Here is a 56927-nt window from a genome sequence, read left to right on the forward strand (position 1 = left end):
GGAACTTTGGAATCCGGCGCCCCATCTGACTTCAGACCGCGCGGTCCAAGGGATGCCGCGCTGAATCCATCAAGGGAAACATCATGAACACACCACGCCTCGCCGGCGCCGCGCTGCTCTGCGCCGGCCTATTCAGTCTGCCCGTCCACGCCGCCACGCTATGCACGCTGCTGGCCGACGCCAAGAGCGGCGACATCCTGCTGCGACAAGGCAGCTGCGAACAACGCTACACCCCGGCCTCCACGTTCAAGATTCCGCTCAGCGTGATGGGCTTCGATTCCGGCTTCCTCAAGAGCGAACACCAGCCGGCCTTGCCCTACCGGGACGGCTATGTGGACTGGGGCGGCGACAACTGGAAACAGCCCACCGATCCGGTGCGCTGGCTGAAGTATTCGGTGGTGTGGTATTCGCAGCAGATCGCCCAGTCGCTGGGCGAGGAGAAGCTAGGACGCTACGCCGACGCCTTCGGCTACGGCAACGCCGACTTTAGCGGCGACCCGGGCAAGCACAATGGACTGGAACGCGCCTGGATCGCCTCCTCGCTGCAGGTGTCGCCGCTGGAGCAACTGGCCTTCCTGCGCAAGCTGGTCAATCTTGAACTGCCGGTGTCCAAACACGCGCAGGAACTGACGATGAAGATCGTGGAAACCAGCGCGGCGGCGGACGGCTGGCAGGCGCACGGCAAGACCGGCATGGCTTATCCGCGCAAGGCGGACGGCCAGTTCGACGAGGAACACCCGTACGGCTGGTACGTGGGCTGGGCCAATAAGGGCGAACGCTCGCTGGTCTTCGTGCGCCTGATCCAGGACGACAAGAAAGAGCCGGGCACCGCCGGCGTGCGCTCGCGCGCGGCCTTCCTGGAGGAATTGCCGGCGCTCGCCGCAGCGTCCGCCCCCGCTCAATCCATCAGCCGCTGATACAGATAGACCAGCACCCGCGCCAACTCCTGCGCGGTCTGCTCCTGGCCGGCGTTGCCGCTATGGCCGCCGGCCTCGGTTTCCAGCAGCAGCGCGTCGTGGCCCAGCTCCCGCATCCGCGCCACCATCTTGCGCGCATGCGCCGGATGCACGCGGTCGTCCTTGGCGCTGGTGGTGAACAGGGCCAGCGGATAGGCCAGATCGCCGCGTAGCCGGTGGTAGGGCGAATACGCCTCCAGCGCCGGCCGCTGCGCCGGATCCTCCGGATCGCCGTATTCGTCTATCCAGCTGGCGCCGGCCAGCAGCTCGGTGTAGCGCAGCATGTCCAGCAGCGGCACTTCGCACACCACCGCGCCGAATAATTCCGGCCGCTGCGTCATGCAGGCACCCACCAGCAGGCCGCCGTTACTGCCGCCCTCTATGCCCAGCTTGGCCGGCGCGGTCAGGCCGCGCGCCACCATGTCTTCCGCCACCGCGATGAAGTCGTCGAAGCCCACTTGGCGGTTCACGCCCTGCGCCGCCTGGTGCCAGCCGGGGCCGAACTCGCCGCCGCCGCGGATGCAGGCCAGCGCGAAAGCGCCGCCGCGTTGCAGCCAGTGCGGGCCGAAGTTCTCCACGTAGTAAGGCATCATCGGCACTTCGAAGCCGCCGTAGCCGTACAGCAAGGTGGGCGTGGCGCCGTCCAGCGGCGCGTCGCGGCGGCGCACCACGAAATAGGGAATGCTTTCGCCGTCCGGCGCGCGTGCCTGCCATTGCTCGGCGACGAAGTCGGCTGGATCGAAAGCCTCCGGCTGACGACGCAGGCATTCCTGCTGGCCGCTGGCCACGTCCAGCCGGTACAGGCCGGTGGGGGTCAGGAAATCGCTGAAGCTGTAGCACAGGATATCGCTGTCCCAGGGCTGGTCGGCGAACTCGATCACCCCGCCGCTGGGCGTGGGCAGCGCGCGCTCGCGCCAGACGCCGTCGATCTTGTCGAAGGCCAGCAGCCGGCTCTTGACCTGGTCCAGCAGATTGACCACCACGCTGGCGCGGGTGGTCTCCACCGACTCCACCGCCAGCCGCGGCTGCGGCGCCACCAGCCGTTGCGCGACGATCCGCCCCTGCCGCAGCGGCTCCAGCGCCACCGCCAGCAAGGCGCCGGCCGGATAGCGGGTCCCGGCGGCGTCCCAGTCCTCGGCCAGCTTGACGATCAGATCGCCGTGCAGATAGGCCTCCAGCTCCGCCTTGGGCGGCAAGGGCAGCGCGTGGGTTTCCAGCGCTTCGTCGATCAGATGGTAGGTCTTGCTGTAGAAGCTGTCCGAGCACTCGATCAGGTCCAGCGTCGCGCCGTCGGCGTCGAGGAAACGCCAGGCGGCCACCATCATCGCGTCTTCGCCGGCGGAGAACACCTGGCTCCAGGCATGCCGCCCTTCCTCGCCGCGCTCCACCAGCCACACTTCGCGCGGATAGCCGGAACGGGTCAGCGGCGCGCCCGGCCAGCCGGGGCAGGCCCAGGCGCTGTCCGGATCGCGCCAGGCCACATGGCTCTTGCCTTCCGGAAAACTGAAACCGTCCGGCCGCCACGCGCCGGCGGCCAGATCGTATTCGCGCGCGATGCCGGCGTCGCCGCCGCCCGCGGTCAGGTGCACCATGGCTTGCAGCGGCGCCAGCGTGCAGTGGGACACCCCGTCCAGATACCAGTCCTCGCCGGCCTCGTCGGCCAGCGCGTCGATGTCCAGCACGGTCTGCCAGTCCTGCTCGGCGGCGCGGTAGGCCGCCAGCGTGCTGCGGCGGTAAATGCCGCGCGGATGGGCTTCGTCCTGGTGGAAGTTGTACAGCCAGCCCTCATGCTCGGCGCAGAACGGGATCTGGCGGGTATCGCGCAGGTGGGCGAGGATTTCGTCGCGGAGGCCGGCGAAACGCGGGTCGGCGTCCAGCCGCGCCTGGGCGCGCGCGTTCTGCTCAGCCACCCATTCGGCGGCGGCGGGATCGTCCAGGTTTTCCAGCCAGGCGTGGGGATCGAGGGCGTTATAGTCGGACATCGGCGTCATCACAATTGCGGATCAATGGCCGCGAGGTTAGCACCCCGCGCCGCCAACGCCAAATGCGCCATGCCCGCTGCGCCCGAAGTTCAGACCGCGCTGATCTCCACTCCCTCCTCCCGCAGCTGGCGGCAGGCGTGCTCGGGGTCCAGCAACGCTTCCCCCAGATAGACGCCGGCGGGCGGCGCGTCCGCCCCCAATAGATGCTCGATCTGCAAAACAGCGCCCAAGGCCGTCAGATGCGCTTGTCCCAAAGGGTCCGCCAGTTGCACGGTTTTTCCGCACGGCCTGCCGGCGGCGTCCTTGCCCTCGACGGCAATGCGGATGCGGTGAGCCGCGCCGGGCCCGGGGTTGTAGAGCAGCGCCTGCCGCGCGCTGTTGAACATCGGCCGCGACAGCAGCCGCCATACGCCGCTGCGCACCAGCACATGCAGCAAGGCGGTGGCTTTGCCGTCGTCGAAGCCGATGCGCGCATCCACCTGCGCGGCGCCGACGATGGCGGGCAGATTCGCTTGATCCGGGGTATCGAAACGGTAAACCCTGTGACGGCCGGCGGCGCCGAAGTCCGCGACGCGGCCATCGAGAAAACCGCCGCGCTTGACCCACTTCCCCCCTTCCATGGTGTGGAACGGTTCGGATAGGCGGTCCATGTATGCGGTCGAATTCGGCCCCGCCTGATCCGCCATCGCGAACAGGATGTCGATGCCGACGCGCTCGACCTCGGCGACGGCCCTCGCCGCGTCTCGCGCCACAAGGCTGGCCACGCCGGCCATCCAGGCCGATGACAAGACCACCGGCGCGCGGGGAGGCCCGTAAGCGGCCGTCGTCAGCAAGGCCTGCTTCAGCCGCTCCGTCCAGCGGGTCACGTCAAGGTAGGCGTGACCTTGGGCCAGGGCCAGGCGCAACAGCCGGTCATGCGCATCGTTGACCAAGCCCACGATGAGCGCGCCCTTGAGAGCGTCCGGCAGCGCCGGCGCGTCCACGTCCATCGCCATCGCCTCGGCGCCATATCGCTGCGCCACCGCCCGAGCCGCGTCTAGACGACGGCCGGCGATGACGAGCTTGAGATCCGGCCTGCGCCGCGCCAGCAAGGACGCCACTTGCGCGCCCACCACGCCGCTGCCGCCGACAAGAACAACGCGGGAAGAAGTCATGCCCCACCTCGGTTTTGGTCAATTGACCAATATTAAAACATGAACTTGGTCGTTTGAACAATTAAACTGGCGCATCAACGATGCCGGACGATCACGAAGGAGGAAAGATGTCGGCCAAAGGAGAGGAAAGACGGGAAGCGATTCTGCGCGCGGCGATGCGGGTGCTGACCCGCGACGGCGGGCAGGGCTTCCGCATGCGCGCCATCGCGGCGGAGGCCGGGGTGGGCATCAGCCATGTCCAGTACTACTTCAAGAATATCGACGCGGTAATGGAAGGCGTCATGGTTCGCTACCTGGAAGACTGGGATGAACTGATGCTGAACGCGCCCGCCAGCCTGGCCGGCGCGCTGGACTTTGTGCTGGCGACCCAGCTTCAACACGGCGGCTGCGCCTTGCTCTGGGAGCTGTGGGCGCTGTCCAGCCGCAACGGGGCCGCCGATGCGGCGCTCAAGACCTTCTACGCCGGCTATACCGACCGGGTTTGCGCGCTGCTGCGCCGCGAGGCTCAGACGGACGCGCCCGACAGTGTCGTCAGGGAGCGCGCGGCGCTCATCGTCGCCTTGATCGAAGGCCTCTCCATCCTGCGCGGCAACGGCCGGGAGCAAACGCTGGCGCCGCAAGCCCAGCGCCATGCCGTAGACGCCGCGCTGGCCTTGGCGGCCTTGCCGCTGCCGCCTGCCAAGGCCTAATCCGCGCTCCGCGCGGCGGCCTTGAAACGGGCGATCACCGCCGGCGCGGTGCCGCGGTTGAAGGCGGCGTACAGCGCGCTGTCCAGCTGCGCCAGCTTCATGCCGCGTCGCACCAGCGACGCGTCCAGCCCCAGGGACTTGAGCTTGCTGCGCATGCCTATCTCGGTGGCGGGCAGCAGATCGCAGCGGCCGGACACCAGCTTTTTGACGTTGATGCTGGAGTCCGAGGTCGGGTCCAGTCTTGGAAAACCTTCTTCCTTCAAGTACTCCTGCCGGTAATCCCCCAGCACCACGCACACCGAGTAGCGCTTGGCCGCCGCCAGCGTCGGCGCCTGGATGTCGCGTCGCGACGCCAGCTGATAAAAATACACGTCGGAATCCAGCAGCTTGACGGCGAAGTCCAGATATTTGAGCCGCTCCCGGGTCTTGGCGATGGGAAAAATCGCCGCGCCCGGCCGGGTCTTGGCCTCCTCGTAGGCGCGCGCCCACGGCACCGTTTCAATCCGCGACGGCGGCAGGCCGAGCTTGCCCAGGATCGCCAGAACCGGCGCCACCGCCAGCCCGCCGCTGATCCGGCCGTCCGGCCCCAGTTCCACATAGGGCGGATCGCCGCTGCTGAACAAGCGCACTTCGTCCAGAGCCCCCGCCGGGGCCCCGCCGCAGGCCAGCGCGGCGCAGCAGGCGCCCAGCCATTGTTTCATTCCGCCCCCCCTTTTCCACGCCGCAGCTGCTTATTTATAGCCGCCGGGCCTCGGTTCAGTCGGACAGCACCCGTTGCAGCGTCTCCACCAGCCGGTCCAGGTCCTCGCGTCTCACCTGCCAATGGGTGACGATGCGCATCAGGCCGCCTTCGGGCGGATTGGCCTTGACCCCGGCCTGGCGCAGCGCGGCCATCAGTTCGGCCACGTCGATGTCGGCGGTGAAACGGAACCACACCATATTGATGTGCACGTCCTCCAGCCTCACCTCGACGCAGGGCAGCGCCGCCAGCCGCTCGGCCAGGTAGCGGGCGTTGGCGTGGTCGTCCTTGAGTCGGTCCACCATCTCGTTCAGCGCCACGATGCCGGGCGCGGCGATCACCCCGGCCTGGCGCATGCCGCCGCCCAGCAGCTTGCGGTTGCGGCGCGCGCGGGCGATGAAATCGGCGCTGCCGGCCAGAATGGAGCCCACCGGCGCGGCCAGGCCCTTGGACAGACAGAACATCACCGTGTCGGCGTATTGGGCGATCTCGCGCGCCTCGCAGCCCAGATGGGCGGCGGCGTTGAAGATGCGCGCGCCGTCCAGGTGCACCGGCACCTGGTGGCGGCGCGCCACTTCGGCGCTGGCCGCCATCGCCGCCAAGGGAATCACGCGGCCGTTGCAGTGCGCGTTCTCCAGACAGATCAAGCCGGTGCGCGGCCAGTGGATGTCCTCGCCGACGCGGATGCGCTGCTCTATCGCCTCCGGCGCCATCACCCCGTCCACGCCGGCGACGGCGCGCAGTTGCACGCCGCCTATCACCGCCGCGCCGCCGGTTTCGTGCCAGACGATGTGGCAGCTCTCTTCCAGAATCACCTCGTCGCCGCGCTGGCAGTGGGTGAAGATGGCCAGTTGGTTGCCGAAATTGCCGGTGGGCACGAACAGCGCCGCCTCCTTGCCCAGCTTCTCCGCGGCCAGCTGTTCCAGCGCTTGCACCGTGGGATCGTCGCCGTAGACGTCGTCGCCCACCTCGGCGTTGAACATCGCCTCGCGCATCGCCGGCGTCGGCTGGGTCACGGTATCGCTGCGCACATCAATCCATTGCATGGTCAACTCCTTCTCTTAAGGGGAAATCTCGGGGTCTTGCCGCGGCAAGGTCAGATAGGCGGCCAAGGCCGCCGCGACGCAGCGCGTCAGTTCCGCCTCGTCCGGCGCGTCTTCCAGCGCCAGGCCGTGTATCAGGCTGTCCGCCATCCGCAGCAGGCGCGGCGCGCGCTCGGCGGGCAGGCCGCGAGCGGCCAGCCACTCGACCACGCAGTCCAGCAGCGCCGCGTCCAAGGGATTGTCCGCCGGCGGCGGGTCGAACTGCGGCCACTCCCGTTCCAATACCCGATGCAGCCCGGGCGCGGCCAGATGTAGACGCAGGCAGGCGGACACCAGGCTCTCCAGCTGCGCCGGCCACGGCAGGCCGGCGCTCAGCCGCAAGGCCTCCCGCACCGTGGCCAGGGTTTCCTCGCCGTGGCGGCGGTGCAAGGCCGCCACCAGCGCCTGCTTATTGGGGAAGTACTGGTACAAGGAGCCGATGCCGACGCCGGCCAGCTCCGCCGCCTTGTTGGTGCTCAGCCCGGCGTAGCCGTCGCGCTCCAGAATGCGAGCCGCCGCCTCCAGAATGGCGGCCACCACATGGCGGGAGCGAGCTTGGCTGGGCTGTTTGCGGGCTTGCGGAATCATGGGCATGCGGCGGTCCGTAAGGGAGGAAGGCTTGCGCCGCGGTCATGGGGCCGACAGCAAAAAGACGGCGGCAAACGCTTAGCAAAACACGAGTTTTACCCGCTGACAAGGGCGGATACATTGAAAGCGTCGCCCATCCTCAATGAAAGCGGAACCATGAGCCAAAGCTACGCCTTCTTCGCGCTGCTGCGCGTCCACCCCAACTGGCTGCGCCTGAGCCGGCCGGAACGCCGCCGGTTCGAAGCGGAAACCCTGAAGCCGATCTACGCGCGCTATCCGGCGGTGCGCATGCGCTGGTTCGACGCCGAGGCCTTCACCGCCCGTTGCAGCGATATCGCGCTGTTCGAAACCGAATCGATCAAGGATTTCTATTATCTGATCGACGCGCTGCGCGACAGCCCGCTCCTCACCGAGCCCTATTTCGAATTCGTCGATATCCTGCCGGCGGTGGAGGACGGTTTCCGCGACTACGACGCGCAGTTGTCCACAGGCGGATCATAGGCCGCTTAGCCTGCCGGCCAATACAAACGGCGACCTTGCGGTCGCCGTGTCGCTGCTGCGGGAGGCCGGGTTATGCCCGGCGAGTCCGGCCCGAAACGGCCGGCGGGGATACTCTCAGATTGTCAGCAGTGGCTTAATGGATTCGATAAGATTGCTTGATCTCGCTTACGCGGCGCTCGGCCTGTTGAACGGTCAGCGGGCTCATGGCCATATGGGCGCCGCAATGGCAGCGCAACACGCTGTCGGGATGCAGGGACTTGAGATGATGGCGGATTTCATGGCCGCATTCCTCGCAGGCGACCACGACGGTGGCGTTGTAATGCTTGTCCAGATCAATATCGAATCTTTGCTGCTTCATGGGAATCTCCCTTGCTGTGACAAAGGCCGGCCAGCCAGAGGAAGAGCAGGAAGCCCTTCATGACAGACCTGAAGAGAAGGATAGCTCCGCCGGCGAAAGGTTCCCAGCAATCAGCCACTTAACTGTAGTTTTTTTGACCGCGGGCAAGCCTCGCGCCCACGGCCGCCGCACTGGTCAGCAAGCGGGGCTTGCAGTATCCTTCGCCGATTTGATTGTTGACGATTGCAGCCATGGACACCCACAACGCAGATCTGGAACGCCGCTTCGGCGGCATCGCCCGTCTCTACGGGCCGGAGGCGCTGGCCCGCTTTCAGGCCTCCCACGTTTGCGTGGTCGGCGTCGGCGGCGTCGGCTCCTGGGCGGTGGAAGCGCTGGCGCGCAGCGCCGTCGGCAAGCTGACCCTGATAGACCTGGACAATGTGGCCGAGTCCAACACCAACCGCCAGTTGCCGGCGCTGGACCCCAATTACGGCATGGCCAAGGTCAGCGCGCTGGCCGAACGCGTGCGCGCGATCAATCCGGCCTGCGAGGTGATCGAGATCGAAGACTTCGTCACCGAAGACAATCTGGAACAGCTGCTGGGCCGGGACTACGACTTCATCATCGACTGCATAGACAGCCTGCGCATCAAGACCGCGATGGCGGCCTGGTGCGCGCGCCGCCGCCAGCCCTTCATCGTGTCCGGCGGCGCCGGCGGCCAGACCGATCCCACGCTGATCCGGGTGGCGGACCTGGGCGAGGTCACTTACGACCCGCTGCTGTCCAAGCTGCGCTACAACCTGCGCCGTCACCACCAGTTCAGCCGCGAAGCCGGCAAGAAGCTGCACGTTCCCTGCGTGTTCTCCACCGAACAACTGATCTATCCGGACACGGAGCAGCAGGCTTGCGACGCCGCGGAGCCGCGCGGCCCGCAGGGTCTGTCCTGCGCCGGCTTCGGCGCGGCGATGACGGTGACCGCCAGCTTCGGCCTGGTGGCGGTGGCGCAAGCGCTGAAGCAGCTGGCCAAGCCGCCCAAGGTCAAGCGCGGCTAACGCGGCGTAAACCCGGGCAGAGAGCTCAAGACAACGGCAATTCGATGGCCGCTTGCACGATGGGCCTGGCCCAGACGGGAGTGGCGGCCAAGGCGGCAAGATCGTCCACCCCTGGCGACACCATCCGGCCATTGACGGTTTCCAACACCAACACCGGGTCAGGAATCTCCTGCCCCGGCGCCGCTTCAGCGCTATTGTCGAATACTTGCAGCCGGGCCAGTCTCGGCAATAAGCGGATCAGATTAAGACGCGAGCTGACCCAGCGCTCGTGAATCTTGTGCTCCGGGATGTCGTGGCCCCCATGGGCGACACGCAAGCCTACCCGCGCAATGTGTCGTTCCGGCGAGTCCAGGCCGCAAAACAACATCATGACATTGTGACTGCCCGCCGCTGCGGCGAGCATGTCCGCCATGGTCCGGCCTCCCAGCGTGGTTTCGAACGCAAAGTTGCGGCCCTCGCGGATGGCGGCCTCCAGCCGGGAGCGGCCGTATTCCCACGCCTGCCCATTGGCCTTGTCCGGGTCCAAACCCAGTTGTCTGACCAGTTCGCGCGCATAACTGTCCGGGTTGTACCAGGACAAGCCGTGCTCGGCCAGCAGGCTGCCGCCCACCGAGCTCTTGCCTGCGCCGTTCACGCCGGCAAGCACTAGGATGAAGGGACGCGCGGCGGCGGCGATCAAAACGCGTCGCCGGCCTTGGGCCGCGAGCCTAACTTGCCCTGGGCCTTGAACAGACTATCGACGTTTTGTGCCGTGCCCGCTTGTTGCAATTGGGCCAGCCGAGCATCGAAGCGCTGATTCAGCGCGTCCAACGCCGCTTGCTCGCGCTGCTTCAGCGCCTGAATGGCATCCTCCAGCCGCCGGTAGGTGGCGGCGTCCAGCAACACCATCTCCACGGTCGAATGGTTGGTAACAGCCACGCTGCCCTGTTGATGAACCAAGCGCACGACCTCCCCCCATTTGTTTTTGACCTGAGAGGCGTTTTGACGCGGCAAGGCGTCCAAGCTGGGCAATTCCGTAATCATCGCAGCCCCACCGGGAAAATAATGACGATAAGGCAATAATAGCCCCAATCTGAAAAAATGTCTTTTTTAGCCATTTTCACCGGCCATATGCGGCTAACACGCTCAAAGAAGCCGTTCGCGATCTGGCGAGCCAAGGCAAAACCAGGCGCTGCGGCGGAGCAAGCGCAGGATGCACACGCAACAAGTCGCACTCACCGTGCGACGGCTCGCGACGCGCGGCACGTTTTGAACAGCGGCTGACGCAGCCACGAAAAAAGCACCGCCTAGGCGGTGCTTTTTCATGTGCGGGCGGATGCCGCTTACATGCTCTGGATCTGTTTTTCCAGTTTCACCGCGCGGTCGCCCGGCGCCGGGTGGCTGGACAGCAGGCTGCTGTCGTTGCCGTACAGATCGGCCAGCTTGCGCAGCGCGGCCGGACCGCCTTGAACGTTGTAGTTGTGACGCTTGAGGAAGCCCACCGAGTAGCCGTCGGCGTCGCTTTCCTGAGACTGGGAGAACTGCGCGTTCACCACGGCTTCGGCGAAGCCGCCGAGCTCGGATTCGGACAAGCTGCTGGCGACGCTGTTGCCGCTGCCGGCCGCGCCCTTGCGCGCCGCGGAAGTGGCGTAGGCCAGTTGCATGGCTTTCTTGGTGTGGCCCAGTTTCACATGGCCGATTTCATGACCGATGACGAAGCGCACTTCGTCGTCGTTCATCTTGTCCATCAGGCCGCTGTACACGCGTACGGTGCCGTCGGCCATGGCGAAGGCGTTGACTTCCTTGGTCAGATAAACCTTGAAGTTCAGCTTGGTGCCGTCTTCGCTGTCCAGGCCCTTAACCATCTTGGCCAGGCGCTTGGAATAGGCGTTGGAGGCCGGAGCCACCTTGTTTTTCTTGTCCATCACCACGCTGGATTCGGCGGCCATGGCTTTGACGTCGGCGTCGCTGAGGGTGGCGGACTTCACCAGGTCGGAGCCGGCGCTGATCATGGAGCCCAGATCGAAAGCGTGCACCGGGGCGGAAAGGCAAGCAGCAGCCAGAACGGTCAGAGCGAATTTTTTCATTGTGTCAGTCTCATTTAATTTACAAATTCAATTTACAAATAAAGCAGACGGATGCTATCCGCTTTGCCTCCTCTTGAAAAGCGATTGGCATAACTCCCACCCATTGCCGATTCACGCCCCCTCAGACCTTACCGCCGGCAAGCCCTTGCCAACGCAAAGGTTTTTCCGGAACCGCTCTAGACCGGCGGCGAAGCGGGCTGCGAATGGTTGTCGCGGCGACGCAACGCATCCGAACCATTGGCGGACGCGCCCCGCAGCGCCGGACACGCGTGATCTTGCAATTCCTCGACCGAGGCGCGGTTGGCGCCGATCAGGCTGGCGCGGCTGCTCAGCAGAATGAAGCCGTCGCGGCCGTCGGCCAGCCGCGTCGCCACCAGCGCCAGGCCGTAGCGGCCCATGTCCAGGCCGGCTTCCGGCTGTCCGGCCGCCAGCGCCTTGAACGGGTCCACCTCCGGGCCGCCGTCGGCCTTGGCCGCCACCGCGCGCGCCCAGTAGGCGTGGCCCTGCAGCTCCACCGGCAACTCGCGCCACTCCTCGCTCAGGCTGTCCTTCAGGTCCTCCAGCTGCTGGCGCACGGTGGCGTCGGTGCAGGAGATGTGGATGTGCAACTGATTCTGGGTGCGTCCGTACTGGGAATTGATGGTCAGCGACAGCAGTTCGCGCGGAATCGGCCGGCCGTAGCGCTGCTCCAGAAAGCCGCGCGCGCGCCAGGCCGCCCCCCAGTAATCCGGCGCGCGCTCGCTCAGCAGCTCCGGGCTTTCGATGCCGCTGACGCGGGCGGTGGGAATCAACAGGTATTGCAGCCAGCCGTTGCGGTCTTTCAGCACCGCGTAGCCGCCGGCCTCGCCGCTGCCCGGCTCCACCGCGGCGCAGGGCGCCGGCTGGCCGCTCGCCTGCTGATTGGGCAGGCATTGCCGGCTGACGATATTCCACAAGGCGTCGGAATCGGCCCACAACAGCGCCGAGTACCCCAAGGCCAGCGCGGCCAACAGGCCGGTGGCGATTTTGAGCGTGGTTTTCATGTTTGGATTTTTGCTTGATGCCACTCCGCCACTATAGCGAAGGCCGGGCCCGGACATGAAAAAACCGCCCCTAGGGGCGGTTTGGCGCGGGACAGGGTCCGGCTCAGGCCAGCAGGCAGGAAGACTGACTCTGCTCGCTGACGCGGCGCAGCGGCGTGGCCTGCTGAGCGCAGCGCGTCTCCGCCTGCGGGCAACGGGTGCGGAACACGCAGCCGGACGGCGGATTGATCGGGCTGGGCAGGTCGCCTTGCAGGATCTGGATCACCTTGTTCTTTTCCAGCTTCGGGTCCGGGATGGGAATCGCCGACAGCAAGGCGCGGGTGTACGGGTGCGAAGGCGCGTCGTACAAGGCGGACTTTTCCGCCAGCTCCATTTCGCGGCCCAGATACATCACCAGGATGCGGTCGGAGATGTGCTTGACCACGGCCAGATCGTGGGCGATGAAGATCAGCGCCAGCCCCATCTCACGCTGCAACTCCTTGAGCAGGTTGATGATCTGCGCCTGGATGGACACGTCCAGCGCCGACACCGGCTCGTCGCAGATGATGAGCTTGGGCTCCAGGATCAGCGCGCGGGCAATGCCGATGCGCTGGCACTGGCCGCCGGAGAACTCGTGCGGATAGCGGTTGATCATCTGCTCGCGCAGACCCACCTTGGCCATCATCGCCTTGACCCGGCGCATCACTTCCTCCGGACCCAGCTCCGGCTTGTGCACGCGCAGCGGCTCGCCGATGATGTGGGCCACCGTCATCCGCGGATTGAGCGAGGCCAGCGGATCCTGGAAGATCATCTGGATGTCCTTGCGCACCGCCAGCCAGTCCTTGTCGCTGCCCTTGCGCAAATCCTTGCCCATCCAGACGATTTCGCCGTCGGTGGCGGGAATCAGATTCAGGATGGCCCGGCTGAGCGTGGACTTGCCGCAGCCGGATTCGCCCACCACGCCCAGGGTTTCCCCGGCGTAGAGGTCAAAGCTGACGCCGTCCACCGCTTTCAGGGTTTTCTTGGGGCTCCACGGCCAACTGTCGTTGCCCTTGACCTGGAAGTGCACTTTGACGTCGCGCACCGAAAGAATGGCCTGTTTGGCTTGTTCAGACATGGGCCACCTCCTGGGCTGCTTGCGCCAGCTCGACGGCCGGCTTGTGACAGGCGCGGATCACCTGCGGATTGTGGCTGCTGGCCTGCAGCAGCGGCAGTTCGTCGGCGCAGCGCTCGGTGCTGTGCTGGCAACGTTCGGAGAACGGGCAGCCCTTGGGCATGTGCGCCATATTGGGCGGATTGCCGGGAATGCTGACCAGCTCGCTGCCGTCGTGGTCCAGCCGCGGCAGCGCGCCCAGCAGGCCGATGGTGTAAGGATGGCTGGGGTGGTAGAAGATGCTGTCGGCGTCGCCGTATTCCATCACCCGGCCACCGTACATCACCATCACTTTTTCGCACAGGCCGGCCACCACGCCCAAGTCGTGGGTGATCATGATGATGGAGGTGCCGAAGTCCCGCTGCAGGTCTTTCAACAGGGTCAGGATCTGCGCCTGCACCGTCACGTCCAGCGCGGTGGTGGGTTCGTCGGCGATCAAGACCTCCGGCTCGCACAGCAGCGCCATCGCGATCATCACGCGCTGGCGCATACCGCCGGAGAATTCATGCGGATACATGTCCACGCGGCGCGCCGCTTCCGGAATGCGCACCGCTTCCAACAGCTCGATCGCGCGCTTCTTGGCCGCGCGCCGGCTCATGCCCTTGTGCAGCTCCAGCACCTCGGTCATCTGCCGCTCCACCGTCAGGTAGGGGTTCAGCGAGGTCATCGGGTCCTGGAAGATCATGGACACGCGGTCGCCGCGGATGGCGTTCAGTTCCGGCGCGCCCATCTTCAGCAGGTCTTTGCCGTGGAACAGCACTTCGCCGCTGGTGGAACCGTTGCGGGCCAGCAGGCCCATGATGGACAGCACGGTCTGGCTCTTGCCGGAGCCGGACTCGCCGACGATGCCCAGGGTCTGCCCCTTGTCCAGTTCGAAGCTGACGCCGTTGACGGCGTTGACCATGCCGTCGTTGGTCTGGAACTGGACCCCGAGATTGCTGACTTTCAAAATGCTCATAGTGGTTCTACCTCGGGCTCATCGATCTTTCGGGTCCAGCGCGTCGCGCAGGCCGTCGCCGATATAGTTGGCGCAGTACAAGGTCAGCGACAACATGCCGGCGGGGAACAACAGCTGCCAGGGCTGGGTTTCCATGGTCTTGGTGCCGTCGCCGATCAACACCCCCCAGCTGGTCATCGGCTCTTGCACGCCCAGGCCCAGGAAGGACAACACGGATTCGGTCAGAATCACGCCCGGCACCGTTACCGTAGTGTAGATCACCACGATGCCCAGCAGATTGGGCACGATGTGGCGGGCGATGATGGTGGCGGTGGACACGCCGATGGCGCGCGCGGCCTCCACATACTCCTTGGACTTGATCGACAGCGTCTGGCCGCGCACCACGCGCGCCATGTCCATCCAGCCCAGGATGGTGATGGTCAGCACCACCAGATAGAACTCGCGGCCCAGCAGGGTCACCATCAGGATGGCGATCAGCAGATAGGGCACCGCGTACATCATGTCCACGATGCGCATCATCAGATTGTCTATCTTGCCGCCGAGGAAGCCGGCGCTGGCCCCCCAGAGCACGCCGATGATCACCGCGGCGACGGTGGCCAGCGCGCCCACCATCAGCGAGATGCGGCCGCCTATCAGGGTGCGCACCAGCAGGTCGCGGCCCAGGTCGTCGGTGCCGAACCAGTGCATGCCCTGCCAGGTGGGCGCCAGGCTGATGGCGTCCCAGTCGGTGTCGTCATAGGTATGGGGCAGGAACATCGGCCCGAAAATACAGGCCAGCACGATCAGCGACAGGATGATCAGGCTGACCACGGCCGCGCGGTTGCGGAAAAAGCGGATGCGGGCGTCGCGCCACGGGCTGCGGCCCTCTACGGCGGCGTCGTCCAGACGGGTCTCCAGCGCGATCGCCGCTTGCTTCTGTTTGCTTCTCAACATGGGAAATCCTTCGCGGTCACGCGCGTCAATAGCGAATCTTGGGATCGAGGAAGGCGTAAGCCAGATCGACCAGCAGATTGAGCAGCACGGCAATCACCGTCACCAGCACCACCAGGCCCAGCACCAGCGTGTAGTCGCGGTTGGCCGCGCCGTTGACGATGAGCTTGCCCAGGCCGGGCAGGGAGAAGATGGACTCGGTGACCACGGCGGAGGTGATGGAGGAGATGGTCAACGGCCCCAGCAAGGTCACCACCGGCATCAAGGCCGGCTTCAAAGCGTGGCGGACGATGATGGTGCGCATCGGCAAGCCCTTGGCGCGCGCGGTGCGGATGAAGTTGCTGCCCAGCACCTCGATCAGGCTGCCGCGCATCACCCGGCCTATGGTGGCCACGTTGATGAAGGTCAGCAGCGCCACCGGCAGGATCATGAAGCGCGGATCGAAATCGTTCCAGCCGCCGGACGGCAGCCATTGCAGGGTGACGGCGAAGATCAGCACCAGCACCGGGCCGATGATGAAGGACGGGAAAGCGCTGCCCATATTGCTGATCAGCATCACCAGGTAATCCACCGCGCTGTTCTGACGCAGCGCGGCGACGATGCCCAGCGCCACGCCTATCACCAGCGAAATCAGGATGGCGCTGCCGCCTATCGCCGCCGACACCGGCAGCGCCTTGGCCACCAGATCGTTGACGCTCCAGTCCGAATAACGGAAGGAGGCGCCCAGATCGCCTTGCAGCAGGCTCTTCAGGTAATACAGGTATTGCTGCCACAGGGGCAGGTCGAGATGGTATTTGGCCTGCAGATTGGCCAATACCGCCTCGGAAACTTTGCGCTCCCCGTCAAAGGGGCCGCCAGGGGTCATGTGCAGCAGCAGATAACAGACGGTGATGACGGCCAACACGGTGGGGATCGTCAACAGCACGCGTCGTAAGGTGTAGGACCACATTGCAAATTACTCCGACTCGCCGCGCCCGCCGCGCCGGCGCGATACGCGGGCTGCGGACGGACCAACGGCGATTGACACCGACAGTCACGGGCGGGCGGCGCCGTCAGCGACGGCCGCCCGCTCAACACACCGGGGTTGCCCCCGTTTCCAGATCAGGGCCGAACGCGCGTCCGCCCGCGCGCCTCCGGTCCCCTGCGGGACGGGAGGCGTTCAGGCGTCGGCGCGAGGCCGGCGATCAATGCTGGAGGATGTAGAGTTCCTTGCTGCGGTAGCGATCCACCGGGTTCTTCAGCGAGTAGCCGCCCACATACGGTTTCACCAGGCGCGGCAGCGTGTACTGCAGCACCGGGATCATCGGGTAGTCGTCCATCGCCAGCTTGGTGGCCTGAGTCAGCAATTGGGTGCGCTTGGCTTGATCGGTGCTTTCATTGCCCTGCTTGATCAACTCTTCCGCTTTCTTGTTGCAGTTGAAGTTGTCGTTCTGGGTATTGCCGCACTGGACCAGCGCCAGGAAGGTGGTGGCGTCGTTATAGTCGGCCAGCCAGCCGTTGCGCGCCACCTGGTAGTCGCCGTCGTGGCGTTTCTTCAGGAAGACCTTGAACTCCATGTTTTCCATGGAGGTGTTGAAGCCCAGCTTGCTCTTCCACTCGGAGGCCACGAAGATGGCCATCTTCTTGTGGTAGTCGCTGGTGTTGTACGACAGCTTGAGCGTGGTGCCCGGCTTGACGCCGGCCTGGGCCAGCAGCTTCTTGGCCTCGTCCACGCGCTTGGCCATCGGCCATTGCGCCCAGTCGTAGCTGGTCGGCAGGCCGCCGTGTACGCCTTTGACCATCACGCTGTAGGACGGCAGCTGGCCGTCGCCGGTGATTTTCTTGGCCATCAGGTCGCGGTCCACCACCATGGACAGCGCCTTGCGCACGCGCACGTCCTTCAGCAGCGGATCCTTGTTGTTCAGGCTGTAATAGCGCAGGCCCAGGATGGTGGAGGTTTTCAGATCCTTGGGCATGGCGCTCTTGAGCTTGTCGAAGCTGCCCGGCGGGATCTCGTAAGTCATGTCGGTCTGACCGGACTGGTACAGCTTCTGGTCGGCGTTCTGATCTTCGATGGGCAGGAAGCTGACGCGGGTCAGCTGCACGCTCTTGGCGTTCCAGTACTGCGCGTTCTTCTCGATCACCACCTTGCTGTTGACTTGCCAGTCTTTCAGCACGAAGGGGCCGTTGCTGACCATCTTGCCCGGCTTGACCCAGTCCTTGCCGAACTTGTCGATCACCGCCTTGGGCGCCGGGCCCAGCTGGGCGTTGGACATCAGTTCCGGCAGGTAGGACACCGGGAAGGCGGTGTCCACTTGCACGGTGTATTTGTCCAGCGCTTTGACGCCGATGGCGGTCACCGGCTTCTTGCCGGCCACGATGGCCTCGCCGTTCAGGAAGAAGATGCCGAAGGTGCCGGCGTAGGGAGCGGCCAGCTTGGGGTCCACCAGGCGGCGGATGCCGTAGACGAAGTCGTCGGCGGTGACGCCGCTGCCGTCAGACCATTTGGCGTTCTTGCGCAGCTTGAACACCCAGGTGGTGGGCGCGGTCTGTTTCCAGGACTCGGCCACGCCGGGCTGCAGCCTGCCTTCGTTGTCGGTGGCGGTCAGGCCTTCGAACAAGTCGTGGGTGATGATGTTGGCGGGCACGCCCTCCACCACCATGGGATCCAGCGATTCCGGTTCGGAGCCGTTGGAGCGCACCAGTTCCTGCTTGGCGGCCAGCTTGGTGCCCGGCGGCACAATGGCGGCCAGGGCCGCGCCGGAAGTCAGGGCCAGCGCCACGGCGGCCGTGATTGTCTGTAGCGATTTTTTATCAGCCATCTCGCCTACTCTCCTAAGTATTGCCGCTCCCGTCGACTATCGCGGGGCGATCAGAATCTTCACTCGATTGTATCCAGAGTGGTTGGCGGCCATTATGCGCTGAGGATTTTGAATACTTCAAGTGCTAAGCACGGCGCGACGGCGGGCGATTTAACGTTTTTGTCGCAAATTGACTATCCTTGCCCGCATTAGCTGTCACAGCTTGCTGATTTCACATTGTTTTTCCACCATTATTTCGTTTCTCATTCTAAAAATTAATGCCTCTCATACGCATTGCTCATGATATTGAAAATAAGCCTATACAATTACCCCGTTCAAATATTACAAAAAGCGTATTTTTAATTTGCCGGCTTTTCCCAAAATCATTAACGCTTTTGCGCTTGGCGAAAACGGAAGGGCTTGAGTAAGCTCGATCCGACGCATGCCGCGCGCCAGCCCCGCCCCCCGGCCCCACGCTCATGAGCCCAGGCCGCGCCGCCAACGCATCTTCCTGATCCGCAAGCCTTATTCGGCCCTATCATTCCAATATGCGGACAGAATCCGGCCCGGTTTTCCGGGCTGCGCGACCAGCGGCGGAGGGACGCCCTGGAAACGCGGCCCGCCGCCGGATGGATGTCCGCGGCAAGCGGCGACGCCGGCATGCGCCAGCAGGTATCGATGGGACGACGCCTGGCATCCACACGGCGGGCTAGGCGCCCGCCCCAAGAGCGAGAAGAAAAGATGAAGAAACGAGTCGTTGCAAGCGCTGCCGCGCTTGCTCTGGCTGCGGCCGGCCTGGCCGGCTGGTATGGCTCCAGGACGAGCGCCGCCGCGTCCAAAACCGCGGCGCGCCCGCCGATTGCCGTTGGCATCGCCAAAGTGGCGGCGGAGGATCTGCCGATAGAACTGAGCGCCACCGGCAATGTCACCGCCATTGAAAAGGTGGAGGTCAAGCCGCAGGTGTCCGGCGTGGTGGCCAAGGTCCACGTCAAGGAAGGCCAGAGCGTGAGCCCGGGCCAATTGCTGTTCACGCTGGACGCGGCGGCGGAAACCGCGCAGCTGAAAAAGGCTCAGGCGCAGACGCTCAGCGACCAGGCCCAGCTGAAAAACGCCGAACGCGACCTGGCGCGCAGCCGCGACCTGCTGGCGAAAAACTTCGTCTCGCAAAGCGTGGTGGACGCCAACCAGTCCAAGGCCGACGCGCTCAGCGCCACCGTGGCCGCGGACCGCGCCCAGGTGGAGGCGGCCCGCGTGGCGCTGGACTATAAAACGCTGCGCGCCTCCATCGGCGGACGCATCGGCGTGATCGGCGTCTATCCGGGCACCCTGGTGCAGCCGGGCATGGCCGCGGCGATGCTGACCATCACCCGCATCCATCCGATCAACGCCACCTTCACCCTGCCCGAGCGCGAACTGGGCGCGGTGCGCGCCGCCGAGGCCGCCGGCAAGCTGCTGGTGCGCGCCACGCTGCCGGACAGCGGCGACAGCGTGGACGGCAAACTGGTTTTCATCGACAGCGCGGTGGACAGCGCCAACGGCACGTTGACGCTGAAAGCCGAGTTTTCCAATCCGGACGGCAAGCTGTGGCCGGGCCAATTCGTCACCGTCTCGCTTAACGCCGGCCGCTACCGGCAGGCCACCACCATTCCGGTGGCGGCGCTGCTGACCGGGCCGGAAGGCAAATTCAGCTACGCGGTGCAGGCCGACGGCAGCGTCAAGCGTGTGCCGGTGGAACTGCTGGCCATCCATAAGGAAAAAGCCGTCGTCAAAGGGCTGAGCGTAGGCGAGGCCGTGGTGTCCAACGGCGGCCTCAACCTGCGCCCCGGCGACAAGGTGCGCGCGGCCAAGGCCGGCCAGGCCAGCGGAGGCCAGTGATGCAAATCTCCGAGCTCTGCATCCGCCGTCCGGTGATGACGGTGCTGCTGTGCCTATCCCTGGTGGTGGCCGGCCTGATCGCCTATCAGAAACTGCCCATCGCCGCGCTGCCCAGCTTCGACACCCCCACCATCAACGTTTCCGCCAGCCTGCCCGGCGCCAGCCCGGACAGCATGGCCTCCTCGGTGGCCGCGCCGCTGGAAAAGCAGTTTTCCACCATTCCCGGCATCGCGGTGATCAGTTCGTCCAGCACCCTGGGCAGCACCTCGATCACGCTGGAGTTCGACAACGACCGCAATATCGATCTGGCGGCGGTGGACGTGCAGGCGGCGCTGCTGCGCGCGCAGCGTTCTCTGCCGACGGAAATGACCTCGACGCCGTCCTACCGCAAGGTCAACCCGGCGGATTCGCCGGTGCTGCTGCTGGCGCTCAATTCGCCGGCGATGTCGCTGTCCGACCTCAACGACTACGCCGAAAACTGGATATCGCCCAATATCTCCACCCTCAAGGGCGTGGCCCAGGTCAATATCTTCGGCCAGAAGCGCTACGCGGTGCGGATCAAGGCCGATCCGGGCAAGCTGGCCTCGCGCAATCTGACGCTGGACGACGTGGCCGCCAGCATCCGCGCCGCCAACGTCAACACCCCGGTGGGCACGCTGGAGGGCAAATCGCAGCTGATGACGGTGGAAGCCAACCGCCAGCTGCAAAACGCCGCCCAGTTCGCCAATCTGGTCATCGCCAGCCGCAACGGCCTGCCGGTGAGGCTGTCCGACGTGGCCGCGGTGGAAGACAGCGTGGAAAACCTCAAAAGCGGCAGCTGGGTCAACGGCGAGCGCTCCATCGTGCTGGCGGTGATGCGGCAGAGCGACGCCAACACCGTGGCGGTGGTGGACGCCATCCGCAAGGAACTGCCGCAATTGCAGGCGCAGTTGCCCGGCTCGGTGCGGCTGAACCTGCTGAACGACCGCTCGCAGTCCATCCGCGAAGCCATCCACGACGTCAAGCTGACCCTGCTGCTCACCATCGCGCTGGTGATCATGGTGATCTTCATGTTCCTGCAGCGCATGGCGGCCACGGTGATCCCGGCGCTGTCGCTGCCGATCTCGCTGATCGGCACCATAGGTCTGATGTACTGGCTGGGCTACAGCCTGGACAATATCTCGCTGCTGGGCATCACGCTGGCGGTGGGCCTGGTGGTCGACGACGCCATCGTGATGCTGGAAAACATCGTCCGCTACATCGAGGAAGGACTGTCGCCGATGGAGGCGGCGCTGAGGGGCTCGCGCGAGATCGCCTTCACCATCGTGTCGATCTCCTTGTCGCTGGTGGCCATCTTCATTCCCATCTTCTTCATGCAGGGCGTGATCGGCCTGCTGTTCCATGAGTTCGCCGTGGTGGTGTCGCTGGCGGTACTGGTGTCGGCGGCGGTGTCGCTGACCCTGATCCCGCTGCTGTCCTCGCGCTTTCTCAGCGCCGACTCGATCGGACACCAGGCCCGGCGCGGCCGGCTGGCCGCCGCGCTGGAAGGCGGCTTCGACGCGGTGCTGGCCGGCTATCGCCGCACGCTGGACCTGGCGCTCAAGCATCGCCGCCTGACCCTGGCCGGCGCGCTGTCCACCTTCGTCCTGACCGCGCTGATGTTCAACGGCATTCCCAAGGGCTTCTTCCCCACCGAGGACACCGGCCAGATCATGGCCAGCACCGAGGCGGCGCAGGACATCTCCTACGAGGCCATGCTCAAGCTGCAGCAACGCGCAGCGGCCATCACCCAGGCCAATCCCAACGTCGCCTTCGCCACCTCCTCGCTGTCCGGCGGCAATACCGGCCGCATGTTCATCCAGCTCAAACCGCGCGGCGAGCGCGCCAAGCTGGACCCGACCATGGAAAGCCTGCGTCGCGACCTGCGCGCGGTGCCGGGGCTCAGCGTCTATCTGAACCCGACGCAGAACCTGCGCCTGGGCGGACGCCAGAGCAAGAGCCGCTACCAGTACACCTTGCAAGGCATTCAGGCAGAAAGCCTGAACACCTGGTCCGACAAGCTCTTGCAGCAGATGCAGGCCGATCCCATCTTCCGCGACGTCACCAGCGATTCCCAGCTCAAGGGCCTGCAAGCCAAGCTGAACATAGACCGCGACAAGGCCAATCTGCTGGGCGTGGACATCCAGAGCATACGCAGCGCGCTGTACAGCGCCTTCGGCGAACGGCAGATTTCCACCATCTACACCGCCAGCGACAACTATCAGGTCATCCTGCAGGCGGACGACCCGTTCAAGGTCAACGAGTTCGACTTCTCGCGGCTGCGCGTGCGCGCCGCCGACGGCCAGCTGGTGCCGCTGTCCAGCATCGCCTCGGTGGAGCGCACCGTCGGCCCGATCTCGGTCAACCACCAGGGCCAGCTGCAGGCGGTGACGCTGTCCTTCAACCTGGCGCCCGGCATCCCGCTGAGCCAGGCCGATCAACACCTGCGCCAGCTCAAGGACCGCATCTCGCTGCCGCCCTCCATCGCCACCAGCTATAGCGGCGACGCCGCCGCCTTCGAGGAAACCCAGGGCAGCCAGATCCTGTTGCTGGGCATCGCGGTGGCGGTGATCTACGTGCTGCTGGGGGTGCTGTACGAAAGCTATATCCACCCGCTGACCATTCTGTCCGGCCTGCCCTCCGCCGCCATCGGCGCGCTGGGCACGCTGATGCTGTTCGGCCAGGAACTGACCGTGATCGCCAGCATCGGCATCCTGATGCTGATCGGCATCGTCAAGAAAAACGCCATCATGATGATCGATTTCGCGCTGGAGGCTCAGCGCAAACAGGGCATGTCGCCGGAACAGGCCATCCACGCCGCCTGTCTGCTGCGCTTCCGGCCCATCATGATGACCACGCTGGCGGCGCTGATGGGCGCGCTGCCCATCGCGCTGGGCCTGGGCGCCGGCGCCGAGTTGCGCCAGCCCTTGGGCCTGGCGGTGGTGGGCGGCCTGGTGTTCTCCCAGGTGGTCACGCTCTACATCACCCCGGTGCTCTATCTGTATTTCGACGCGCTGGCGCAACGCCACGCCGCCTGGCGGGAAAAACGGCGCGCGCTGCGCGCCTGACGCGACAAGGCCCGCGCCGGAGTCCGGCGCGGGCCTTTGTATTTTCAGCAGCCTCAGCCCTGACGCAAGCGCTTGATCGCCTCCTCGGCGTCGCGCGGCGCGCGCTTGTCCGGGCAGGCCAGATCGCGCAGCGAACGGCGCAGCTTGTCGTCGCGCTCTATCTTGCGCCACACCGCCTTGTTGGAGCGGATCCAGTTTTTATCGATGCTGTTGCCAAAAGCGTAAGCGCGGTAGCTGCCCTCATTGCACAGCAGGCCCTCGAAACTCAGGTTCTCGCCGCCGGCCGGGCTTTTCACCCGCACGATCATCCGCACCACGCCGTCCTCGCCCGCGCTCAGGGTCTTGGCGTCGACGAAATACTGATTGACCTGCAGATTGTCGGTGCTGACCGCGATCCAGTCCGGCTGCGCCGGATACGGCGGCAACTGGTAATCGCCCTCCTGCCACGGCACCTCCGGCACAAAATCTATATTCTTCTTGATCTTGTTGTCGGCCAGCGCCGGCTGCGCGGCGCAGAGGGCCAGCACGATGATGGCGGCAAAGGTCTTCAAATCACTACTCCTCGTCAACGCGCCGGGGCCGCGCTTGGCTGGCCCGGACGCAAAGTGAAACGGCGGCGGCCGGTTTCCCTGCCGGCCAGGCCCCAACTCAATTCCGAAAACTGCATATCGCCGCGCGCCGACACCGTCAGCAGCATGGACGCGCGGGTGCCATAGTCGCGGCCCTTGATGAAGATGGGCGACAGCACCCGCTCCAGCGCGGAACCGATGCGGGTGTTCGGCAACTGTCCCGGCGGCGCCGGCGTGCCGTCGGACAGGGCGATGAAAGCCTGATCCTCGGTGGGCACGCGCTGAAACTCGCGCAAATACTCCGCCAGCCGCTCGCTCTTGAACCACGGCGTGTCCAGCGTGGCGTTGGACAAAGTGTGAATGCCCGGCGTCACCCGGGCGATCTGGCCGCCGCGGCTGTGGAAATGAAACAGGTCCGAGGTATAGCCGAACAACAGGTTAAACGGCGCATAGCGGCCTTGCTCGGCGCGCAGCCAGTCCGCGAAGGCGAACGGGTCCTCGTCGCCGGCGACGAAGCGCTCCACCAGTTCGCCGCGCGAGCGCTCCGCCTTGACCGGATGGCCGTCGCGGATATTGGTCACCGCGGCGATGCGGCCGCGGCCGTCCACCATCAGCCAGCCGCCGCCGGATTCGGCGTCGCGGCCGCCCAGCGTATTCTGATATTGCGGCCACCAATCCAGCGGCTCAGTCGGACGCGCATAGTATTCGTCCCGGTTGGCCAGCAACACCAGCTGGCCCAGTCCGGGGGTCTTGTAGGCAAAAGCGATCACGCACATGATGAAGACCGATTTGAGGATGGCTTGGCGACTCGCGTAAACTTAGGGTTTAGGGAGCAGCCGCGGACAGTTCCGACCAGGCCTGTATTCCGCTCGATGTCCGCCTCGCGTCGGCGATGCGGCCTTGAACGGGTTCCAAGCGGCCGGGCTTCCCTCCATTGTAACTGATAAGGCTGAGGAAGCCGGACCATGAATTTCGACAAGACCATAGACCTCTCCGGCCTCAACTGCCCGCTGCCCATCCTGCGCGCCAAGAAGGCGCTGGCGGAAATGGACAGCGGCGCGGTGCTGGAGGTGATCGCCACCGATCCCGGCGCGCCCAAGGACTTCGAAGCCTTCTGCCGTCAGACCGGCAATGCGCTGTTGACCTCGGACACCACGGCGGAAGGCAAATTCCGCATGGTGCTGAAACGGAAATAATTTCGATGGCTCGGAGCCTGTTTACCCGCTCGCCGGCAAAGACGAGACCAGGCGAAAGCGGCTGAAGAAGCGGAATGCACATAGCGTACATGAGCATTCTGAAGAGACTTTCAACGCCGTATCGCCGCCGCGCAGCAGCATGTAAACAGGTTCTTTTTGGCCACCGCCTTTTTCACCGCTACCCGCAGGCAAGACCATGACGCAAACCCTGACCCTGATCCGCCCCGATGACTGGCATCTGCACGTGCGCGACGGCGCGGCGCTGGCCGCCGTATTGCCCGACACCTGTCGCCAGATGGGCCGCGCCATCATCATGCCCAATCTCAAGCCGCCGGTGACCACCGTGGACGCCGCCGCCGCCTACCGCGAGCGCATCCTGGCCGCGCGCCCGGCCGGCAGCCGCTTCGAGCCGCTGATGACGCTCTACCTGACCGACAACACCTCGCCGGCGGAAATCCGCAAGGCCAAGGCCAGCGGTTTCGTCCACGCGGTCAAGCTCTACCCGGCCGGCGCCACCACCAATTCCGATTTCGGCGTGTCCGACGTCAACAAAGCCATGCCGGCGCTGGAGGCCATGGCCGAGGCCGGGCTGCCGCTGCTGGTGCACGGCGAAGTCACCGATCCGGCCATCGACGTGTTCGACCGCGAAGCGGTGTTCATCGAGCAAGTGTTCCAACCGCTGCTGGCCAAGCTGCCCGCGCTGCGCGTGGTGTTCGAGCACATCACCACCCGCGACGCCGCCGAATACGTGGCCGCCGCGCCGGACAACGTCGCCGCCACCATCACCGCCCACCACCTGCTGATGAACCGCAACGCGCTGTTCGTCGGCGGCATCCGCCCGCATCATTACTGCCTGCCGGTGCTCAAGCGCGAGCTGCACCGCCAGGCGCTGCTCAAGGCCGCCACCAGCGGCTCCGCCAAGTTCTTCCTCGGCACCGACAGCGCGCCGCACGCGCGCCACGCCAAGGAGAGCAGCTGCGGCTGCGCCGGCATGTACACCGCCAACGCCGCCATCGAGCTGTACGCGGAGGCCTTCGAGGCCGCCGGCGCGCTGGACCAGCTGGAAGCCTTCGCCAGCCTCAACGGCCCGGCCTTCTACCGCTTGCCGGTCAACGAAGAGCGCGTGACCCTGGCCAAGCAGGCGTGGACCGTGCCGGACACGCTGCCCTACGACGGAGACGCGCTGGTGCCGCTGCGCGCCGGCGAGAGCATTGCCTGGAAGCTGCTGGACTAAGAAGCTGTTTACGATCTGCTGCGCGTCGGCGATACGGCGTTGAAAACAGACTCTTAAAGAGCAATGGCGAACAACACCCGGTCCCAGCGCCGGTCTGTTGTCCGCCGCGCCGCCTCAATCGTCGCGGGTCAGCACTTCCAGCAGCTCGATCTCGAACAAGAGATTGGAATTGGGCTGGATGCGGGCGCCGATCTGGCGCTCGCCGTAGGCTAGATGCGCCGGCACGTACAGCCGGCGCTTGCCGCCCGCCTTCATGCCCATCAAGCCCTGATCCCAGCCCTTGATCACGCGGCCGGTGCCGATCACGCACTGGAACGGCCGCCCCTTCGCGTAGGACGAATCGAACTCGGTGCCGTCCTCCAGCCAGCCGGTGTACTGCGTGGTGATCAAGGCGCCCTTGACCACCTCCTTGCCCGTGCCCTCCACCAGATCGGTGATGTGCAGTTCATCGCTCATATGGCTTCCTCGCCTTCAATCTGCCGCGGATGATAGCGGACTCGTCCCGCCGCGGCGAGCCCGGCTCGCCGGCCGGCGCGGTAGTCGCGCGTAAAACTTTTTCTACAAATATATTAATCATTAAATGCAATTCAAATACTACAAGGACAAACTTTCCCATTTGACATACATCATGACAAATCAGTAGGATGCAAACACTTGAGAACGGCTGATTCCATACAAAATAGCCGTCGGAGAAATAGCAGGAGCCGTCAGGCCAACGCCCGGGAAAGTATTCCAAGCGTGGCAGGCAGGCCAGGAGAACCCCTATGTTGCTGGATTTGCCATGGCAGGACCTGAGCGCCATCTTTGCGGCGGTCACCATTGCTTACGTGATTTTCGGCGTGGCCGGTTTCGGCACCGCCCTGGTCGCCAGCCCGGTGCTGGCCATTTTCATCCCGGTGGCCAAGATCGTGCCGCTGCTGGCGCTGATGGATATGTTCGCCGCCTTCAGCAACATCCTGCGCGACGGCAGCCAGGCGGACCTGGGCGAACTGAAGCGGCTGATCCCGCTGATGGTGGCCGGCAGCCTGATCGGCGCCGCCATCCTGCTGAAAACCCGGCCTGACGCGCTGCTGCTGGCCTTGGGCGTGTTCGTGGTGGCCTACTCGCTGTATTCGCTCAGCGGCCTCAGCCCCAAGCGGCAATTCCAGCCCCGCGCGGCGGTGCCCTTCGGCCTGGTGGGCGGCGTGTTCAGCGCGCTGTTCGGCAGCGGCGGCTTCATCTACGCCATTTATCTGTCCGGCCGCATCGAGCAGAAAGAACATCTGCGCATCACCCAGACCACGCTGATCGGCCTGAGCACCCTGACCCGGGTGGTGCTGTTCGCGCTGGCCGGCGTTTATATGGACGCCTCCCTGCTGCTGCTGGCGCTGATCCTGGCGCCGGCCATGTTGTGCGGGGTGTTCGCCGGCCGACACATCACCCTGCGGCTGACCCGCGAACAATTCATCCGGGTGATCAATACCGTCGTCCTGTTTTCCGGCATCGTCCTGCTGGGCCGTTACTTCAGCCACTGAGCGGCCCCACTACTCAATACCCGCCGTAGCCATCCGCCGGCCGCAACCACGCGCGGCCGCGCCCATGGCGTCGATTCTCTCATCCCTGACGGGAGGGCGTCGTGTCGCCCGCAGTCCGGGAATGTGTTTGCTGCTCTTAAATGACGATGAGGAGTGCCAAGTGAATCATGCTGCATTGAACGAAATGATGACGCCGGAGGAGTACCTGGCCAGTCTCAACGATGGCCGCGAAGTCTACATCTACGGCCAGAAAGTGGCGGACGTCAGCCGGCACCCGGCTTTCCGCAACAGCGCTTACTCGATGTCGCGGCTGTACGAGGCGCTGCACCATCCGGACAGCCAGGAGCTGATGACCGACATCGATCCGGAAGGCTATCGCACCCACCGCTATTTCATGCCCAGCCGCTCCTGTGAGGACTTGCTCAAGGCCCGCGACGCCATCGCCCACTGGTCGCGGCTGACTTACGGTTTCATGGGCCGCACCCCGGACTACAAGGCCGGCTTCACCGCCACGCTGAAATCCGACCCCCATCTGTACGCGCCCTTCCACGACAACGCGCTGAACTGGTATCGCCAGAGCGCGCGCAAAGTGCTGTTCCTCAACCACGTGCTGGTGAACCCGCCGGCGGGCCGCGCCCGCGCCGCCTCGGAGATGCGCGATCTTTACCTGCACGTGGAGAGGGAAACCGACGCCGGCATCATCGTGCGCGGCGCCAAGATGGTGGCCACCAGCGCGGCCATCTCCAACGCCACCTTCGTCGCCCAGAACAGCGCCGCCCAATACCAGGCCGGCGGCGAGGAGGACTTCGCGCTGTGCTTCATCCTGCCGATGAACGCGCCCAATCTCAAGATCATCTGCCGCCGCTCTTACGAGGCCGCGGCGCTCAGCCCCTTCGACAACCCGCTGTCCAGCCGCTTCGACGAAAACGACTCGGTGCTGATCTTCGACGGCGTGTTCGTGCCCTGGGAAAACGTGCTGATCTACCGCGACATCGAGCGCGCGCGCAGCTTCTATTCCGCCTCCGGCTTCCTCAACCGCTATCCGCTGCAATCCGGCACCCGGCTGGCGGTGAAGATGGATTTCATCTGCGGCCTGCTGGCCAAGGTGCTGGAATCCAACGGCAGCGACGGCTTCCGCGGCGTGCGCGCCCGGCTGGCCGACATCGTGGCGCTGCGCAATCTGATGTGGTCGCTGACCGAATCGCTGTGCCACAACCCGGAACCGCGCCGCGACGGCTCGGTGGTGCCGCGGCTGGAAGCCGCCGCCACGGTGCGCTATTTCGGCACCCAGATGATGTCCCAGCTCAAACCGGTGTTCAACACCATACTCGGCGGCTCGCCCATCATGCAGGTGTCCAGCTGGCTGGACCTGGCCAATCCGGAACTCAAGGACCTGATCGGCTGCTACTTCCAGGGCACCGATCAAGAGGCGGTGGACCGGCTCAAGCTGATCAAGCTGCTGTGGGACGCGCTGGGCAGCGAGTTCGGCGGCCGCCACGAACTGTACGAGCACAACTACGCCGGCAACAACGAGCAAGTGCGGCTGGACATGCTGCGCCACTGCGAGAGCAGCGGCGTGCTGGAGCAATGCCGCGCGCTGGTGGACGACTGCATGGCCGACTACACGCCGGACGGCTGGGCGCGTCCGGGCTGGCAGTTCGACGGCGCTTGCCGCGACCGCGCGTGAACCGGACCGGAAAGGAGGCAAGCATGCTGTACGCAGGCAAATGGGACCGCGCCGGTCTGGACTACCAGGCCTTGAAGAACCAATGGCACGTGGTGGCGCGCGCCGACGAAGTCAGCGCAGAACGCCCCAAGGCGGTGCGGCTGCTGGGCGAGGAACTGGTGCTGTGGCGCGACGGCGCCGGCCAGATCCACGCCTGGAAAGATTATTGCGGCCACCGCGGCGCCAAGCTGTCGCTGGGCTGCGTCAAAAAGGGCGAGATCGAATGCCCGTACCACGGCTGGCGCTTTGACGCCGGCGGCCAATGCACGCGGGTGCCGGCCCACCCGGACCAGGCCACGCCCTCGTCGGCGCGGCTGATCTTCCGCCACCACGCGGCCGAACGCTACGGCCTGATCTGGGCCAGCCTGGACGCGCCGCAGCGGCCGCTGCCGGTGTTCCCGGAATGGGAGGACGACAGCTTCCGCAAGGTCTTCGCCGGCCCCTATCGCTATATGGGCAACGCCTTGCGCTCGGTGGAAAACTTCCTCGACGCCTCGCACTTCCCCTTCGTCCACGCCAATCTCAACGGCGACCCGGACGCGCCGGAGCCCTTGCCGGACTACCAGGTATTCAAGGACGAACACGGGCTGCGCACCTCGGAAATTTCGGTGTTCCAGCCCTATGGCGACCACCGCGGCATCCCGGTCACCGCACGCTACACCTACTCGGTGTTCAACCCCACCACCGCCTACTTCGTCAAGAAGACCGGCGACACCGAGCGCTTCTGCACCTTCCTCAACGCCACCCCGGTGGACGAGGCCGAGTGCGTGATCTGGCTGATCGTCGCCATCAACTTCGGCGCCGACTTGAGCGAGGAAAAAATCCTCTATCGCCAGGACATGGTGTTCGAGCAGGACCGGCTGATCGTGGAATCGCAGCGCCCGGCGCGGCTGCCGCTGGACCTCCAGCAGGAAATGCATGTGCGCAGCGACCGCTTGGGCATCGAATACCGGCGCTGGATCAAGGAACTGGGTCAGCGCGCCGGCGCGCAGGACCACGCCGAGCCGCGCGCCGCGGCCTTGCTGAACTGACAGGGAGCAAACGATGGATGCCTTTGAACCCCGCCGCCTGCAACTGGCCGAGCGCGAATCCAACGCCCGCACCTACGCGCGCGGCATAGACCGCGTGATCAGCCGCGGCGAACTGGCCCGAGTCTACGACAGCGAGGGCCGCGAATACCTGGACTGCCTGGCCTGCGCCGGCGCGCTGCCGCTGGGCCACAACCACCCCTTCGTCCAACAGCGGGTGGCCGATTTTCTGCAGTCCGGCCAGCTGCAGCAGGCGCTGGACATCGCCACCCCGGCCAAGCTCGCCTTCGTGGAACAGCTGTACCAGGCCCTGCCGGCCGCCTTCGCCGAACACGCCAAGGTGCAGTTCTGCGGCCCGTCCGGCTCCGACGCGGTGGAAGCCGCGCTCAAATTGTTCAAGACCGCCACCGGCCGCCGTCCGGTGCTGGCCTTCCAGGGCGCCTACCACGGCATGACCATGGGCGCGCTGGGCATGATGGGCAATCTGGGGCCGAAACAGGCGGTCAGCGGCTACCCGGCGGAAATCCAGTTCCTGCCGTTTCCCTACGCCTACCGCAGCCCCTTCGGCGCCGACGCCGCCGACACCGAACGTCTGTCGCTGGCCTATCTGGAAAACCTGCTGTCCGACCCGGAAAGCGGCGTAGGCAAGCCGGCCATGCTGCTGGTGGAACCCATCCAGGGCGAAGGCGGCTGCATTCCGGCCAGCGCGGAATGGCTGCGCGGCCTGCGCGAGATCACCGCGCGCCACGATGTGCCGCTGGTGATGGACGAGGTGCAGACCGGCTTCGGCCGCAGCGGCGACATGTTCGCCCATGAGTGGGCCGGCATCGTGCCGGACGCCGTCATCCTGTCCAAGGCGGTGGGCGGCGGCTACCCGCTGGCCCTGGTGGCCTACCACCGGAAATACGACCGCTGGGCGCCCGGCGCTCACGCCGGCACCTTCCGCGGTAACCAGATCGCCCTGGTCAGCGGCGCGGCCACGCTGGAATACCTGCGCCGGCCCGGCGTGCTGGAGCAGGTGCAGGAAGTGGGCCAGCTGCTGCGCCGGCGCTTGCAGGCGCTGCAAACGCGCTTCTCCTGCATCGGCGAGGTGCGCGGCCGCGGCCTGATGCTGGGCGTGGAACTGATAGACCCCAACGGCGCGCCGGACGCGCTGGGCCACCCGCCGGCCAACGGCCTGCTGGCCAAGGCGCTGAAACGCGCCTGTCTAGAACACGGCCTGATCCTGGAGAGCGGCGGCCGCCACGGCGCGGTGATGCGGCTGCTGCCGCCGCTGATCATCAGCGCCGACGACGCGGAGGACATCGTCCGCCGTTTTGAAACCGCGCTGGCCAGCCTGTGGCCCGCCGCCCCGGCCGCCGCGCACGCCCCGGCCGCAATGGCATTCTGAACCCTGGAGCGACAGCATGACGCACACCGTACACGACATCATCGGCATCGGCTTCGGCCCCGCCAATATCGCGCTGGCCATCGCGCTGGAAGAACTGGCGCCGCAGCTGTCCGTGCGCTTCCTCGAGCGGCGGCCCTCCGCCGCCTGGCAGCCCGGCATGCTGCTGGAAGGCTCGGACATCCAGAACCACCCGCTGCGCGACCTGGTCACCCCGCGCAACCCGCGCAGCCGCTACACCTTCACCAACTTCCTGCACGAGCACAACCGGCTCTACGAGCACCTGAACCTGCCGCTGCACTACCCGCTGCGGCTGGAGTACGCGCAATACGTCAGCTGGGCCGCCGGCTGCTTCCAGCACCTGGTGGAATACCAGCGCGAAGTCATCGACATCCTGCCGGTCAGCGACAGCGACGGCGCGCTCAGCCATTACCGCGTGCTCTGCGCCGACGGCCGCGAATACCTGGCGCTCAGCGTGGTGCTGGCGCCGGGCCGCACCCCCAACATCCCGGAACCGTTCCAGCGCGCGCCGGACCCGCGCGTGGTCCACCTCAACCACTACCTGCCGGCGCTGGAACGATTGAAAGCCAAGGGCGGCGGACGGGTGGCGGTGATAGGCGGCAGCCAGAGCGCGGTGGAAATCCTGCTGCACGCCAGCGCCGAGCCGGCGCTGACGCGGGTAGTCGGCGTCACCCGCAACTTCGGCTACCGTCAGAAAGACACCAGCCCCTTCTCCGACGAGGTGTATTTCCCCGCCTTCGTCGACGCCTTCTTCGCCGCCAGCCCGGAACACAAGACCCGGCTGCGCCAAGAACTGGTGTTCACCAATTATTCGGCCGCCGACATCGACGTGCTCAACCAGCTCTACGTCAAGCAATACGCCAACCGGCTGCAAGACAAGGACAGCCTGGCCCTGCTCACCTGCATGGACACCGAGGCCTGCGAACCCGGCGCCGACGGCGTCACCCTGCGGCTGCGCCACTTCCTGGGCGGAGAAATCGTCAGCGAAACCGTGGACCTGGTGATCTTGGCCACCGGCTTCCTGGACCTGGGGCGCGGCCCCAAGCGCGAACCCTGGCCGCGCGTATTGGAAACGCTGGCGCCGCAGCTGTGCGCCGAGCGCGACACCGTGGACATCGCGCTGGACTACCGCGTGCGCCTGCAGGGCGAGGCCGACCGCGGCGCGCCGCTCTACCTGAACGGCCTGTGCGAATCCTCGCACGGCATGGGCGACGCCGGCTCCTTCAGCCTGCTGGCGCTGCGCTCGCAGGCCATCGTGCAATCGCTGACGGCGCGGCTGGAACAAGGATCGCGGCATGACGGCGCCCGCGCTTGAGGCCTTGCTGAGCGCCGCCAGCGGCTGGCAGGCGCGCGCGCCGCGGCTGCTGGCGGCCAAGGCCGACGCACTGCCGGTCAGTTGCGAACTGGCGGTGATAGGCGCCGGCCTCACCGGGCTGTCGGCGGCGCTGGCCGCCGCCGAGGCCGGCTGCTCGGTGGTGGTGCTGGAGGCCGACGCCGTCGGCGGCGGCGCCACCGGCCGCAACTCCGGCTTCGTGGTGCCGGTGCCCGCGCGCTGCGGCCCGCCGGAACTGCGCGCCTGGCTGGGGCCGCAGGCCGACGGCTATCTGGCCGGCCTGAGCGAGGCCGCGGCCGAACTGCTGGCGCTGCCCGAAGCCAGCCCGGTGCGCAAAGGCTGGATGCAGTTGTTCGCCGCCCCCGGCTCCGCGCCGGCCGCCGCGCTGGCCTGGCGCAGGCTGGGCGTGCGCGCCCGCGCGCTGGACGCCGAGCAGGCGCAAGCCCTGACCGCCGCCGCCGGCTACCACGGCGGCCTGCTGTTCGAAGACGGCGGCCAGATCGACCCGCTGGCGCTGGCGCGCGGCCTGGCCGAACGCTGCCGCCGGCGCGGCGTGGTGCTGCTGGAGCGCTGCCCGGCCAAGCTGGTGGAAGGCAGCCCGCGCGACGGCATGCACGTGATCCGCACCCCGCGCGGCAGCCTGCGCGCCGGCCGCGTGCTGATGGCGGGCAACGCCTACAGCCGCGACGGCGTCGCCGAAGTCGCCCGCCACAGCGTGCCGCTGACGCTGGCGCTCGGACAGTTCGAACTGAGCCCGGAACAACAGGCGCGGGTGCTGCCCGCCGACATCCCCTTCTCCGACAACCGCCGCGACATGTGGTTTTTCCGCAAAATGCCGGAAGGCCAATTGCTGACCGGCCTGTTCGCGCTGCGCGCCGACGCCGAAGCGGAGCAATACGCCGCCGCCTTGCGCCAGCGCGTCCGCGCCGTCTTCGGGCTGGAGCTCGACGCCGCGCCGCGGCTATGGGCCGGTCAGGTCGGCCTCACCCCGTCCGGCCTGCCCAGCCTACGCCGCGTCGGCGACGGCGTCCTGGCCTGGACCGGCTGCAACGGCCGCGGCCTGGCGCTGTCCTTCATGCTGGGCCGAACCCTGGCGCGCCAGCTGATAGGGGCCGGCCCGGCCCTCTTGCCCTTCAACTCGCGACCGCTGCGCGGCCGCGCGCTGCTAAAGTGGATGGCCGAAACAGCCATCGCCCACGACCGCCGCCGGCGCGCCCGGCTCGCGCAGACCGAAGCGCCTACGCAAAAGGACACCCTCCAGTGAGTTCATGCGCCTTCCATTACCAGGAATACTGCTGTAGCCGCCCCGAGCTGATAGACCGGATGATCGCCCGCTACCCGCTGGCGCTGATCAGCAGCGAACACCAGGGCCGGCTGCACGCCAGCCACATCCCGCTGTTCCGCGTCGCGGACCGCAGCCTGTTCGGCCACGTCGACCGCCGCAACCCCCAATTTCAGGGCCGCGGCCGCTTTCCCGCGCATCTGGTGTTCATGGGCCCGCAAAGCTATATCCCGCCGGAAGCCTACCGCAGCCGGCTGCTGCCCACCTGGAACTACGTCGCCGTGCATATGGACGTCGAAATCGAAGTGCTGGACGACCTGGAATCCGCCCGCCGCGCGCTGAGCGACACCTGCGAGCGGCTGCAGCCGCCGCAAGCGCCGTTCCAGTACGAGGCCGCCGATCCCCGGGTGATCGCCAACGCGCCGCACATCCTCGGCCTGCGCGTCCATGTGCTGCGCGAGGAAGGCCGCTTCAAGCTATCGCAGGATAAAAAACCGGAAGACCAGCAAGCGGCGCTGGACCATCTGCTGCGCCACGACGAAGCCGGCGAGCGCGCGCTGCTGGACGCCTTGCTGCGCTTCGCCGAAACCGCGGAGCCGGCGCATGGCTGAACCCTCCGCCCTGAGCCGGCGCTTCATCGATCAGGGCGTCGTGCTGGACCCCGGCCAGCGCCGCGCCGCCGACGCGCTGGACGCGCTGCGCCTCCAGGCGCGGCCCGGCCCCGCCTGGCCGCTGCGCCGGCCGGCGCCGCAAACCGGCGCCTATCTATGGGGCGAGCCCGGCCGCGGCAAGACCATGCTGATGGACGGCCTGTTCGCCTTGTCCGCCGAGCCGGCGCAGCGCATTCATTACCACCAGTTCCTGCGCGATCTGCACCGCGGCCTGGCCCAGGCCGGCGGCGAACAAGCCAACTACCTGCCGGCGCTGGCGCGGCGCGTCGCCGCGCAAAGCCGTTTGTTCTGCCTGGACGAATTCCATCTGCACGACATCGCCGACGCCATCCTGATGGAGCGCTTCCTGACCGTGCTGCTGGAAGAGCGGGTGCGGGTGATCCTGACCTCCAACTACGCGCCGGAACAACTGCTGCCGGACCCGCAGCTGCACCGTTACGCGCTGCGGGTGATCGCGCTGATCCAGCGCCATATGCAAGTGCTGCACCTGGACGGCGAGCGCGACTACCGCTACCGCGAAGCCGCCGCCGGCGAACACTATCTGCACCCCTGCGGCGCGGACACGGAACAACACCTGCGCCGGCTGCTGCAAGAACAGGGCCGGACCGTCGGCCCCGCCGCCGCCGTCTCCCTGTCCGGCCGGCCGCTGCCCGCGCGGGCGCATAGCCCGGACTGCGTCTGGTTCGATTTCGAAACCCTCTGCCTGGGCCCGCGCTCGCATCTGGATTACCTGGAAATGTCGGAACGCTGGCACACCGTGGTCGTCTCCGACATCGTCCAGGCGCAGCTGAACAAGGCGGACGGCCTGCGCCGCTTCATCTGGCTGGTGGACGTGCTCTACGACCGCCGCCAGCGCCTGCTGCTGATCTCGGAACGCCCGATCGAAACCATGTTGCGCGAAATCACGCTGTCGGCGGACACCCACCGCACGCTGAGCCGGCTCGCCGAAATGCAATCCGCCTCCTTCGCCGCCGCCACCGCCATCGAAATGAGCCCCCTATGCCAATAGTCAGAATCGAAGACGCCGCCGCGCGCACGCCGGCCCAACGCCAAGCCATCGTCCACTGCGTCTACGACGCGCTGCGCGCCGTGTTCGGCGTCAGCAACGAAGAGCTGCAAGCGCGCTACCAGCGCTACGCGCCGGAAGACCTGCTGCCGCCGGGCGGCGATCCGGACTACCTGCACATCGAAATCACCGTCTTCGCCGGCCGCAAGCCGGAAACCAAGAAAAAGCTCTACGCCAAGCTGGCCGCGGATCTGGCCGCGCTGCTGAACATCGCGCCCGCCTCGGTGCTGATCCTGCTGCGCGAAGAAGCCGCCGACAACTGGGGCATGCGCGGCGGCCAGGCCGCCAGCGAAATCGATTTCGGCTACACCATCGCCGTCTGACGATGGGCCAAGACCAGCAGGCCCTGCGCCAAACCCTGGGCAGCTTCGCCACCGGCGTCGCCGTCGCCTCCGTCCTGGACCCCGAGCGCGGCCCGCTGGGGCTGACCATCAACGCCTTCAGCGCGCTGTCCCTGGAGCCGCCGCTGATCCTGTGGTGTCTGCGCCGGCAATCGCGCGCCGCCGCCAGCTTTCTCTCCGCCGATCGCTTTGGCATCCAGGTGCTGAGCCGGCAACAACTGGACCTGTGCCGGCTGTTCGCCGGCCCCGATCTCGACGAGCGCAAGCGCGCCCAGTTCACGCTGCGGCGCCACGGCGCGCCGCTGATCGACGGCGCCGTCGCCTGGCTGGCCTGCCGCCGCAAAAGCCATTACGAAGAAGGCGACCACCTGATCTTCATCGGCGAGGTGCTGGAAACCCATCACGACCCCGCGCGCCAGCCGCTGGTCTACTGGCGCGGCCGCTACCATCAAACCCATCCCCTAGCCCCTCTGGAACCGCAAACATGACGCAAAACAGCAAACACGTCCTGCGCAGCCTGATAGCAAGCCGCTCCGGCCTGCTGGTGCCCGGCGCCTACAACGCCCTCAGCGCGCGCCTCGTCGAAGACCTCGGCTTCGGCGCCCTCTATCTGACCGGCGCCGGACTGACCAATATGCAGCTGGGTCTGCCCGACCTGGGCTTCGTCGGCCTGAAGGAAGTGGCGGACCAGACCGCCGCCATCCGCGACGCGGTGTCCATCCCCATCATCGTCGACGCCGACACCGGCTTCGGCAACGCGCTCAACGTGCGCCGCACCGTGCGCGTGCTGGAACGCGCCGGCGCCGACGCCATCCAGCTGGAAGACCAGGTCCTGCCCAAGAAATGCGGCCATTTCGCCGGCCAGAGCCTGATCAGCGCCGCCGAAATGTGCGGCAAGCTTCAGGCGGCGGCGGACGCGCGCCAGGATGAGAACCTGCTGATCATCGCCCGCACCGACGCCTGCGCGGTGGACGGCATAGACGCCGCCATCGAACGCGCCGGCCGCTACGCCGAGGCCGGCGCCGACGTGCTGTTCATCGAAGCGGTGCGCGAGCTGGACGACATCCGCCGGCTGCCGGCGCTGTTCGACCGCCCCTTGCTGATGAATATCGTCATCGGCGGCAAGACCCCGGCGCTCAGCGCCGCCGATCTGAAAGAATTGGGCTACGGTCTGGTGCTGTACGCCAACGCCGCGCTGCAAGGCGCGGTGCTCGGCATGCAGCGGGCGCTGGGCGCGCTGTCCCGCGACGGCATTCTGCAAGAAGACCCGCAGTTGGTGGCCCCGTTCGCCGAACGTCAGCGCCTGGTCAACAAGCCGCTCTACGACGAACTGGACGCGCGCTACGGCGCGGCCGGGCGGGAGTGAGCGCGGCCGGGCCGCGACGAAGGGCGGGCGCCCAGCCCGCCCGTCTATTGGATTTCGTCCTTGATGAAATACAGCTCGTGGTCCGACTTCAGACCCAGCTTCTTGATCGCGGCCTGTTTCTGACCGCTGATGGTCTTGATGCTTTTGGAGAACTTGTCCGCGATTTCGCTGACCGTCATGCCTTCCAGAAAACAGCGCAGCACCTCCAGCTCCCGCGGCGACAAGGCGGACAGGCGGACCACCCGGTCCATCGCGTCCGGCGCATGCGTGGAACTGTCGGCGGGCACGCTGTCCGCCTGCTGGGCCTGCGCCAATTCCAGCGCCATTTCCGCGGTCAGATACACGCGCCCGGACGCCGCCACCCGGACCGCCCGCACCAGCTCGTCCAGGTCCTGCTGTTTGCCGACGAAGCCGCGCGCGCCGGCCCTCAAAGCCAGGGACACCGTGGCCGTGTTGTAATAAGAGGACATGATCAGGATCACCACCTCGGGAAAACGCGCGCGGATGGCGCGGATCAGGTTCAAACCGTCCATGTCCTGAGGCTGCAGCGCGTAATCCAGCACCAGCACGTCCGGCCGCTCATGATTCAAGGCCGCCAGAAAAGAGCGGCTGTCGCCGAAGCTGCCCGCCAAGACGATATCGCCCTCCTGCGACAATCTAAAGCCCAAACCCTGTCTGACCACCTCGTGGTCGTCCAATAACATCACTTTGATTTTTCTTTTCTTCATTCCTCCTCCATGGCGATAAAAATCACTTCAGCATCAATTCAAACTCCCGCTCTTTGAAAAGCACGTCCCAATATAGCATGCGCCGTCAGCGCGCCGCAGCCGGCCCCTCTCTCTTTCAAAACCCGTCGCAATATTTCAAGCGCCAACTTTGACCCATGATAAAACAAGGCAAAACAATAAGACGCCGGACACCAATATCATGCAATAAAATCAAGCAAAATAAATATTTCTCAAAAGATCAAAATACAAAAACATACTCTGCGCGCGCAAACGCGCTTGCGCGCCGGATTGATAAAAAATGCTAAATGCCCGGACAAATCGGCGTCAACAAGACCATTCTCAAAGCCGGGCGTTCGCTAAGCGCTTATTTCCCAGGTAAAATAAGCCGCATGCAATTAACCGCCTTCCAGAACGCCGCATCGCCAAAACGGCCGGACCGACTATAATGCCCAAGAAAACACAGCAAAGACGGCGACCGCATGGCAAACAATACAGCTAAGCAATCTATTCTCCCCTTTGCCGCCCCGCCCCTGCGCCCGCTCCTTAATACCGCGTTTCACGCCCTGCTCTGGTCCGCGCTGTTTATTATCTGGCTGGGCGCATCCAGCGCGGCCAGTCAGGCGGAGCCGCCGTCCTATACCGCGGAAGAAATCGCCTGGATCAAACAGCACCCCACCATCTACTATTCCATCGATCCCTACTGGCCGCTGGAATATATTGAAAACGGCAGCCACAAGGGGCTGAGCTGCGCCTACCTGAAAGCCATTGCCCAAAAGAGCGGCCTGCGGTTTCAATTAGTCGCCGCGGCGAACACCCAGGACATGATAGGCAAGTTGAAAAGCGGGCAGATCTATCTGGCCACCATGGGCGCGACGCAGCTGATTCCCAAGGAATATGGCATACCGCTGCTGAATAGCCAGCCCTACGCCTCCACCGCCACCATCATCATCACCAAGGCCGGCGCCGAAGGCTTGTTCAACCCGTCCCAACTGGAACGCAAGGCCGTCGCGGTCAAGGGCGGGGGCGGTTATGAGCAGTATCTGCGCGCGCACTACCCTTATCTGCAACTGGTGCTGATCAACGACCCGGTGGCGGCCTTGAAGGCCGTCGCCGACGACAAGGTGTTCGCCGCCATCGGCGCGGAAATCGTGTTCCGCCCGGTGTTGCAGGGACGCTTCCCCAAAACCCTGCAAATCTCCGGCACCATGCCGGAAATGTTCACCGGCCTGAACATCAAGGTGGCGCAGCAATATCCGGAGCTGCGCTCCATCATCGACAAGTCCCTGCTCCAGCTCAGCCCGTCCGAGACCGACGAGATTTTTGACGATTGGGTCGCCGACATCGACTTCGGCAAACCGTCCATGCATCAGATCAGCCGCTACTACCTGCCGGAAATCCTGCTGGTGATCTGCGTGCTGTCGGTGATGGTCTTCCTGTTCACGCAGGCCCGCTGGGCCAAACGCCGGGCGGTGGCCAGCGAGGAGGCGAAGTCGAAATTCATCGCCATGATGAGCCACGAAATCAGAACGCCGATGAATGCGATACTCGCCGCCATCGAACTCCTGCAGCAAACCCGGCAAAGCAAGCAGCAGCAGGAGCTCGCCGCGCTGGCCGGCTCCTCCGCCCTCAATCTGCTGGAGCTGCTGGACGATGTGCTGGACACCGCCAAGCTGGAAGCGCGGCATCTGGCGCTGGAAACACTGCCCACCGATCTGCTGGAACTGGCCAGAGGGATCAGCGACAGCCAACGCCTGAGCGCCAGCCGCAAAGGACTGGAACTGACCCTGGCCGCGGACGGGCTGGAAAACCGCCTGTTGATCCTGGACCCGTTGCGCATGCGTCAGATCATGACCAATCTGCTGTCCAACGCCATCAAATTCACCGATCGCGGCGAGGTGGCGCTCTTGATGCAGTTCAATCTGCAAAGCGCCAAATCCGGGAAGCTTCTGGTCACGGTGCGCGACACCGGCGTCGGCATCGCCAAGGCCCAACAGGAAAAACTCTTCCGCGCCTACAGCCAGGCGGAACGCTCCACCAGCCGCCGCTACGGCGGCAGCGGCCTGGGCCTGAGCATCTGCAAGCAATTGATCGAGCTGATGGGCGGCAGCATTCTGCTGGAGAGCGCCGAGGGCAAGGGCACCGCCGTCAGCTTTGTCCTGCATGTCGATGTCGCCGAACCCTCCGCCGCCGACGCGCAGGCCCCCGCCTCCGGACCCGCGCCCGACGCCCTGCCGCCGCAACGCCTGCTGGTGGTGGAAGACATGGAGGTGAACCAGCAGGCCATCCGCCGGCAGCTCGCGCAGCTGGGCTGCGACGCCGTCATCGCGGAAGACGGCCAGACCGCCTTGCGGCTACTGCGGCAAGGCGAAGCCTTCGCGATGATCCTGATGGACTGCAATCTGCCCGGCATCGACGGCTACGAAACCGCCAGGCGCATCCGCCAGTTGGAGGCGGAACGGAATCTGACCTTCACCCCCATCATCGCCATCTCCGCGATCACCGATCTGGCGCACAAGAACCGCTGCATCGCCAGCGGCATGGACGGCATGCTGTCCAAGCCGCTCAGCCTGCGGGATATCGAGGACATATTGCGTTTGTGGTTGACGACGGAAGGCGCCGCGCCGCCGCCGCTCGCCCTGCCCACCTCGGCGCTGGACCTGGCCCGGCTGTACAGCCGCAGCGCGCGGCAGGACCTGCTCCAGTTCCGGCAAGCCGCCGCCGACCAGCTGCCGGACATCATGCTCCACCATGTTCACCGGCTCAAAGGCGGCGCGCTGACGGTGGGCGCGGAGCCCCTGGCGCGGCTGGCCGCCCGGATGGAGCACGCGCTGCGGACGGAAGGCGAGCGCCCGGAGGAGGAAGCGCTGCTGGCCTGGCATCGGGAGTTCGAGCAGGCCTTGGCGCAATGGCGGCGGCAAGAAGCGCCCGAGGACGACGCCTAAAGCCGTTCAAAGCCTCACAAGCAAGGACGAGACAAGGCCTTGCGGCGGAAGAAGCGGAATGGCCGGACGGCGCATGGGCGTTTCGAAGCGGTTTTCAACGCCGTATCGCCGACGCGCGGCAGATCGTAAACAGGCTCTTAGCCCTGCTCGCCCGCGCACTGATCCACCACCACCCGGATCTCGTCGCCCAGGCCCACCCGCACCAGCGAGCGCCCCGTCAGCGGCGCCAATCGCGCCGCGCTGCCGGGCGCCTGTATCTTGGTGCTGCCGGTTTTGCCGCCGCAGGCCTCGTCCTGCAGCAGCCAGAAGGCCGCGTTGCCGGTATTGCGCAAAACCCCGTGATCCAGATGGAAGTCCAGATAGGCCGCGCGCGGCCGGACAATCAACACGCTGCCCAGCGCCAGCGGATAATCCGCCCAAGCCCCGGCCCGGCGCGCGCCCTGCGCGCCGGCCGCCGCGTCCTCCACCACTTGCAAACGATAGTAGCGCTCCCGCCCCTCCATCGCCGCGCCGCGGTAACGCAGCTTGATCGCGCCGCTGGCGCCGGCCTTCAAGCTCAAACGCGCCGGCGCCGCGTCCACCGTGGCCGGTTCGGCGTCCTCGCCCGCGCCGGCCTCCAGGCCGGCCAAGGGCCGCAGAACGATGCGGTAGCTGTGCGGCTGCCGGGAATCGTTTTTCAACTCCACCCGCATCTCGTTCCGGTCGGCGTCCAACTCGATCACCGGGGCCATCTGCAAGGACCAGGCCGACATCGCCGGCAAGGCGCACAGCAGCGCCGGCAAGGCCTTTCGCATATTCATGAACATCTTCGTTTCCTTCCGCCGACGCGCGGGCCGAGACGGCCGCGCGCATCCGCCTGCTTATTGGGCGAGCTCCAGGCTCATGTCCACCCGCACCGCGCCCGAGCCCAGCGCGCGGCCATACCACGGCGTACCCTCGGTGGTCAGCAGCGACACCGGATCGTCCAGCTGGAACCACAGGCTGAACGGCAGCTTCCGTTTCTCCAGCCCTTGGGCGGGATCGCTGCCCTCGTCCAGCCAGGCGCCGGCGCTCAAATCGTGGCTTACCGTACCGGAACAATTGTCCGGCTCGCGCCGGCCGCCGCCGTCGGCGTCGAAGGTGAGCCAGGCCGGGAACAGCACCCCTTGCCGCGCATCGCTTTGCAGCGCGAAACGGCACATGCCCTCCCGCTGGCTCGCGCCGTGCTTGCCGTCCAGCGACAAGCTCGCCTTGACCGCGCCCAGGCCGCGCTGACTCAGGTAGCGCCGCGTCGCGCCGCGCTCCGGCCCGCCCGCCGGCGGCAGGTTGGCCATTTGCGCGCGGATCAGATAATCCAGCCGAATCCGGCCGTCCGGCGCGCCCACCCAGCCGCTGCCGCGATTCGAACCCTCGCTGGCCGGCAATACCGAAACACTGGGCTTGGGCTGATAAATCCGCCCGATGGCGTATTTGGCGGCGGGCGGTTCCGCCTCCGGCTTGTCTTCGCTCAAGGCCGCGCCCAGCTCAAGCGCGCGCGTGTTGCGGACGCCATCGTCAAAGCTTCGCGTCGGCACCTCCACCACCATGCTCTCGCTGCCCTGCGGCAAAGTCACCGCGCCCCAATCGCCGGTGTTCAGCGCGGCGGCCAGCACCTTGTCCCCGTCCTTCACCGTCACCCGGCCGCCCTCGTAGCCATCGTCCACGGCCTGGCCGTCCTGAGGCCGGGTCCGCAGCCACAGGGTCAGCGCCTGGGCCGCCGGCGCGTTCAAGCGCAGCCGGTAACGCAGCGGCGCGCCGGCCGCCACGTCGCCGCTGGACACCAGCGACTCCAGCGCCCAGTTCGGCACAATGGAGAAATCCTTGTCCAAGGTCTTGTCCCCCTCCAGGCTGACCGCGATATGGTAGGCGTCACGGCGGCCGCTGACCGATTTGCCCTTGATGCCCAGCTGAAGCGTCACCTTATTGCCCTCGGCGGGCTTGAAAGTGAATACGCAATCCTTGCCGCATTGCGGCTTGATCTCGGTCTCGCCGAAATGGAGCGTGGGGATGTCCAGCCCCCAGGGCACGTCCTTGCCCGCCACGGTAACGGTCAGATTGCGCTTTCCAAGGGAGATCCCGTCGGTGAAGATCCGGTATTCCAAATCCTCCCCAACCCGGCCCTCGTCCGGCCCCTCGATCGAGGCCAGACTCAGGTCTTCCTCGATGATCTTCACCGAGGGATAGGACCAGCCGGAATAGTTGTACTCGCAAGACAGTCTAACAAGGCCTGGTTTTTCCCCAGCCTTGGTGCGCAAGGAGAACTTCACCGGGAACGAATATTGGCTGGGCAAAATTTCCAGTGTTTGGCTGCCCTTCAAGGGCAAGTCGTTGATACGATCTCCATTCTTATCCTTGAGCTCAACAAAGTCGGGATCGCCAAACAACTTATTGGCAGTGCCCAGATCGCACTCCAGCTTGTGGTCATGCGTCCACGCGCCAGGCCCATCGGCGATATCGATGACGAACTCGACGTCGGTCTCCACAGCGGTGTTGACCCTATCCGGGCTGACGCTAACGTTATTGATTCTCGCCGCGGGCTCCTCAAACCAGCGGAGCCATGGCGGTTGAGCGACTTCCCGGCCGTTGAAGGTCACCCCGACCGCCTTGGTTCCGGAATCCTTATCGATTGTGCACTCCTTCTTTTCATTCTTTTCAAAGCAGGCATGCTTAAAGTCGAAACTCAGCGCCTCGGTGCCTACCGGCAGTTTCAGCGTCTCGAGCAGTGAAATGTCTTGGTCGCCGAGCATGGCCGGCGAAAACGTCACATGCGCTTTTTTATCCAATACCGAGTCGCTGACGCCGGCAAACCGGATCTCGTTCGGCCCGTCCGCCACTACCGACTCATTCAGCATCAGAGTGATGGAAGCCGGCACCGTTTTCATCATGCCCTCGTGACTGGAGCCAAAGACGAAGTCCACCTCGCCGCCCGCCGCCTCTGGCTTGGGCGCGTCTAGCGGCAAGACCAGAACATCGTCGCGCTCCCCGGAATAAAACACGGCCTCCATCCCCTGCGCCTGGCGGCCGCGCCCGGCCGGGGGCAGAAACAGCTCCACCGCCTTGGCGCCGGCGAACTCCGCCGCTTCCACGCTCTCGCCCAGCCGGCGCCAAGGCTGCGTCCCCACCCGGAAACGCGCCTTGGCCGCGATCTGCGGGCCGCGGACGCTGAAGCGGACGCCGCCGCCGCTCTGCGCCTGGGACTCGCCCGCGACCGAGCGCAGCGCGCAGACCCGTCCCGCCATCCCGTCCACCGTCTCCGGACGGCAAGCGGCCTGCGGCGGGCCCAGGCGCAACATCGCGCTTTTTTCCGCCTGCGCCCGCACCGTCACCGGCTGGCCGCCGCGCTCCGCCTCCAGCGTCAGCAACTGGCGGCCGCCCAGGGGCAGACGCAGCCATTCCGCAAAAGCGCGCTCATTGAACACCGGATGGATTTGCCCCGACTGCCGCATGGCGCGGCCGACGCTGACCCGCCCTTGGCGGTCGGAGAAACCGGCGATCAAGGCCGCGGGCAACGCCTGTCTGGCTTGCAGCTCGCCGCTTCGCCCGCTGGCCGTCTCCGCCTCCACATACCAGGTGGCGGCGCGCTGGCCCGCCCGCGGTCGCCGCGCGCCGTACAGGCTTTGCCCCGGCTCGGCTTGCAAGGTGGTGATGTAGTGTTGCTGGCTGGGTTCGTCCTCTATCGTCAGCAGCTTGAGCGCGCCGGCCTTGGCCTGCGGCGCCGGCAAATAGCCGTCCCTCAAGCTCAGCGCGAAGCGGTCCCCCTGGTGCTGGCGGCCGCTGGAATAGAAATAGGCCTCCACCAGCGAGGACAGCGCCTGCCCGCCCGCCGGCGCCGACGGCCCGCGCAGCAAGCCGGACGCGGCCGGCAGGAACAGCTCCAGCTCACGGGCGCCGCTCAATTCGGCAACGGCCGCGTTCTCGCCCAGCCGGCGCCACTCCCGGCCCGCGCGGAAGCGCCCTCCGGGCAAGGGGCGCTTGGCGCGGACCAAGAGGCGGATGTCGCCGCCCGCGCGGCTCTCCGCCGCCAGCCGCCGCAACACGCAGCGCTGGCCGGCCACGCCGTCCACCGTGTCCGGCCGGCAAGCCGGCCCCTCCGGCGCGGCCAGGGTCAGCCTGGCCTGCTGGCTGGCGTTCAATTGGTAGCTGACCGCCTCCCCGCCGCTGCGCAAGCCCTCCACCGTCAAGCGCTGTTGCCCGCCCAGCGGCTGGTGCAGCAGCGCGGCGAACGCCGCCTCGCTGAACACCGGATTGAGATAGGGCGCGGCGGCGCTGAGGCCGCTCCGCACCTGGCCCTGAGCGTCGGCAAAACCGGCGAAACCGCCGGCGGGGCTGGCGCGGCCCAGCTGCTGCAGCGCGAACAAGGGCGGTCTCGCGCCGGCCTCCAGATACCAGGCGGCGGCGCGGCTGCCGTCTTGCGGATGGCGCTCGCCGTAAATGGCCTGGTCCCGGCTGCCGCTGACCGTGGTCACGTACTGACGGCCGCTGGACTGATCGTCGATCAACAACAGACCCAGCCGCGAATAGCGCCGCTGGACCGGCGGCTTGCCCCCGCCCATGGCGGGCAATTGCAGATTGAAGCGGTCGCCGCGGAACAAGCGCGAGCGCGAGTAAAAACCGGCCTCCACCAAGCTATCCAGCCGGATCTTGGGATGGGCGGTCATAAAGGCTTGCAACTGCTCCGCCGGCGGCGGCACAAAGAAGACCTCCACCGCCCTGGCGCGGGCGAAGGCGGCAATGGGCACGCTGTCGTTGATATGCCGCCATTCCCCGCCCACCCGGAAGCGGGCCTTGGGCGTTGCCAGCATCTTGGCGCGCACCGTGAACATCAGATCGCCGCCGCTGCCGGCATTGCTTTGGCCGGCAATGGTCCGCAACACGCACAGCTTGCCGGCGACGCCGTCCACCGTTTCATTGCGGCAGCTATTGGCCGGCGCGGGATTGAGGATCAGATGGGCGCGTTTGCTGAGCTGGGTCACAAAGCGGCGTTCGCCGCCGCCGGCCAGGGTTTCCACGAAGGACAGCTCGCGCGACGCGCCCGGCGCCGCTTTGGCGATGGTGTCGAAAGCCAGTTCGCTCAACACCGGGTTGACCTGGCGGCCCTGCGCCGGCCTGAAGCCGTCGCCGCTCAGGCCCATGGCCGCGCCGTGCGCGTCCGCCATGCCGCGGAAAGCCTGCAGCGGCTGCAACTGGCGGATCTCCCGCACCTGGGCGTCCGGCTGATGGGTATACCAGATGGCCACTTTCTTGGCGCCGCCGCGCGGCGCGCGCGCGCCGAAAACGGCCTGGGCCTGGCTGCCGGGCAGGATGCCGCCGCTGCTGCCCAGGGTGCTCAGATACTGAGTGCCGGCCAGCCGGTCTTCAATCAGGATCAAGTCCTGCTGGCTGCGCCACTCCTGCCTGCCCAAGGGTTCCGGCGGCTTGGCCGGCGCCGGAAGGGGCCGCACCGGGAGAAATCCCGCGCCGGGCGCGGCCTGCGAAACGCCGGCCGGCGCCGCTTGCGCCAGCCCCGCGCCGAGGCCGGCCATGAAGATCAGAGTTGAGATCCAGTATTTCATTTCAGTCCGTCTGTCCTGCTGGGATAGGGTGATGAGGGGATTGCGCACGCCGGCTCAGCCTTCGTCTTCGCGCAAGGGCGCGTAAATCCGGTCCGCGTCCCGGCCATAGACGATCTTGCCCAGCCAGGCCGTGGCGCCGGCGTCCTTCAAATCCAGATTGACCCGGAAGCGTTCCGCCGCGCCGGGTTCGACGCTGACCTCCGGATAACGCTGATCCACGTCGATGGCGAAGTTGCCCTGCTCGTCGGTCCGGGCCTGGCCGATATGGTTGCGCACCATGACATGCCGCAGCGGCGCACCGTCGACGCCGGTCAGCTGACCGAACACCGTCACCATCCGTTTGATCTTGGGCGTCACCCGCACCACATTGCCCGGGTACAGCGTGTACTCATGGTCGGTGTCGGACACCTCGTAGCTGGCCTGCCCGCTTTCCGCGTCGCGCACATAGAAGTGATAAGTGTTGTAGGCCGGCGCCGCGATCCAATTGCGCCCCTGGCGCAAGCTGTGGCTTTGCTCGTTCAGCACCGCCTCCAGCGCGCCGTCCGGCGCTCCCGGCACATCGACGACGATGCCGGCCTCGTCCTGCCCGCCGCCGGCGGCGACCGCGCCGCCGCCCCAGGCCAGGCCGCCCTGCATATTGACGCTGGCGCTGCGGCTGTCCCGCTCCGCGTCCACCGACACATTGCCCTGACCGTAGCGGCCGTTGAAGCCAACGTAAGCGCCGAAGCTGGAAGACTGGCCGCCTGCGCCTTCGCGGCTGATGCTGGCATTGGCGCCCACATCGTCGATCACGCTGTTTTCAAACGACTTGCTGGCCGACAGGTCCAGCGTGTCGCCGCCGTCTCGATGCGACATGCCCACGCTGAAATTGCCGTCCATGGCCAGGTTGAAAGTCAGCATCGCGTAATACTGCTGATCCACCGAGCCGCCGTTGAGATTGCGGCTGCTGCCGAGCTGCAACTGAGCGCCGCCCCATTTGCCGTTGTACATCTGCCGCGAATAATCGGCGCGCATATAGCGATAGCCGCTGCTCCGGTCCCGGTCGTAACTGAGGTTGATCGACCCGGCGTCCACGCCCCAGCCGTGCAAATTGAAATTGGCGCCCAGCGAATCGTAATCCCGGGCGTAGAAATTCAGACGCCGGCCCTTGGCGCCGCGCTCCCTGGTCAGCCACAGGCTGCCGATGCCGCGAGGCAGCGCCAGATTGAGCGTGCCCACCCGGCGCCGGGCGCCGTCGCTGGCCAACAGGTTTTGCACGCTGGCGCGCAGCGCGCTGGACAGCTGCCAAGAGGCGAAACCTTCCTGCACCGTGGTCTTGTCGTTTTGATACAGGGTCAGATTCCAGTCCACCTCATGCCACAGCGCCCCCACCGACACACCGAACAAGGGCCGGTAAGCCCCGCCCTCGTCCTCCGGCGCGCCCTGATCGCCGTAGCGGGCCATCGCCTCCCCGGCGCCGCCCCACAGCTGCCAGTTCAAGCCGTCGCGCAGACTGGAGCCGCCCACCGGCTTGTTGATCCGGTACACGCGGCGGCTCTGCTCCTGGCCGGCCACCAGTATCTCCACCTCCACGTCGTAGACGCCGGCCTGCAAGGCCGAGGTGTCCAGCCGGTGATTGCCCATGCCCAGCCGTTGCGTGCTCAACAAGCGGCCTTCGCGCTTGACGCGCACCTCCCCGGTGGCCGGCAGATAGACATCGATGGGATTCAAGGACTGACCGGGGTCCAGCTTCAGAGTCTGGCTGACGTTGCCGTAGGAGAACCCGTACATCCGGCTGCCGTTCAAGGTGGACACATTGCCCAGGCTTTGCAGGTTCCAGCCGTCCACCATGCCCAGCGCCAGCCGCTTGCCGTCGATATCGCGCTCATACATGACGCGGTCCAGCGTTACGGACTGATCCGCCGCCGAATCGTCCAGATAGGCGGAGCCCATCACATTGACGTGGTCCACGCCCAAGGACGTGGTGTCGTCGAAAGTGAGATAGCCGGAAGAATGGCCGCGCCCCTGATTGCGCGAGCTATAGCCGTTGAACGCGTACTTGAGCACGCTGGACAGCCCGCCCGAGGACGGCGCCTGCAACACGGACTCCCGCAGATGCGCGTCGTCGGCGGCGAAACCGGCCGGCTCCAGAAACAGGTCCACCCGCATCGCCATCATGTCCAGCTGCAGGCGCTCGGCGTCGCCCAGACTCAAGGCCCCGCCCGGCGAAAACGTCCGCCCCGTCGCCTGCCGCAAGGCCTGGACCGCGGACGGGCTCAACACGCTCTTGTTGTTGGCCAGCAGCGGTTTGACCTTGTCCAGCCGCATCGAACCGTCGGCCTGCAGCCTCACCGTCAGCGTGGCCGACACCACGCCCTCGTCCGAGGCTTGCCGCGCCGAACGCGCCACCAGCGGCATGGACACGCCTTCGCGCAGCAAATCCTTGATCTCCGCCGACAAGGCAAGCTTGTTTAACTGCACTTGCTGCGCCAAGGGCCGCCGCTCGGCATCCGCCGCCGCGGCCAGCGCCGTCTCCGCCAACAGCAGCGCACTTAAAAAAGCCATCCCGTTTTTAAGAACGATATCCCGCGCACGCTTCATCTCGCCTCACCCACCTTCGTCGCCGTCATGCGTCGTCAAGCGGCGCATCTTTCTCCGCGTCCAAGAATTTTCCATCCCGCTGCAACATCACTTTGTCCTGGCCCTGGCTGCTGTCTATCGTCTTGAAATTCACCGCGTAGCCCGGCCCAATCCAGTAGCGCTCCTTGCAGACCTCGCCCAGCCGCTTTTGCTTGCACGGCCCGTAGGCAATCGCCTGAAACGACACATTGCCCCGGTTTTCCAGATGGCCGCGCCGATAGGCGTAGTCAAACCGCGGCTGCTTGGGCAGCACCAGCAGATTGGTTCTGATGCCGGTCAAAAACTCGACGTCGCCGCTTTTCTCGGAATCCGCGCCCTCGTCCGCCAAGCCCAGCAAGGCGTTCTTCCAAGTCACCTTGTAATAGCGCTCCCTGTCGTCCTTGGGGCCGCTGTAGATGAAGCGGACCGCCTGATCCTGCCCCGCCGCCAGCAACACCCGCGCCGGCGTGAATTGCAGGCTGGCGCCGTCCGTATTCAGCTCGCGCGCGCCCTCGTACGGAGAGTCCACCTGCGTCACGCTCACCGACAGCAAAGACGCCTGCTGCTCGGTGTTTCTGGCGTGGATCGTGACCGTCTCTTTATTGGACGGCATCGCCGCCGTCATATCGGAAACCTGAATCGCCCCGGCCCATGCCGGCAGCAGCAAACAGGCCAAAGCGTGAAATCTGAAGCACCCTGGCATAAGCTGAAACTCCTCAAAATAAAAAGGGAGCTAGGCTCCCTTTTTTGGCGCTACCCTTTGAAATCAGCGAACGGAGAATTGCGTATTCTCTTCTTCGGTTTTGACTGTTTTCTGCCAGGAGGCGTCCAGGATCAAATCGAATTTGCCCACGTATTGGCCATCGCTCAATTTAGACGCTTCGGTCACCATGACGCCGCTGGAATCCTTGCCGCCGGCAAACTCCGCTTTCAGCTGAGAAGTGCCTTTATTCTCTCCGGCGATGGAAGCCACTTTCGCGAATTCGCCAAACCCGGACAGACCGTCCAGATCCTTCGGTTCGGCCGACAATTTCACCTGCTTGCCGGCATGGTCCGTCACGCTGAGGTCAAAATCCATTTCCCCGATGGACGCGGTATGGCTCAGCTGATGCTGGACCGAAGAGGCTTTCACCTTATAGCCGCTGATGGTGTATTCATCCGAATTCAGCATACGGATATCGAAATCCAGGTTTTTGGATTCAATGATTTTGGAAATCGGGCTGTACACGAAATGCACATTCGGCTTTTTAGCCGTGATTTCGATAGCGTGCGAGCTATCCTTATCCGCGGTCACATCCCATTCGGCGGAAGCGCGAGTGGAACCAGGAATGGGGTCGGCGGCATGGGCGCCGACGCTGAATACCGCAGCCAGCAATGCAGGCAGCACGACTTTATTCATCATTTCGCTTTCAATAGAGGTCTATAAAATAAAACCTGCAAATACGGCCTTAAGCTGTACTTGGCACGTCATTATCGAAAAGCCGACGATCAAACTCTATAAGAGCACTCTCAAAACACCCGGCGGACGAGAACCCGCGGATGCCATCCTCCCCTCTCGACTCAGAGCGAATTGACCCGCTGGTGCGCAAAACAAGGGGAAAACACGAAGAAAGCCGGATGAAAGCGGAATGAAAATGGGATGAAAACGGAATGCGGAAGCGGGATAAAAGCCTGTCCAAGAGGGCACTCACAGCCAGTCCCGCAGGGCCGGCTGCGCCCTCCCCGGCTTAGCGCCTCTTCTTCCGCCCCAGCTTGCGCGGCAAGGCGTCCAACTCGTCCAGGCTCAGGTAGAGCTGCTGCACCGCCGCCACATGCCGCGGCAGATCAATCTGCGCCACACCCAGGCTCAACAACATCTCCAGATAATTGAAGAAGCTCTTGCACATGCTGCGGCGGTGGCTGTGGTCGCGGAAATCCATATCGCAAGCGATGCGGAACAACAGCCCGCGCGCGGCGTGTTGGCGGTTGAGTTTCAGCAGCTGCGCCAGATGGGCCGCGTATTGACGGCCCAAGGCGCTGGCCTCGAACGCATTCTCCGCCTCGGCCGGCTGCCAGTAATGCGGATAAGTGCGGCCTTTGACGCGACGGACAAAGGGCAGGCTGAGGTCTTTGGCTTCGCTGCCGACAAAACGGTAGCGCGAGCGCGGCCCTAGCGGCGGGAGTGGGGATGCGACGTCCTGACGGATGTCTTGAGTTTCAGCAGGGGACGAAGAGAGATCGATGCCAAGCACCGGACGGACAAGCTTTACCATTTGCAACCTCCTGAGCAGAAGGGCCATGCCGCAAGGCGGCAAGGCGGGCACATGACAAGAGTTGGTCTACCGGTGAATGCTTGCATAAGCCGGTGCGCCCATAAGGACGCCACTTGCCACGGCCCGCCCGAATAGGCAAAGCAATGGCAACGGATACGCCGTGGAAACAGCGCATCCGCAACAAGCATTCATAATCGGGAGACCAATCCCGAGCGCCGCGATTGCTGCGGCGCGGGGGCTATTGTTGGGGAGGAGCGGGAGAGCGTCAAGCCGGCGGCACCCGGCAGCACAAGAAAGCCGCGCCTGGCGCGCCTCGCGCGGCGGAGGCAAGCCATCGCTGGGGCGCTGAAGCCGATCTGAATAGCGTTAAGAGCCGCTCACAAAACTCAGTTTTACGGCTAAGAACCTGTTTACGATCTCGCGAACAAGGGCAAGGCAAGGCGTTGCGGCTGAAAAAGCGGAGTGTACATCCGGTACATGAGCATTTTGAAGATGTTTTCAACGCCGTATCGCCGACGCGCAGCGGATCGTAAACAGGTTCGCGCGACACAGCATCAGGGGTTTGGTTAGCGACCCTAAACAGACTGCTTCGCAAAATGCCGGCGCACCCACTGCTCGCACAACAGCCAAAGCTGCGGCGCGCCTTTTTGGATTACCGGGCCGTAACGGGACAGCACCTGCTCCAGCGAAACATCGTTCTGCGTCCAGGTCCCGCCGCCGGTAAAGACATTGATCAGCAAAGGCTGGAAACGGTCCAGCGCCTTGGCGAAACAGGCATCGGCGCTTTCCGCGCGCTCAAACTCCCGCCACAGCGCCAGCAGCTCAGCGCCCTGCTCCGCCGGCAGCAAGCCAAACAAACGCTCCGCCGCCCTCGCCTCCGCTTCCGCCTGTGCCCCAGACACAGCCTGGCCGTGGATGGGAAAATCCCCGGCGTCCACCTCCACCACATCGTGCAGCAGCAGCATCTTGATCACCCGCTCGGTGTTGACCGGACCGCTGGCGTAATCGCCCAGCAGCAAGGCGTACATCGCCAGATGCCAGGAATGCTCGGCCGAGTTCTCCCGGCGGCTCTGGTCCAGCAACGGCGATTGCCGCAGCACCGACTTCAAGCGGTCTATCTCTCTCAGAAAATTCAGTTGCCGTTCCAAGGCCGATACTTGCATCGCTTATCCCGCATTCAGATCTGTTTCGCCACGGAGGGGGATTATAGCTGTGGTCTGGGCCTTCGGCCCGGCTCAGAGCCTGCTCAAAGTTCCTCGGGCAAGGACGAGACAAGGCAAAAACGAATGAAAAAGCAGAGTGTACGAGTGGTGTGAGCTTGCTTTTTAACGCCCTTGCCTAATTATCCCGCCGACGCACAGCAAACTTTGAATAGGTTTTCAGACCGCCATCTGGTTCGCCCAAGCTTCTCGCAAGATCGAACAGCAAGCCCGCCTGCAATGAAAAAAAGCCCAGAAGAGCCTATTTTAGTTTGGGCTTGCTTGGCTTTATGATTCACGAGAGTAAGAATCGAAATAGGCTTTCGTCAGCCCAAATGGCGCTATGGCAAAATGCATTTTTGCCGCCGTTCACGATGTATACCTCTAGCGCCACAAAAAAACAGAGTCTTCCAGAGGTCCGTATTTTTACACCCTAAAAATCTAAGTCAAAAATCCAGCACTGCGCAAACAAAAATAGCGATCTATTCTCTTGCTCATTACAACATTATCAAGTACATTCCCACTTGGGATTTTCTTAAAAAGAATAACCCACAAATCAAAAATACTATTAGACAATCATTATAAAATGGAACAACAATCCGTGAAATTACAGAAATTTGCCTACATTTTTCTAGTCTCATCCTTTATCACCGGATGCGCCTCCCCAACCTTTCAGAAAAAACTGCCAGAGCCTTCTCAAGGGAAAAGCTATGCACTATCCAAATCTGAAATGGTTGAAACAACCAACCACATGACCCAGCACCTCAATGCTGAAAAGTCCATCGTTTATTTTCAAAACCAAGGTGGAGGCGGTGTTGGCCTGGGTCTGCTACTGGGGCCCATCGGTGTTGCCGCTAATATGAAAATGATTGAAGGCATCACACAATCCGATGCAATAAAATTAAAAGAAAAAATCAGCATAAGCCCTGCGCTAGCATTTAAAAAAGCAACAGAAGATGCACACTTTCAAGTTGCCTCAATAGCAGAAAAAGAGGATATCAGAGTTACTCCATACATACTGGTATCAAAATACAACGAAGATGACCTTGGAATGTCGTCTGTTGTAATATTTGAAGGAACCAATGAAACATCAAAATGGCGCTCAAGTTATCGCCATCAACTGCCTGGAAAATACAAAATTGACGAGCTTGCTACGCTTGACTCTAAAAAAATAACCGACATTCAGAACCAAAGCACCATTTCTTATGAATCGTTACTCAAGCACATAAAATCCGAGCTGAATGAAAACATAGAAAAAGAAAAGAAAATAATTTTCAAATCTCCATATCTCTCACCTCGCTTTGAATTTGACATGGCAGGATCGCTCATCAAAGAGGATGAAGGACATGTATGGATAAGAACTATGGGCGGTGTATTTGCTGTCAACCGTGAAGAAATACAGTACGAAATACAAAACTAGACAGTCTTCATCGTTGGTATAAGCTCACCAGCGTCCTCAAGTACACATTGGTGACAACCTGCTACATTTTCTTGTTACCGTTAGATATTGTTTTTGGCAATATTACAGTCAGCTCATACTTGACGACAGCAGCTCAAATTAACTGAAAACTGATATTCTCGCCTGCATGACATAACATATGTTGATCCGACGATAAGTTAGGTTATTCTGGGTGGGCGCAGTGATAAACGTGGCGTCTACAAACAAAGATAAAAGCCCGGCAAAGTAACTTGCCGGGCTTTATTACATCTTTTTGTCTAGGCTACATCTTTTTGCCTATTAATAAATCAGGAGGGACCAACCCCGCCTCACTCCACCGTCACGCTCTTGGCCAGGTTGCGCGGCTTGTCGACGTCGGTGCCGCGCGCCAGCGCCACGTGGTAGGCCAGCATCTGCACCGGGATGGCGTGCACCACCGGGCTGAGCACGCCGACATGGCGCGGGGTGCGGATCACGTGCACGCCGTCGGATTCGCTGAAATGGCTGTCCAGATCGGCGAACACGAACAGCTCGCCGCCGCGCGCGCGCACTTCCTGCATATTGGATTTCACCTTTTCCAGCAGCGCGTCGTTGGGGGCGATTACCACCACCGGCATATCCTCGTCCACCAGCGCCAGCGGGCCGTGCTTGAGCTCGCCGGCCGGGTAAGCTTCGGCGTGGATGTAGGAGATTTCCTTCAGCTTGAGCGCGCCTTCCAGCGCGATGGGGAAATGCAGGCCGCGGCCCAGGAACAGCGCGTTGTCCTTGGCTGCGAACTTGTCGGCCCAAGCCTTGATCTGCGGTTCCAGGTTCAGCGCGTGCTGCACGCTGCCCGGCAGGTGGCGCAGTTCGTCCAGGTAGCGCGCCTCGTCGGCCGCGCTGACCTTGCCGCGCATCTTGCCCAGGGTCACAGCCAGCGCGAACAGGCCCACCAATTGGGTGGTGAAGGCCTTGGTGGAAGCCACGCCGATCTCGGCGCCGGCGCGGGTGAAGAACACCAGTTCGCTGGCGCGCGGAATCGCGGATTCGCGCACATTGCAGATAGACAACGCGTAGCGGTGGCCCAGTTCCTTGGCGTATTTCAGCGCTTCCATGGTGTCCAGCGTCTCGCCGGATTGGGAGATGGTGGTCACCAGGTAATTGGGGTTGGCCCAGGCGCTGCGGTAGCGGTATTCGCTGGCGATTTCCACGTCGCACTGCACGCCGGCGATGGTTTCGATCCAGTATTTGGCGGTCAGGCCGGCGTAGTAGCTGGTGCCGCAGGCCAGGATCTTGACGCCTTCCAGCTGCGGCAGCACTTCGCCGGCGCGCTCGCCGAACAGCTCGGGATTGAAGCCGTAGTCCTGCACCGCGTCTATGGTGTCGGACAGCGCCTTCGGCTGTTCGTGGATTTCCTTCTGCATGAAGTGGCTGTACGGGCCCAGTTCCAGCGAGGCCAGCGACACGTCGGACACATGCACCGGGCGCTGCGCCGGCTGGTCGTCCTTGTCCAGCAGTTCCACGCCGTCGCGGGTCAGCCGGCCGATATCGCCCTCTTCCAGGAAGATCACGCGGCGGGTGGCGGACACGATGGCGGAAACGTCGGAGGCGATGAAGTTTTCGCCGTCGCCCAGGCCCACCAGCAGCGGGCAGCCCATGCGCGCGCACACCAGTTCGTCCGGGCGGTCCACCGCGATCACGCCGATGGCGTAAGCGCCGGTCAGCTCGCGGCTGGCGCGCTTGACCGCGTCGAACAGGCTGTCGCCGGCCTGGTAGTAGTGATGCACCAGGTGGGCGATGACTTCGGTGTCGGTCTGGGATTCAAAGGCGTAGCCCAGGCCTTTCAGGCGTTCGCGCTGCTCTTCGTGGTTTTCGATGATGCCGTTGTGCACCACGGCGATCTTGCCGAAGGATACGTGCGGGTGGGCGTTGGGTTCGGTGACGCCGCCATGGGTGGCCCAGCGGGTGTGGCCGATGCCCACCTGACCTTGCAGGCTTTCTTCCGCCGCGGCGTTTTCCATCTCCGCGACACGGCCGACGCGGCGCACGCGACGGATGGCGTCGCCGGCCAAGACCGCCACGCCGGCGGAGTCGTAGCCGCGGTATTCCAGCCGCTTCAGGCCGTCCACCAATACCGGAACCACATTACGCGCCGCGATGGCGCCGACAATGCCGCACATTACTTTCTCCTTGGACTATCAGCGGGCGAGGACGCGCAGATCAGCGCAATGCCCTTCGCCTGAATTTGGGTTCTGGCCTCCTCCGACAAGGCGTCGTCGGTCACCAGGGTATGAATGCGCTCCCACGGCAATTCCAGATTGGGGATGCGCCGGCCTATCTTTTCCGACTCCACCATCACGATGACTTCGCGCGCCACTTCGGCCATTACGCGCGACAAGCCCACCAGTTCATTGAAGGTGGTGGTGCCGCGCTCCAGGTCGATGCCGTCCGCGCCGATGAACAGCTGATCAAAATCATAGGAACGCAGCACCTGTTCCGCCACCTGGCCCTGGAAGGATTCGGAATGCGGGTCCCAGGTGCCGCCGGTCATCAGCAGC

General features: G+C 64.8%; 49 protein-coding genes (1 of these 49 running past the window's edge). 21 read left to right on the forward strand and 28 right to left on the reverse strand.

Annotation, left to right across the window (positions count from 1 at the left end):
• Positions 1 to 83: 83 nt before the first annotated feature.
• Positions 84 to 917, forward strand: coding sequence for a class D beta-lactamase (gene blaOXA, locus ACODRW_RS06495; RefSeq protein ID WP_253315165.1), 834 nt, complete (start codon positions 84 to 86; stop codon positions 915 to 917).
• Here the strand turns inward: blaOXA and ACODRW_RS06500 are convergent.
• Together ACODRW_RS06500 and ACODRW_RS06505 are read right to left on the reverse strand one after the other, a co-directional pair.
• Complete coding sequence (locus tag ACODRW_RS06500; protein ID WP_253315166.1) at positions 899 to 2938, reverse strand: prolyl oligopeptidase family serine peptidase; 2040 nt, start codon at positions 2936 to 2938, stop codon at positions 899 to 901. The genes blaOXA and ACODRW_RS06500 overlap by 19 nt on opposite strands.
• An 89-nt stretch (positions 2939 to 3027) precedes the next feature.
• Positions 3028 to 4092 (reverse strand): saccharopine dehydrogenase NADP-binding domain-containing protein, encoded by a 1065-nt coding sequence (locus ACODRW_RS06505; RefSeq protein WP_253315167.1) that lies wholly within the window; start codon positions 4090 to 4092, stop codon positions 3028 to 3030.
• A 107-nt stretch (positions 4093 to 4199) separates the two neighbouring features.
• Between ACODRW_RS06505 and ACODRW_RS06510 the strand changes: the two genes are divergently transcribed.
• Positions 4200 to 4781 (forward strand): TetR/AcrR family transcriptional regulator, encoded by a 582-nt coding sequence (locus ACODRW_RS06510; RefSeq protein ID WP_488905396.1) that lies wholly within the window; start codon positions 4200 to 4202, stop codon positions 4779 to 4781.
• Here the strand turns inward: ACODRW_RS06510 and ACODRW_RS06515 are convergent.
• From ACODRW_RS06515 to ACODRW_RS06525, 3 genes are read right to left on the reverse strand one after another with little or no spacing between them, the layout of a single operon-like run.
• On the reverse strand, positions 4778 to 5482 hold the full coding sequence (locus ACODRW_RS06515; protein WP_488905397.1) for a substrate-binding periplasmic protein: 705 nt from the start codon (positions 5480 to 5482) through the stop codon (positions 4778 to 4780). The genes ACODRW_RS06510 and ACODRW_RS06515 overlap by 4 nt on opposite strands.
• A gap of 55 nt (positions 5483 to 5537) precedes the next feature.
• Complete coding sequence (gene ltaE, locus ACODRW_RS06520; RefSeq protein WP_107800859.1) at positions 5538 to 6566, reverse strand: low-specificity L-threonine aldolase; 1029 nt, start codon at positions 6564 to 6566, stop codon at positions 5538 to 5540.
• Between the two features lie 15 nt (positions 6567 to 6581).
• The gene (locus ACODRW_RS06525; protein WP_488905398.1) at positions 6582 to 7196 is read right to left on the reverse strand and encodes a TetR/AcrR family transcriptional regulator; all 615 of its coding nucleotides are present in this window, start codon (positions 7194 to 7196) and stop codon (positions 6582 to 6584) included.
• A gap of 150 nt (positions 7197 to 7346) precedes the next feature.
• Here ACODRW_RS06525 and ACODRW_RS06530 point away from each other — a divergent pair, with 150 nt between their 5' ends.
• Complete coding sequence (locus ACODRW_RS06530) at positions 7347 to 7691, forward strand: darcynin family protein (RefSeq protein ID WP_107800861.1); 345 nt, start codon at positions 7347 to 7349, stop codon at positions 7689 to 7691.
• Positions 7692 to 7824: 133 nt separating this feature from the next.
• Here the strand turns inward: ACODRW_RS06530 and ACODRW_RS06535 are convergent, their stop codons facing one another.
• The gene (locus tag ACODRW_RS06535) at positions 7825 to 8049 is read right to left on the reverse strand and encodes a hypothetical protein (RefSeq protein WP_107800862.1); all 225 of its coding nucleotides are present in this window, start codon (positions 8047 to 8049) and stop codon (positions 7825 to 7827) included.
• A 230-nt stretch (positions 8050 to 8279) separates the two neighbouring features.
• On the opposite strand from ACODRW_RS06535, the gene tcdA reads away from it, so the two are divergent.
• Positions 8280 to 9080 carry a tRNA cyclic N6-threonylcarbamoyladenosine(37) synthase TcdA gene (gene tcdA / locus ACODRW_RS06540; protein WP_107800863.1) on the forward strand — a complete coding sequence of 267 codons (801 nt, stop codon included), beginning with the start codon at positions 8280 to 8282 and terminating at the stop codon, positions 9078 to 9080.
• Between the two features lie 25 nt (positions 9081 to 9105).
• Here tcdA and ACODRW_RS06545 read toward each other — a convergent pair whose 3' ends face one another.
• The 9 genes from ACODRW_RS06545 to ACODRW_RS06585 all read right to left on the reverse strand — a co-directional run bounded on the left by ACODRW_RS06545 (position 9106) and on the right by ACODRW_RS06585 (position 17989).
• Positions 9106 to 9759: an ATPase gene (locus ACODRW_RS06545; protein WP_488905399.1), complete on the reverse strand. Its 654-nt coding sequence runs from the start codon at positions 9757 to 9759 to the stop codon at positions 9106 to 9108.
• Positions 9756 to 10082, reverse strand: a complete 327-nt coding sequence (locus ACODRW_RS06550) for a type II toxin-antitoxin system prevent-host-death family antitoxin (protein WP_199225935.1) — start codon at positions 10080 to 10082, stop codon at positions 9756 to 9758. Before ACODRW_RS06550 ends, ACODRW_RS06545 begins: the two co-directional genes overlap by 4 nt.
• 320 nt (positions 10083 to 10402) lie before the next feature.
• Positions 10403 to 11146 carry a M48 family metallopeptidase gene (locus ACODRW_RS06555; protein WP_107800865.1) on the reverse strand — a complete coding sequence of 248 codons (744 nt, stop codon included), beginning with the start codon at positions 11144 to 11146 and terminating at the stop codon, positions 10403 to 10405.
• 176 nt (positions 11147 to 11322) lie between these two features.
• On the reverse strand, positions 11323 to 12168 hold the full coding sequence (locus ACODRW_RS06560; RefSeq protein WP_488876596.1) for a CDP-diacylglycerol diphosphatase: 846 nt from the start codon (positions 12166 to 12168) through the stop codon (positions 11323 to 11325).
• 103 nt (positions 12169 to 12271) lie between these two features.
• The gene (gene oppF / locus ACODRW_RS06565) at positions 12272 to 13264 is read right to left on the reverse strand and encodes a murein tripeptide/oligopeptide ABC transporter ATP binding protein OppF (protein ID WP_107800867.1); all 993 of its coding nucleotides are present in this window, start codon (positions 13262 to 13264) and stop codon (positions 12272 to 12274) included.
• Positions 13257 to 14258 carry an ABC transporter ATP-binding protein gene (locus tag ACODRW_RS06570; protein ID WP_107800868.1) on the reverse strand — a complete coding sequence of 334 codons (1002 nt, stop codon included), beginning with the start codon at positions 14256 to 14258 and terminating at the stop codon, positions 13257 to 13259. Before ACODRW_RS06570 ends, oppF begins: the two co-directional genes overlap by 8 nt.
• A gap of 18 nt (positions 14259 to 14276) precedes the next feature.
• Positions 14277 to 15191, reverse strand: coding sequence for an ABC transporter permease subunit (locus ACODRW_RS06575; RefSeq protein WP_081575942.1), 915 nt, complete (start codon positions 15189 to 15191; stop codon positions 14277 to 14279).
• 25 nt (positions 15192 to 15216) lie between these two features.
• Positions 15217 to 16137 carry an oligopeptide ABC transporter permease OppB gene (oppB, locus tag ACODRW_RS06580; protein WP_227105445.1) on the reverse strand — a complete coding sequence of 307 codons (921 nt, stop codon included), beginning with the start codon at positions 16135 to 16137 and terminating at the stop codon, positions 15217 to 15219.
• Between the two features lie 235 nt (positions 16138 to 16372).
• Positions 16373 to 17989 carry a peptide ABC transporter substrate-binding protein gene (locus tag ACODRW_RS06585; RefSeq protein ID WP_488905400.1) on the reverse strand — a complete coding sequence of 539 codons (1617 nt, stop codon included), beginning with the start codon at positions 17987 to 17989 and terminating at the stop codon, positions 16373 to 16375.
• 720 nt (positions 17990 to 18709) lie between these two features.
• Here ACODRW_RS06585 and ACODRW_RS06590 point away from each other — a divergent pair.
• Positions 18710 to 19843 carry an efflux RND transporter periplasmic adaptor subunit gene (locus ACODRW_RS06590; protein ID WP_158274363.1) on the forward strand — a complete coding sequence of 378 codons (1134 nt, stop codon included), beginning with the start codon at positions 18710 to 18712 and terminating at the stop codon, positions 19841 to 19843.
• Positions 19843 to 22929: an efflux RND transporter permease subunit gene (locus tag ACODRW_RS06595; protein WP_107800872.1), complete on the forward strand. Its 3087-nt coding sequence runs from the start codon at positions 19843 to 19845 to the stop codon at positions 22927 to 22929. Before ACODRW_RS06590 ends, ACODRW_RS06595 begins: the two co-directional genes overlap by 1 nt.
• Before the next feature lie 53 nt (positions 22930 to 22982).
• On the opposite strand, the gene ACODRW_RS06600 is transcribed toward ACODRW_RS06595, so the two are convergent.
• Both ACODRW_RS06600 and ACODRW_RS06605 read right to left on the reverse strand, forming a co-directional pair.
• Complete coding sequence (locus tag ACODRW_RS06600; RefSeq protein ID WP_488905401.1) at positions 22983 to 23480, reverse strand: CNP1-like family protein; 498 nt, start codon at positions 23478 to 23480, stop codon at positions 22983 to 22985.
• Positions 23481 to 23494: 14 nt separating this feature from the next.
• Positions 23495 to 24274 carry an NRDE family protein gene (locus ACODRW_RS06605; RefSeq protein ID WP_107800874.1) on the reverse strand — a complete coding sequence of 260 codons (780 nt, stop codon included), beginning with the start codon at positions 24272 to 24274 and terminating at the stop codon, positions 23495 to 23497.
• Between the two features lie 189 nt (positions 24275 to 24463).
• Between ACODRW_RS06605 and ACODRW_RS06610 the strand changes: the two genes are divergently transcribed.
• Positions 24464 to 24694, forward strand: coding sequence for a sulfurtransferase TusA family protein (locus ACODRW_RS06610; RefSeq protein ID WP_043589636.1), 231 nt, complete (start codon positions 24464 to 24466; stop codon positions 24692 to 24694).
• 196 nt (positions 24695 to 24890) lie between these two features.
• Positions 24891 to 25928, forward strand: a complete 1038-nt coding sequence (gene pyrC / locus ACODRW_RS06615; protein WP_227105456.1) for a dihydroorotase — start codon at positions 24891 to 24893, stop codon at positions 25926 to 25928.
• A 114-nt stretch (positions 25929 to 26042) separates the two neighbouring features.
• Here the strand turns inward: pyrC and ACODRW_RS06620 are convergent, their stop codons facing one another.
• Positions 26043 to 26384: an FKBP-type peptidyl-prolyl cis-trans isomerase gene (locus ACODRW_RS06620; protein ID WP_107800876.1), complete on the reverse strand. Its 342-nt coding sequence runs from the start codon at positions 26382 to 26384 to the stop codon at positions 26043 to 26045.
• 308 nt (positions 26385 to 26692) lie between these two features.
• Between ACODRW_RS06620 and ACODRW_RS06625 the strand changes: the two genes are divergently transcribed.
• The 11 genes from ACODRW_RS06625 (at position 26693) to ACODRW_RS06675 (ending at position 37663) form a co-directional block, all read left to right on the forward strand.
• Positions 26693 to 27442 (forward strand): sulfite exporter TauE/SafE family protein, encoded by a 750-nt coding sequence (locus ACODRW_RS06625; RefSeq protein WP_107800877.1) that lies wholly within the window; start codon positions 26693 to 26695, stop codon positions 27440 to 27442.
• A 160-nt stretch (positions 27443 to 27602) separates the two neighbouring features.
• Positions 27603 to 29129: a 4-hydroxyphenylacetate 3-hydroxylase family protein gene (locus ACODRW_RS06630; RefSeq protein ID WP_199225936.1), complete on the forward strand. Its 1527-nt coding sequence runs from the start codon at positions 27603 to 27605 to the stop codon at positions 29127 to 29129.
• 23 nt (positions 29130 to 29152) lie between these two features.
• Positions 29153 to 30199, forward strand: a complete 1047-nt coding sequence (locus ACODRW_RS06635; protein WP_227105458.1) for an aromatic ring-hydroxylating dioxygenase subunit alpha — start codon at positions 29153 to 29155, stop codon at positions 30197 to 30199.
• Between the two features lie 13 nt (positions 30200 to 30212).
• Positions 30213 to 31586 carry a diaminobutyrate--2-oxoglutarate transaminase family protein gene (locus ACODRW_RS06640; RefSeq protein ID WP_488905402.1) on the forward strand — a complete coding sequence of 458 codons (1374 nt, stop codon included), beginning with the start codon at positions 30213 to 30215 and terminating at the stop codon, positions 31584 to 31586.
• A gap of 16 nt (positions 31587 to 31602) precedes the next feature.
• A complete protein-coding gene (locus ACODRW_RS06645) occupies positions 31603 to 32919 on the forward strand; it encodes a lysine N(6)-hydroxylase/L-ornithine N(5)-oxygenase family protein (protein ID WP_107800881.1) in 1317 nt (438 codons plus the stop codon).
• Positions 32900 to 34201, forward strand: coding sequence for an NAD(P)/FAD-dependent oxidoreductase (locus tag ACODRW_RS06650; RefSeq protein WP_488905403.1), 1302 nt, complete (start codon positions 32900 to 32902; stop codon positions 34199 to 34201). The genes ACODRW_RS06645 and ACODRW_RS06650 overlap by 20 nt, the downstream gene beginning before the upstream one ends.
• Positions 34198 to 34830 (forward strand): FMN-binding negative transcriptional regulator, encoded by a 633-nt coding sequence (locus tag ACODRW_RS06655; protein ID WP_488905404.1) that lies wholly within the window; start codon positions 34198 to 34200, stop codon positions 34828 to 34830. The genes ACODRW_RS06650 and ACODRW_RS06655 overlap by 4 nt, the downstream gene beginning before the upstream one ends.
• Positions 34823 to 35899: a cell division protein ZapE gene (gene zapE / locus ACODRW_RS06660; protein ID WP_488876591.1), complete on the forward strand. Its 1077-nt coding sequence runs from the start codon at positions 34823 to 34825 to the stop codon at positions 35897 to 35899. The genes ACODRW_RS06655 and zapE overlap by 8 nt, the downstream gene beginning before the upstream one ends.
• Positions 35890 to 36279, forward strand: coding sequence for a tautomerase family protein (locus ACODRW_RS06665; RefSeq protein ID WP_488905405.1), 390 nt, complete (start codon positions 35890 to 35892; stop codon positions 36277 to 36279). The genes zapE and ACODRW_RS06665 overlap by 10 nt, the downstream gene beginning before the upstream one ends.
• A gap of 2 nt (positions 36280 to 36281) precedes the next feature.
• Positions 36282 to 36785: a flavin reductase family protein gene (locus ACODRW_RS06670; RefSeq protein WP_488905406.1), complete on the forward strand. Its 504-nt coding sequence runs from the start codon at positions 36282 to 36284 to the stop codon at positions 36783 to 36785.
• Complete coding sequence (locus ACODRW_RS06675) at positions 36782 to 37663, forward strand: isocitrate lyase/PEP mutase family protein (protein WP_235085959.1); 882 nt, start codon at positions 36782 to 36784, stop codon at positions 37661 to 37663. The genes ACODRW_RS06670 and ACODRW_RS06675 overlap by 4 nt, the downstream gene beginning before the upstream one ends.
• A gap of 44 nt (positions 37664 to 37707) precedes the next feature.
• Here ACODRW_RS06675 and ACODRW_RS06680 read toward each other — a convergent pair whose 3' ends face one another.
• Positions 37708 to 38391 carry a response regulator transcription factor gene (locus ACODRW_RS06680; protein WP_107800888.1) on the reverse strand — a complete coding sequence of 228 codons (684 nt, stop codon included), beginning with the start codon at positions 38389 to 38391 and terminating at the stop codon, positions 37708 to 37710.
• 479 nt (positions 38392 to 38870) lie between these two features.
• Between ACODRW_RS06680 and ACODRW_RS06685 the strand changes: the two genes are divergently transcribed.
• Positions 38871 to 41333 carry an ATP-binding protein gene (locus ACODRW_RS06685; RefSeq protein WP_488905407.1) on the forward strand — a complete coding sequence of 821 codons (2463 nt, stop codon included), beginning with the start codon at positions 38871 to 38873 and terminating at the stop codon, positions 41331 to 41333.
• Between the two features lie 137 nt (positions 41334 to 41470).
• On the opposite strand, the gene ACODRW_RS06690 is transcribed toward ACODRW_RS06685, so the two are convergent.
• The 7 genes from ACODRW_RS06690 to ACODRW_RS06720 all read right to left on the reverse strand — a co-directional run bounded on the left by ACODRW_RS06690 (position 41471) and on the right by ACODRW_RS06720 (position 52916).
• The gene (locus tag ACODRW_RS06690) at positions 41471 to 42133 is read right to left on the reverse strand and encodes a fimbria/pilus periplasmic chaperone (RefSeq protein ID WP_488905408.1); all 663 of its coding nucleotides are present in this window, start codon (positions 42131 to 42133) and stop codon (positions 41471 to 41473) included.
• A gap of 60 nt (positions 42134 to 42193) precedes the next feature.
• Positions 42194 to 46903, reverse strand: coding sequence for a hypothetical protein (locus ACODRW_RS06695; protein WP_488905409.1), 4710 nt, complete (start codon positions 46901 to 46903; stop codon positions 42194 to 42196).
• 54 nt (positions 46904 to 46957) lie between these two features.
• Positions 46958 to 49447 (reverse strand): CS1-pili formation C-terminal domain-containing protein, encoded by a 2490-nt coding sequence (locus tag ACODRW_RS06700; protein WP_488905410.1) that lies wholly within the window; start codon positions 49445 to 49447, stop codon positions 46958 to 46960.
• A gap of 61 nt (positions 49448 to 49508) precedes the next feature.
• Positions 49509 to 50204 (reverse strand): EcpB family pilus assembly chaperone, encoded by a 696-nt coding sequence (locus ACODRW_RS06705; RefSeq protein ID WP_488905411.1) that lies wholly within the window; start codon positions 50202 to 50204, stop codon positions 49509 to 49511.
• Between the two features lie 63 nt (positions 50205 to 50267).
• Positions 50268 to 50903 carry a common pilus major fimbrillin subunit EcpA gene (locus ACODRW_RS06710; RefSeq protein WP_488905412.1) on the reverse strand — a complete coding sequence of 212 codons (636 nt, stop codon included), beginning with the start codon at positions 50901 to 50903 and terminating at the stop codon, positions 50268 to 50270.
• A 325-nt stretch (positions 50904 to 51228) separates the two neighbouring features.
• Positions 51229 to 51753, reverse strand: coding sequence for a hypothetical protein (locus ACODRW_RS06715; protein WP_107800895.1), 525 nt, complete (start codon positions 51751 to 51753; stop codon positions 51229 to 51231).
• 575 nt (positions 51754 to 52328) lie between these two features.
• The gene (locus tag ACODRW_RS06720; protein WP_488905413.1) at positions 52329 to 52916 is read right to left on the reverse strand and encodes an HD domain-containing protein; all 588 of its coding nucleotides are present in this window, start codon (positions 52914 to 52916) and stop codon (positions 52329 to 52331) included.
• A 637-nt stretch (positions 52917 to 53553) separates the two neighbouring features.
• Here ACODRW_RS06720 and ACODRW_RS06725 point away from each other — a divergent pair.
• Positions 53554 to 54372, forward strand: a complete 819-nt coding sequence (locus ACODRW_RS06725; RefSeq protein WP_488905414.1) for a hypothetical protein — start codon at positions 53554 to 53556, stop codon at positions 54370 to 54372.
• A gap of 347 nt (positions 54373 to 54719) precedes the next feature.
• Here the strand turns inward: ACODRW_RS06725 and glmS are convergent, their stop codons facing one another.
• Both glmS and ACODRW_RS06735 read right to left on the reverse strand, forming a co-directional pair.
• Complete coding sequence (gene glmS, locus ACODRW_RS06730) at positions 54720 to 56549, reverse strand: glutamine--fructose-6-phosphate transaminase (isomerizing) (protein WP_107800953.1); 1830 nt, start codon at positions 56547 to 56549, stop codon at positions 54720 to 54722.
• On the reverse strand, positions 56549 to 56927 hold the final stretch of the coding sequence (locus tag ACODRW_RS06735) for a DeoR/GlpR family DNA-binding transcription regulator (RefSeq protein ID WP_235085929.1). The gene runs 413 nt beyond the window's last position; the window shows 379 of its 792 coding nt (coding positions 414-792); its start codon lies beyond the right edge, outside the window; it ends in the stop codon at positions 56549 to 56551. Before ACODRW_RS06735 ends, glmS begins: the two co-directional genes overlap by 1 nt.

The sequence above is a fragment of the Chromobacterium sp. FG89 genome (genome assembly GCF_057808735.1).

What these genes read in the sequence shown, in the direction of transcription:
- blaOXA (WP_253315165.1), top strand. Translation starts at nt 84, where the DNA reads ATGAACACACCACGCCTCGCCGGCGCCGCGCTGCTCTGCGCCGGCCTA.
- ACODRW_RS06500 (WP_253315166.1), bottom strand. Translation starts at nt 2,938, where the DNA reads ATGTCCGACTATAACGCCCTCGATCCCCACGCCTGGCTGGAAAACCTG.
- ACODRW_RS06505 (WP_253315167.1), bottom strand. Translation starts at nt 4,092, where the DNA reads ATGACTTCTTCCCGCGTTGTTCTTGTCGGCGGCAGCGGCGTGGTGGGC.
- ACODRW_RS06510 (WP_488905396.1), top strand. Translation starts at nt 4,200, where the DNA reads ATGTCGGCCAAAGGAGAGGAAAGACGGGAAGCGATTCTGCGCGCGGCG.
- ACODRW_RS06515 (WP_488905397.1), bottom strand. Translation starts at nt 5,482, where the DNA reads ATGAAACAATGGCTGGGCGCCTGCTGCGCCGCGCTGGCCTGCGGCGGG.
- ltaE (WP_107800859.1), bottom strand. Translation starts at nt 6,566, where the DNA reads ATGCAATGGATTGATGTGCGCAGCGATACCGTGACCCAGCCGACGCCG.
- ACODRW_RS06525 (WP_488905398.1), bottom strand. Translation starts at nt 7,196, where the DNA reads ATGCCCATGATTCCGCAAGCCCGCAAACAGCCCAGCCAAGCTCGCTCC.
- ACODRW_RS06530 (WP_107800861.1), top strand. Translation starts at nt 7,347, where the DNA reads ATGAGCCAAAGCTACGCCTTCTTCGCGCTGCTGCGCGTCCACCCCAAC.
- ACODRW_RS06535 (WP_107800862.1), bottom strand. Translation starts at nt 8,049, where the DNA reads ATGAAGCAGCAAAGATTCGATATTGATCTGGACAAGCATTACAACGCC.
- tcdA (WP_107800863.1), top strand. Translation starts at nt 8,280, where the DNA reads ATGGACACCCACAACGCAGATCTGGAACGCCGCTTCGGCGGCATCGCC.
- ACODRW_RS06555 (WP_107800865.1), bottom strand. Translation starts at nt 11,146, where the DNA reads ATGAAAAAATTCGCTCTGACCGTTCTGGCTGCTGCTTGCCTTTCCGCC.
- ACODRW_RS06560 (WP_488876596.1), bottom strand. Translation starts at nt 12,168, where the DNA reads ATGAAAACCACGCTCAAAATCGCCACCGGCCTGTTGGCCGCGCTGGCC.
- oppF (WP_107800867.1), bottom strand. Translation starts at nt 13,264, where the DNA reads ATGTCTGAACAAGCCAAACAGGCCATTCTTTCGGTGCGCGACGTCAAA.
- ACODRW_RS06570 (WP_107800868.1), bottom strand. Translation starts at nt 14,258, where the DNA reads ATGAGCATTTTGAAAGTCAGCAATCTCGGGGTCCAGTTCCAGACCAAC.
- ACODRW_RS06575 (WP_081575942.1), bottom strand. Translation starts at nt 15,191, where the DNA reads ATGTTGAGAAGCAAACAGAAGCAAGCGGCGATCGCGCTGGAGACCCGT.
- oppB (WP_227105445.1), bottom strand. Translation starts at nt 16,137, where the DNA reads ATGTGGTCCTACACCTTACGACGCGTGCTGTTGACGATCCCCACCGTG.
- ACODRW_RS06585 (WP_488905400.1), bottom strand. Translation starts at nt 17,989, where the DNA reads ATGGCTGATAAAAAATCGCTACAGACAATCACGGCCGCCGTGGCGCTG.
- ACODRW_RS06590 (WP_158274363.1), top strand. Translation starts at nt 18,710, where the DNA reads ATGAAGAAACGAGTCGTTGCAAGCGCTGCCGCGCTTGCTCTGGCTGCG.
- ACODRW_RS06595 (WP_107800872.1), top strand. Translation starts at nt 19,843, where the DNA reads ATGCAAATCTCCGAGCTCTGCATCCGCCGTCCGGTGATGACGGTGCTG.
- ACODRW_RS06605 (WP_107800874.1), bottom strand. Translation starts at nt 24,274, where the DNA reads ATGTGCGTGATCGCTTTTGCCTACAAGACCCCCGGACTGGGCCAGCTG.
- ACODRW_RS06610 (WP_043589636.1), top strand. Translation starts at nt 24,464, where the DNA reads ATGAATTTCGACAAGACCATAGACCTCTCCGGCCTCAACTGCCCGCTG.
- pyrC (WP_227105456.1), top strand. Translation starts at nt 24,891, where the DNA reads ATGACGCAAACCCTGACCCTGATCCGCCCCGATGACTGGCATCTGCAC.
- ACODRW_RS06620 (WP_107800876.1), bottom strand. Translation starts at nt 26,384, where the DNA reads ATGAGCGATGAACTGCACATCACCGATCTGGTGGAGGGCACGGGCAAG.
- ACODRW_RS06625 (WP_107800877.1), top strand. Translation starts at nt 26,693, where the DNA reads ATGTTGCTGGATTTGCCATGGCAGGACCTGAGCGCCATCTTTGCGGCG.
- ACODRW_RS06635 (WP_227105458.1), top strand. Translation starts at nt 29,153, where the DNA reads ATGCTGTACGCAGGCAAATGGGACCGCGCCGGTCTGGACTACCAGGCC.
- ACODRW_RS06640 (WP_488905402.1), top strand. Translation starts at nt 30,213, where the DNA reads ATGGATGCCTTTGAACCCCGCCGCCTGCAACTGGCCGAGCGCGAATCC.
- ACODRW_RS06645 (WP_107800881.1), top strand. Translation starts at nt 31,603, where the DNA reads ATGACGCACACCGTACACGACATCATCGGCATCGGCTTCGGCCCCGCC.
- ACODRW_RS06650 (WP_488905403.1), top strand. Translation starts at nt 32,900, where the DNA reads ATGACGGCGCCCGCGCTTGAGGCCTTGCTGAGCGCCGCCAGCGGCTGG.
- zapE (WP_488876591.1), top strand. Translation starts at nt 34,823, where the DNA reads ATGGCTGAACCCTCCGCCCTGAGCCGGCGCTTCATCGATCAGGGCGTC.
- ACODRW_RS06665 (WP_488905405.1), top strand. Translation starts at nt 35,890, where the DNA reads ATGCCAATAGTCAGAATCGAAGACGCCGCCGCGCGCACGCCGGCCCAA.
- ACODRW_RS06670 (WP_488905406.1), top strand. Translation starts at nt 36,282, where the DNA reads ATGGGCCAAGACCAGCAGGCCCTGCGCCAAACCCTGGGCAGCTTCGCC.
- ACODRW_RS06675 (WP_235085959.1), top strand. Translation starts at nt 36,782, where the DNA reads ATGACGCAAAACAGCAAACACGTCCTGCGCAGCCTGATAGCAAGCCGC.
- ACODRW_RS06680 (WP_107800888.1), bottom strand. Translation starts at nt 38,391, where the DNA reads ATGAAGAAAAGAAAAATCAAAGTGATGTTATTGGACGACCACGAGGTG.
- ACODRW_RS06685 (WP_488905407.1), top strand. Translation starts at nt 38,871, where the DNA reads ATGGCAAACAATACAGCTAAGCAATCTATTCTCCCCTTTGCCGCCCCG.
- ACODRW_RS06690 (WP_488905408.1), bottom strand. Translation starts at nt 42,133, where the DNA reads ATGAATATGCGAAAGGCCTTGCCGGCGCTGCTGTGCGCCTTGCCGGCG.
- ACODRW_RS06695 (WP_488905409.1), bottom strand. Translation starts at nt 46,903, where the DNA reads ATGAAATACTGGATCTCAACTCTGATCTTCATGGCCGGCCTCGGCGCG.
- ACODRW_RS06700 (WP_488905410.1), bottom strand. Translation starts at nt 49,447, where the DNA reads ATGGCTTTTTTAAGTGCGCTGCTGTTGGCGGAGACGGCGCTGGCCGCG.
- ACODRW_RS06705 (WP_488905411.1), bottom strand. Translation starts at nt 50,204, where the DNA reads ATGCCAGGGTGCTTCAGATTTCACGCTTTGGCCTGTTTGCTGCTGCCG.
- ACODRW_RS06710 (WP_488905412.1), bottom strand. Translation starts at nt 50,903, where the DNA reads ATGATGAATAAAGTCGTGCTGCCTGCATTGCTGGCTGCGGTATTCAGC.
- ACODRW_RS06715 (WP_107800895.1), bottom strand. Translation starts at nt 51,753, where the DNA reads ATGGTAAAGCTTGTCCGTCCGGTGCTTGGCATCGATCTCTCTTCGTCC.
- ACODRW_RS06720 (WP_488905413.1), bottom strand. Translation starts at nt 52,916, where the DNA reads ATGCAAGTATCGGCCTTGGAACGGCAACTGAATTTTCTGAGAGAGATA.
- glmS (WP_107800953.1), bottom strand. Translation starts at nt 56,549, where the DNA reads ATGTGCGGCATTGTCGGCGCCATCGCGGCGCGTAATGTGGTTCCGGTA.